Here is a 56,256-nt window from a genome sequence, read left to right as displayed (position 1 = left end):
TCGTAGACTACATCCTTGATGCTGCAGGAAACAAAGGAACTGGTAAGTGGACGAGTCAATCAGCACTTGATCTCGGTGTTCCATTGTCACTGATTACTGAGTCAGTATTCGCACGCTACATCTCTACTTATAAAGAAGAGCGTGTACATGCTAGCAAGGTGCTTCCAAAACCAGCTGCCTTCAAGTTTGAAGGCGACAAGGCTGAATTGATCGAAAAGATTCGCCAAGCACTATACTTCTCAAAGATTATTTCATACGCACAAGGTTTTGCTCAATTGCGTGTAGCTTCCAAAGAAAACAACTGGAACTTGCCATTTGCGGACATCGCATCTATCTGGCGTGATGGCTGTATCATCCGTTCTCGTTTCTTGCAAAAGATCACAGATGCTTACAACCGCGATGCAGATCTTGCTAACCTTCTCTTGGATGAGTACTTCTTGGATGTTACTGCTAAATACCAACAAGCAGTGCGTGATATCGTAGCTCTTGCTATTCAAGCAGGTGTACCAGTACCAACCTTCTCAGCTGCCATTACTTACTTTGACAGCTACCGTTCAGCGGATCTCCCAGCTAACTTGATCCAAGCACAACGTGACTACTTTGGTGCCCACACTTACCAACGTAAAGACAAAGAAGGAACCTTCCACTACTCTTGGTATGACGAAAAATAGGATAGGCCTATGGCAAAGCGAATTTTATTAGTAGAAAAAGAAAAGAATCTTGCACGATTTGTGACTTTGGAACTGCAAAAGGAAAGTTTTCTTGTAGACATGGCTGAAACGGGTAAAGAAGGCCTAGCTTTAGTTAGAGAAGCAGACTATGATCTGCTCTTGCTCAACTATGCTCTTCAGGATATGACTGCCAGTGATTTTGCCGAACAGCTGAGCTTAATCAAGCCAGCTTCTGTTATCATTGTCCTTGCCAGTCGTGAAGAAATCAAAGAACATGCAGCTGAGATTCAGCGCTTTGCTGTGTCCTATACCATAAAACCCTTTATTATCAATGATTTGGTTGAGAAAGTCTCCGATATTTTTCGAGGTCGGGACTTTATTGACCAGCATTGTAGCAAGCTGAAAACACCGACTGCTTACCGCAATCTACGAGTTGATTTGAAAAATCATATCGTCTATCGTGGAGAGGAAGTGATTGCCTTGACACGACGGGAATATGATCTACTGGTGACGCTGATGAGCAACCAAAAGGTCATGAGCCGCGAGCAGCTTCTGGAACGTGTCTGGAAGTATGAAGGCGCCACTGAAACTAATGTAGTAGACGTCTATATTCGTTACCTACGTAGTAAGATTGATATTGCTGGGCAGACCAGCTATATCAAAACTGTCCGTGGTATCGGCTATGCTATGCAGGAATAATAAGAACAAACCCGCCCTCTGTTTCCAGAAGGACGGGTTAATTTTTTTATTTTTAGCGCAAATAATAAAATCCTAGAAGATAAAAATCCCTCTGCTTAGAGGACATGGCGCTCGAAAGCATTGTCAGAGATTCCTTGACTGAGAATGAGTTTCGCCCATTCTTTGGCAGAAAAGAGGCTATGATCCTTGTAATTGCCACAGGATTCGATAGTAGTACCAGGGACATCCTCCCAAGTAGTTGTCTCAGCGATTTCTTCTAAGCAAGATTTGATGACTTGGGCAATCTCGGTTGCTGAGTGTTGCCCCCACATAATCATATGGAAGCCTGTCCGGCAACCGAAAGGTGAGCAGTCAATCATACCGTCAATCCGCTTGCGAATGAGCATAGCTAGTAAATGCTCGATGGTATGCAGGCCAGCAGTCGGAATAGAGTCTTCATTTGGCTGTACCAAGCGAATATCAAAGTTAGAGATAATATCTCCTTTAGGGCCAGTTTCTTCGCCAATGAGGCGAACATAGGGTGCTTTTACGATTGTATGGTCGAGCTCAAAACTTTCAACGATAACTTCTTTAGACATGGTTTCTCCTTTAAAATTTTAAAATTGGAACCTGAAAATGAGGTCAGGTCTCAAAAGCGACATTTTAAACACTTCCTTTTGATTATAGCATAAAAAAATAAGAGTTAGGAAATAAAAAAATTTTATATATTAAATTCTTTGATTTAGCGCCTTTTAGCCCAATAATAGGCAAAAAACGGTCTTCTTTTTCAAAAAATTGATTTGTGAATTTCTGCTATTTATGATAGAATAAAAAGGAATTTTGAATTCAATAATTAAATAGATTTGGAGTAAAAACATGGGCTTATATACGATAGCTGCTTTTGTTTTTGCTGCCATCATTGGTTTAGTGATTGGGTATGTAGGAATCGTGGTTAAGATGAAAGCATCTAAAGAAGCCGCGGAACTTACTCTTTTAAATGCTGAACAAGAAGCAACCAATTTACGCGGTCAGGCGGAACGTGAAGCTGATTTGATTGTCAAAGAAGCGATGCGCGAAACCAGTTCGCTTAAAAAAGAAGCACTTTTGGAGGCAAAAGAAGAAGCCAGAAAATATCGTGAAGAGGTTGATGCAGAATTTAAGTCTGAGCGTCAGGAGTTAAAACAAATTGAAAGCCGCTTAACAGAGCGCGCAAGTAGTCTTGACCGCAAAGATGACAATTTAACCAACAAGGAAAAGACTTTGGAGCACAAAGAACAGAGTCTTACTGATAAAGCTAAACACATTGATGCGCGTGAAGCACAAGTAGCTGAGCTAGAGCAGCAAAAAGAAGCTGAGCTTGAGCGGGTAGCATCCCTGACTCAGACGGAAGCGCGTGAGATTATCTTGACCAAGACCGAGGACAAGCTGTCCAAGGAAATTGCGACTCGTATTCGGGAAGCGGAGCAGGATATCAAAGAGCGCTCTGACAAGGTGGCCAAGGATATCTTGGTTCAAGCTATGCAGCGGATTGCTGGTGACTATGTGGCTGAGCAGACCAATTCAACGGTTCATCTTCCTGATGACAGCATGAAGGGACGGATTATCGGACGTGAAGGTCGCAATATTCGAACCTTTGAAAGTTTGACAGGGATTGATGTTATCATTGATGATACGCCTGAAGTGGTTACTCTTTCAGGTTTCGATCCAGTTCGCCGTGAGATTGCTCGGATGACCATGGAAGCTCTTCTCAAGGATGGTCGAATTCATCCGGCTCGTATCGAGGAATTGGTCGAAAAGAATCGCTTAGAGATTGATAATCGTATTCGAGAGTATGGTGAAGCCGCAGCCTATGAAATCGGAGCACCAAACTTGCATCCTGATTTGATGAAAATCATGGGTCGCTTGCAGTTCCGTACTTCCTACGGGCAAAATGTTCTCCGCCACTCGATTGAGGTTGCCAAATTGGCTGGAGTTATCGCTGGAGAGTTGGGTGAAAATGCGAACTTGGCTCGTCGTGCTGGTTTCCTCCATGATATTGGTAAGGCCATCGATCGAGAAGTAGAAGGCAGCCACGTGGAAATTGGAACTGAGTTGGCTCGCAAGTATAAGGAGCATCCAGTTGTTATCAATACGATTGCTAGCCACCACGGAGATGTGGAACCTGAGAGCGTTATTGCAGTCATCGTTGCAGCAGCTGACGCCCTAAGTGCAGCTCGTCCAGGAGCTCGCAGTGAATCGCTGGAAAGCTACATCAAGCGATTGCAAGATTTGGAAGAAATTGCGAACAGTTTTGAAGGAGTTAAGACAAGCTTTGCCCTTCAGGCAGGTCGTGAAATCCGAATCATGGTCAGTCCAGAGAAAATCAAGGATGATAAGATTACAATCTTGGCGCATGACGTGCGTGAAAAGATTGAAAACAACTTGGAATATCCAGGAAATATCAAGGTCACTGTCATTCGCGAAATGCGAGCAGTTGATTATGCAAAATAAAAGGTTGAGACATTTGTCTCGACCTTTTTGTTTGTTTTTAATGAAGTAGTAAACTGTCAGCGTTTGGCAGAAGCTGGCTTGAACAATGCTCGACTAATCTTAGCTACCTGTCTCAGCAGGACTTCACCGTTGCCCTCTACAAGACCATCAATCAGATTAACAACCCGCCTTTCTTAGTCATGATTGAGAAAGTGAGAGAAGGAACTTGAGATACAATAAGGATACAGAGAGAAAAGTCAGATAATAGGAGCTTTCAGTACTGTATCCTTATTTTTTAAATCGTGAAAATCAAATAAATAGCTCTAAAAGAAGAGAATTAGGGTGTATGTAAATTTAAAATCTTATATTTTCCTACAAAGAAGATATAAGGCTTTTGACATTTTTCAGTTTATATGATAATCTATGACTGAAAAATCAAAAAACGTCATAGCGTTTTTAGGAGGAAGTTATGGCTACTGCTTTTACTAGTGAAGAAAAAGAAGCAATTAGAAAGAAATTACATAAAGTTGCAAGGGAATGTCTGCAAAGATATGGGGTTAAGAAAACCACAGTTGACCAAATGGCAGCCATGGTAGATATTTCCAAAGGTTCTTTTTATAATTTTTATTCCTCAAAAGAAATGTTATTTTTTGCGGTCTTAGAAGAATATCAAATAGATGTTATGAATCGTCTGACAGAACAATTAGGTATGGAAACCAAGATAGATACAAATCGTCTGGTACAGTTACTTTATGATTTTTATCAAGATTTTCGCTATTCATTTATGTATACCATATTTAAAAATCATGAAATGGAATTACTCCTAAGAAAATTGCCAAAAGAGGTGATAACAAATCACCATATGATAGATGATAGGATGGTTAAAGAAATTGTATCTCGAATCAACATTAGAGAAAATGTATCGCTAGAAATCGTCTCTGCTTTATTTAGAACGATTGCTATGACTATTCTACACATTGAGGAAATAGGTGAAGAAGAATTTGATATCACATTGAAGTTAGTCATACAAGGAGTTGTGGAGCAAATTACTAAGGAGGATAGGTAATGGTGAAAGAAGCAATTAGAACCGCAAACCTTTCTAAAAAATATGGAACAAAAAATGTTGTCAACAACTTGAATCTATCAATTAAAAGTGGTGAAATAGTAGGGTTTTTAGGATTGAATGGTGCAGGGAAAACAACGACGATGAGAATGATGCTAGGATTGATAAAATCTACATCAGGAGAGTGTTATATTCAAGGAAAGAAGTTAGATCTGAATAATTTAGAACTTCGAAACGAAATAGGTTATATTATTGAGACACCTTATTCTTATCCAGACTTAACGGTGAGAGAAAATTTAGAAATCGTTAGTAAATTAAGAGAGGTTAATAAAGATAATATTGACTGGGTAATTGAAAAATTAAAACTAAAGCAATATGAACATAAACAGGAGAAGCATCTTTCTTTAGGAAATGTTGCGCGTTTAGGAATTGCAAAAGCGATTATTCATAAACCTAAAATTCTAATTCTTGATGAGCCAACAAATGGATTAGACCCTTTTGGAGTTATTGAAGTTAGAGAATTATTAAAGGAATTGGCGAATAATCTAGGTACAACTGTTCTTATTTCAAGTCATAATCTGGAAGAAATATCTAAAATTGCTACTAGAATAGTCATTATACATGAGGGCAGACTTATAAGAGAAGTTGAAAGCAATGAATTAGAACAGTACTTAGAAAAGAGGTTACTAGTAACTGGATCTAATAATAAGGCCATGAAAGAAGTATTATCTAACCATGGCTATCAGGTAAACATTCAATCAGACACAGAAAATAATATCAATTTTTTAGAACTAATTGATACAAGATCTGTGGAGTATCCGGAAGAAATTGCTACATTGCTGGTTCATGCAGGTTATCCACCCAAATCACTGATTGTTGAAAAAGAAGATTTAGAGCATTATTTCTTAAGAATACTGAATGACTACAATGGAGGTGTTTCGAATGAAAAAGCTTAGTTCCTGTATTTTAATTGAATGGAAAAAGTTAATAAAATCAAAACTTTCCATCGTAACTGCTTGTTCTATCTGTTTAGTTCCTTTTATTGTTGGTTTGTTTGCAACTATGATGAAATATCCAGAGAATTTCAAAAATCTTGGTTTGATTTCTGCAAAAATGGAAATAATGAGGATAACAGACTGGTCGTCATACTTAATGACCATATCACAAGTCATTTCTGTTGGGGGATTGCTCATTTTTGGATTTACAGCATCTTGGGTTTTTGGTAGAGAATATTCTGATAAAACGATGATAGACCTATTAGCACTCCCAATAAAAAGAGATACAATCGTATTATCCAAGTTTATCGTTATCGTTCTATGGAGCTATATTCTATCAATTTTTGCACTTTTGTTAGGATTATTAGCTGGCAATCTGATTGGACTTGAGGGTGGGAGCTTAGCGGTGATTTTCAAAGGTATACTTACTTTTGGTTTTTGTACTACTCTTACGATTATTCTCTCTACTCCAGTGGCTTTTTTTGCTTGTTTAGGCCGGGGATATTTGTCACCATTGGCATTTATTATTTTTACTATTATTTTTTCTCAGCTTGGTTCTGCTCTTAACTTTGGAAAGTATATTCCATGGGCGATTCCTGCACTCGCAAGTGGTATTGCAGGAAAACCACTATTGAATTTTGGGAGCTTTGTCAGTTTATTTGGGGTCAGTATTCTAGGTCTTATCGCAACAATAGCTTGGTGGAGGTATTCTGATTACGATTAAAATGAAGTGATGAAAATGCTAATAACACAAAGCCAAGTCTTATTCATTTCTATTCAAAATAACCCCTCCAGTTCAGATTGAAGAATAAGAGGGGTTATATTATGATAATCGAGAGTTTTGGGCGAGAGGAGACTATGTGAATATCGTTGGCCTAAATGAAAAGATAGTTTCTAATATATGTGATTGGGAAAAAATGACCTTGTCCTTGAAAAGTTAAGTGTCAAACCGTTCTCAGATGGCAGTTTTAGAACAAGGTAAAATTCCGTTGTCATAGCATTAGTCAGGTGAGGGACAAAATCCGAAAAAATACTTGGTCTGAACCTTTTCCAACAGGGACCGGATTAAAAAAGGCTGAGGCTAAAGAACAGGAGGATAGGGTAGAAATACCAAGGATTACTGACGAATTGAACCCCCTCAACAGTCCTTAAAGGGATGTAAGTATGGGACAGCAGAATCTGCCCAGACAGGAAAAGCAAGACAATCGCAGTCATGGTCAGAATCAGAACCTAGCCCAGACTGAAGATGATGTTAGAAAATTACTTCATAAGGACCTGTTCTCCACCTTGATGAAATAACGGTCTTCTCCCAGCTCGATCAGCTCGACTGGCTGAGGATAGAAGCGATCCATGACCTCTTTTTGAAGAATGTCTTCTTTAGGACCTTGGGCTATGATTTCGCCTTCTTTCAGGAGCAGGACATGATCCATAGCTTCAGTGATTTCCTCTACATGGTGGGTGACATAGAGAATGGTTGGGGCCTGCTCCATCTGCGTAATCTTACCAATCTGATCCAGCAGGTTCTCGCGGGCAAAGAGATCCAGACCACTGGTCGCTTCGTCTAGGATAAGCAGTTCTGGCTTTTCCATGAGACTGCGCGCAATCAGCAAGAGCTGCTTTTCTCCTTGAGAGAGACTGATGTAGCTCCGGCCAATCAAATCTTGTCCGCCAATGGAAGCCAGCATTTCCCTAGCTTGATCCAGTTCTTCTTGTCCGTAAGGAGCGTAGAGAATACTGCTTTTATACTTGCCTGTCAGGACGATTTCTTCGGCAGTGAGATGGCTAGGCAGGCGCTCAGCAATGAAGGAGCCAACTACTCCAATCCTAGTTCGCAGCTGAGGAATGTCGCCGGCGCCAAATTCCGTATCCAGAACCGTCACCTTGCCCTGGGCCTTCCAATGTTCAGCCATAAGCAAGCGCAGGAGAGTAGATTTTCCTGAACCGTTGAGACCGAGAATAGCCCAATGCTCTCCCTTTTTCACCTGCCAGTTGAGATCTCTTAAGATGGTCCGGCCTTGTTTAGCCAAGCTTACATTTTCCAGTTTGATAATTTTTTCCATTTTTACTCCCTCTTTCGTTAAAACTCCTTTATTATAACAAAATTTAGGAAAAAATAACCGATAGGAGGAGGCAGATGTTTTATAAAAGTAAGCTGATGTAGGTCCTTTTACTAACGATAATCTTTCTTATCCCCGTATCGTTGGCGGTGTGATGAAGGTCGATCCTATTACCATCATAGTGCTCTTGCTCTTATCCAGCAATATCCATGGCGTGCTGGGGATGATTGTGGCAATACCGACTTATTCTATCCTCAAAGAAATCGCCAAATTCTTGGTTGATCGCTATGATAATCACAAGGAAACCCAGCAGCAGAAGAAGAACGAAGAGCTTGGAATCGATTGATTCCAGAGTCTCGAGACCAGAAATAAGAAGGAAGAAGGGCCTTCCGTCTTATTTTTATTATGGCTTCAAGCCAGTTTTTCTCGTAGAGAAAAACAAGAAAACTACCACAGCTAAGCTGGTGGCTGCCAAGGCTTTGAGCTTTCATTTCTTTTTCCTGATAGAATCTATCTGTTCAGGTAAGACAAAGGAGGAAAAAGAATTGGCTAAAACCAGTTGCAGTTTAGCACATACCAAATGGACGTGCAAATATCCTATCATATTTACCCCCAAGTATCCCAGAAAAATCATTCACTACAAAATAAGACGAGATCCCATTGAGATTTTTCTTCATCTATGTCAATACAAAGGTGTGGAAATTATTGAGGGACAGATGATGCCAGATCATGTTCACATACTTGTCTTGATCCCTCCAAAACTTTCGATTTTTGATTTCACGGGATATTTGATAAATATGTAAGTACCGTTGGCCTAAACGGAAAGACAGTTGCCAAATAGATTCGGGATTGGGAAAAAATAACATTGTCCTTAAAAAGTTAAGTGTCAAATCGTACGAGGATTCGTTCTCAGATGGTAGTTTTAGAACAAGATAAAAGCCCGTTGTTACGGGCATTAGTCAAGTAACGATAGCTATTTTCCTGCTATCTATTAGACCAGGTTCTTGGTAGGAATAGAAGCAGAATTGGATAGATCTCTAAACGTCCTGCAATCATGGCAAGAGAGAGGAGGAATTTAGAAAACGGGCTATAGATAGAGAAGGTCTCAGTTGTTCCAATCATTGGTCCGATATTATTGAAACAGCTGATGACAGCACTGGTAACAGTCATTAGATTGTTATTGTCCAGACTGATGATGAAAATCAAAGCTGCGATAATCAAAATATAAACTGCCAAATATTTGAGAACCTTGTGTTGGGTATCTTTATCCAAAACAGCACCGTTGATATGCATGGTTAGAACGCGGTTTGGCGAAAGTGTGGAAAGGATTTGGTTTTTAGCGATGCGACCGATGATAATGGCACGGATCACTTTGAAACCGCCAGCGGTGGAGCCAGCAGAACCACCTAGACACATGAGCAGCAGCAGAATGACTTGTGAGAAGAGGGGCCACTGTACGGTATCTCCATAGCCGAATCCTGTCGTAGTAATGATGTTGGAAACTTGGAAAAATGAAATTTCTAAGCTTTTTGCAAATTCCCCGTAAATATGGAGAACATTGAAGCTAATCAAAATAGTGGCAGTGAGGACGATCCAGAGATAGCCTTTCAACTCCTCGTCATGAAAACAGGCTTTAAATCTTCGAATCAAGAGATAATAGTAGAGATTGAAGTTCACCCCAAAGGTCAGAACGCCAAAGCTGACAAGGTAGGTGATTAGAGAACTGTTGTAGTGGGCGATTCCGTCGTTAAAGACAGTGAAGCCTCCTGTACCAGCCGTTCCCATTGCGATGACGATACTATCAAAGAGTGGCATGCCAGCGAGGAAATAAAGAAAAGTAAAAAGGGCAAAGAGCGCTAGATAGATAATATATAGAATCTGGGCAGTGTTTCTTAATTTCGACACAACCTTACCAAAGACTGGTCCAGGAACTTCCGCTTTCATAACCTCTAAGTGGCCATTTTTGGCATTGTCCATGATAGCTAAGGCAAAGACCAGCACCCCCATTCCTCCAATTAAGTGGGTAAAACTACGCCAAAAGAGGAGGGAGTGGGAAAGGACAGATACATTATTTAAAATCGTAGCACCAGTAGTGGTAAAGCCAGAGCTAACTTCAAAGAAAGCATCAATTAGATTCGGAATCTGGCCAGAAAAGACAAAAGGCAGAGCACCAAAGAAGGACCAGAGAATCCAGCAAAGGGCAACAATCAGTACCCCTTCCTTAGTGTAAATGTGGGCATCTTTAGGCTTAAAGGCTGAACCTAATCCACCCAAAATCACTAAAATAATCATTGTCGCGCCGATAGAAAGGAAGACTTCAAGATCTTCGTGGTAGATCAGGGCAACGATTGTTGGAACCAACAAGAGGGCTGCTTCGATGAGCAGGAGTTTGGAGAGGAGAAAGCGAATCATAGGTCTATTCATGGGGCTACCTCTCTAACAAATCGTAAATCTTATCGATGTTTTGAATCAAGGTTGTCACGATGATTTTATCTCCGACTTCCAAATAGTCATCTCCACTTGGGAAGATGGCTACGCCTTGACGAATGATAGCAGCAATCAGCACTCCGCTCCTCAATTTGAGCTGAGAAAGAGGCTGTTCGATCATTTTATTTCCTTCATTGATCTGGAATTGGAGCGTTTCAATCTGGCCATTTGCTACATGGTGCAAGGCTTCTAGGCTGGAGAATTGCGCGTTATTCCGTCCGCGGATAAAGTGCATAATGGTATCAACCGCAATCCCTTTTGGCGTGACAATACTTGCGAAGTCTTGATTGTCAATAATCTCGAGGAGACTTGTCCGATTGATCTTGGTAATGTTTTTTTGAACTCCAAGATTATTGAGGAACATGGAGGTGATGATATTCTCTTCATCGACGCCTGTCAGAGTAGCTATTGCATCGTAATGTGCAGCTCTTTCCTCGAGTAGAATATCTTTGGCTGTACCGTCTCCATTGACCACGTAGAGCTCAGGGAATTCTTGGCTGAAGAACTCTGCCCGCTGGCGATTGATCTCGACGACCTTGAGCTCAATCTTGCTATTTTTGAGAATATTTAATAAATAATAGGCAATCTTACCTGCCCCGATAATCATGAGGCTCTTGATGACTCTTGGTCGGATTTTATTGTGGAAGCGGACAATTTCTGAACGATTTCCAGTTAGGAAGATTTTATCAGATGGCTGCAAGGTGAAATCACCATCTGGAATGCTGAGTTTGCCCTCTCTCTCAATAGCACAGATAATAACGTGGGGGAAATGCTTCCTGAATTGCGAGAGATTCATTTGGCAGAGATAGCTTTCTGGCTTGATTTTAAACTCCATCAAGGTCACTCGACCATTAGCAAAATGCTCCAATGACAGGGCATTAGGAAAATCAATAATATTGGCAATATAACGAGCAGCGAGGAGTTCAGGATTGACCATCAGAGAGAAACCTAGAATATTTTTTTCTTTAAAATAAGCATTAGAGTATTCAGGATTTCTCACGCGGACAATGGTTTCTTTGGCCCCCATTTTCTTTGCGAGAACGGCTGAAACCATGTTAACCTCATCCTGCTCAGTCATGGCAATAAAGATATCGCAGTGGGCAACATCTGCCTGCTCCAAGATTTTAAAATTCGCACCATTTCCAACGATGCCCATAATATCGTAACGTTTTGTAATATGATTTAGAACAGCTTCATTTTGTTCAATTAAAACGACATCATGCTTTTCAGCAACGAGCGAGCGACAAAGGGCGGCTCCGACTTTCCCGCTTCCGACGACGATAATTTTCATATTATTCCTCCCGAATATGTATCTATCATACCTTTTTTTATATAAAATTTCATCTATAAATCTCAATAAAGCCGTTTTTTACAGAATAGTAAGCTGTTTCAAAAGAAATCCTACAAAAATCTCACTTTTTGAAGTCGTTTTTATTGACTTGTCGGAAGAAAATGATATACTAGGAAAGTACCCTCATTGATTTACATCAAACCTGTTGTGATGTAAGTTAATGATGCCTTAACCACGCTGTTTGCTGAGCTTGACTCCGGGCAGTGTGGCTATTTTTTTATTCTAATGAAAATCAGGAAAAAATCATGTCTCAGCAAAATCATATCGTCCTTTTTGAACCACAAATTCCACAGAATACAGGCAATATTGCTCGTACTTGTGCAGCGACCAATTCTCCCCTCCATATCATCAGGCCCATGGGCTTTCCTATTGACGACCGTAAGATGAAGCGGGCTGGACTGGATTATTGGGATAAGCTGGATATTAGCTTCTATGAGAGTCTAGATGACTTTATGGAGCAGATGGACGGACGACTCTATCTGATTTCTAAGTTTGCCGAGAAGGTCTACTCGGAGGAGAATTTCTCAGCAGAAGGGCCGCATTATTTCATGTTTGGTCGTGAAGATAAGGGATTGCCTGAGGAATTTATGCGCCAGCATCCAGAAAAGGCCTTGCGCATTCCCATGAATGACCAGCATGTCCGTAGCTTGAATGTTTCTAATACGGTCTGCATGATTGTCTACGAAGCCCTACGCCAACAGAACTTTGCAGGACTAGACTTGGTACATGAGTACGAAGCGGATAAGTTGAAATAAATGAAAAATACTTAAGTTAAAATAATATTGATTACATCAATCAAAAAGCTTGCACTTGCAAGCGTTTTTTGTTATGATTAAAGGGTCTTCAGGGCAGGGTGAAATTCCCGACCGGCGGTAATTTTGACTAGCTATTTTAGCTTTCTCGTCGTTGTCTTGTCGCGATATACTTTAAGTATGATCTTCGACTGCAACGCCTAGATAAATCTAAAATATCTTAGCCAAATAAGTCCGCGAGCGAAAGCTGATGTGGTGCGATTCCACAACCGACAGTATAGTCTGGATGGGAGAAGACGAAAGAATAGCTTTGTCTGTTCTGATAGATTTATAGCTAAACTGTAACCGCTTGCTTTGATGGAGTGAGAGGGAACTTTTGGGATATAAAAAGTGAGAATAGATAGAGGAATCCTTTCTAACTTCTTCTGATTTTATAGAAAATTGGAGGAACCTGTTATGACAAACGCACGTCGACTTTCGACCATTGCAATTCTATCAGCCATCTCATTTGTGCTGATGTACTTTGACTTCCCGCTTTTACCAGCGGCATCCTTCCTCAAGATCGAATTTAGTATCTTGCCAGTCCTTGTGGGCTTGGTGGTCATGGATTTGCCTGCTGCTCTAGGAGTTCTCTTGCTTCGCTCACTCTTGAAACTGCTTCTTAACAGCCAGGGAGTGAATACTTACATTGGTTTGCCAATGAATATTGTAGCTTTGGGAGTTTTTGTCATCGTCTTTGCTTTGATTTGGAAAAAGGAACGGACAACCCTTCGTTTCCTACTAGGCTCTCTAGCTGGGACTATTGGTTTAACCGTGGCTATGTTGGTTCTCAACTATGTTTACGCTGTTCCTTTGTACGCGAAGTTTGCCAACTTTGATATTGGAAAAATTATGGGACTTTCCAACTACCTCATGACTATGGTATTACCTTTCAACTTGATTGAGGGTGTAATCTTTGCTGTTTCATTCTGGTTGTTATACGTCCTCTTGAAACCAACCTTAAAACATTATGAGAGATAAACAAACATTTTTAATGAAGGGCAGTTTTGCCCTTTTACTTTTCGTCATATTAGGCTACATGGTCAAGTTTTATCCAGAGCAGCTAGTTGCCTTTGATAGCCCGATTCAAACTTGGCTGCGGGGAGACTTGCCTGCAGCTTTGACGACATTTTTCAAACTGGTTACCAGTTTCATTGACCCACTAGGAATTATTATCTGGGTGTCTGCCCTTGTCCTATTTTTCCTTTATAAAAAATGGAAGTTGGAAGCTGCCTTGCTGGCGGGAAATCTAGTCTTACATGGGATTTTGATTAAGCTGATTAAACTCGTCTACCAAAGAAGTCGGCCCAGTATTTCGCATTTGGTCGAAGAGGGAGGCTATTCTTTCCCAAGTGGGCATGCCATGGCGACAGCCATTGTTGTTGGCACCTTGATTATCATTGTCCAGCAACGGATGCAGAATCAACAAATCAAGCGTCTGGTACAGGGCTTGCTCTTGCTCTTTATCTTGACCATTATGGCATCCAGAGTCTATCTGGGCGTGCACTACCCGACGGATGTAATCGGAGGAGCCTTGATGGGCTTTGCCATTCTCAATATCGAATTTCCCTTTTATGACAAGCTGCGCTTTCAGTGGCGCTTCAAGGGAAAGCAGAAATAAATAGAGATGAGAAAGGTTGGCTTTGTCAGCCTTTTTGTCTTGACAAAGAAGGCCTCTTCTTTTAAGATAGGAGCAAGTGAGGTGAAGAGGAGGTTATACGTTTTGAATCCAGAAATCATCAAGTCGGTTTTAGCTCTTGTGGATGAGATTCCCTCTGGGCGCGTGGCGACCTATGGTCAGATTGCCCGTTTGATTGGGCGGCCTAAAAACGCCCGTTTGGTGGGGAAGATACTCAGTCAGTCGGAGATTTATGGCGGCAAGCATCCTTGCCATCGGGTGGTCAATGCGACAGGGCGCCTCGCACCAGGCTGGGAAAACCAAGCACACTTGCTCTGGGCGGAGGGAGTAGACTTGAAGTCCAATGGCTGTGTGGACCTCAAGCGTTATCAGTGGGAGGCATGATTTTCTTCTTTCTTAGTGAAAGAGGAAATTTTTGTTTCTAGGCTCCTTTTTGTGGTAGAATGGAAGGTATGAAATCTTACAATGCTTTGAATGATTATTATCGAAAACTTTTTGGAGAAAAGACTTTTAAAGTGCCCATCGATGCGGGCTTTGACTGTCCCAATCGGGATGGTACGGTAGCGCATGGAGGCTGTACCTTCTGTACCGTTTCGGGTTCTGGTGATGCCATCGTGGCGCCTGATGCGCCCATTCGGGAGCAGTTCTATAAGGAAATTGACTTTATGCACCGTAAGTGGCCGGATGTTCGTAAGTATCTGGTTTATTTCCAGAATTTCACCAATACCCATGAGAAGCTTGAAGTGATCCGTGAGCGGTATGAGCAAGCCATCAACGAGCCAGGTGTCGTTGGCCTCAATATCGGAACTCGGCCCGACTGTTTGCCTGATGAGACCATCGCCTACTTAGCTGACCTGTCTGAGCGCATGCATGTGACCGTGGAGCTGGGCCTTCAGACTACCTATGAGGAGACTTCAGACCTTATCAACCGTGCTCATTCCTATGAGCTTTATGTGGAGACGGTTCAGCGCATTCGTAAGCTGGCCCCCAAGGCGGAGATTGTCTCTCACTTGATCAATGGCCTGCCGGGCGAAACCCATGAGATGATGCTGGAAAATGTCCGTCGCTGTGTAACGGACAATGACATTCAGGGAATCAAGCTCCACTTGCTTCACTTGATGACCAATACCCGCATGCAGCGGGATTATCATGAGGGGCGACTGCAGCTGCTCAGTCAGGAGGAGTATGTCTCCATCATCTGCGACCAACTAGAGATTATCCCTGAGCATATCGTTATCCACCGTATCACAGGCGATGCCCCGCGAGATATGTTGATTGGCCCCATGTGGAGCCTCAATAAATGGGAAGTTCTCAATGCCATCGAGGCAGAAATGCGTTGTCGTGGCAGCAAGCAAGGCTGTAAAGCAAAGGAGCAGAGATTCGTATGTTAAGACCTTTACAGATGGCCCATGACTTTTTGGCAGAAGTCGTGACCAAGGAAGATATCGTAGTGGACGCTACGATGGGCAACGGGCATGACACCCTCTTTCTGGCTCAGTTGGCCAAGCAAGTCTATGCTTTTGACATTCAGGAGCAGGCTGTAGAAAAGACCCGCCAGCGCTTGGCAGAAGCTGGCTTGGACAATGCTCAGCTAATCTTGGCTGGCCATGAGAGTCTGGACCAATATACAGACCATTTCAAGGCTGCTATTTTTAATCTTGGCTACTTGCCTTCGGCGGACAAGTCTGTCATTACAAGACCCGATACGACGCTGGAAGCTCTGGGAAAGGTCTGTCAAGGCTTAGCAAAAGGAGGTCGAGCAGCTATCATGATTTACTATGGTCATGAAGGGGGCGAAGTTGAAAAAGATGCGGTGCTTGAGTTCGTCAGTCAGCTGCCCCAGCAGGACTTCACTGTCACCCTTTACAAGACCATCAATCAGATTAACAATCCGCCTTTTTTGGTTATGATTGAGAAATTAAAAGAAAAATAAGGGTTCCAAAGTTGCTAAAAACTTTGAGTAATCATTTGGAGAAAAAATGGACAAGCAATATTTGCATGAAAAATTGGCTGGCTTACGAAACAAATATGTCGAGTCTGCCAACGAAGAAACGAATGCTGGCTTTTTAGACGAGGCTAAAATGAATAAAAAAATGCTGCGAATCAAGAAAAAATTGGTGAATTTAGAAATGGAGCGCTGCCAAAAGATGATTGAGCACCGCGACCTATCCAAAATTGATCAAAAGATTTCGGCGCAAAAAGAATTGTTTAAAGAGTGCTGCCAGCAAAGATAAAGGAGGTTCAAAGTGGAAATCCTTCTCTACACAATTGTTTTTTTGCTCCTGTTGGTTGTCTCGAATGTGACCAATCGCTTCCTGCCCCAGCTCCCCTTGCCCTTAGTTCAGATTGTGCTGGGAATTTCGCTTGGTTTTATCCTGCCTCAGGAGAAATTTCACTTGGATACAGAGCTGTTTTTGGCCTTGGTGATCGGGCCCTTGCTCTTTCGGGAAGCTGAGGAAAGCAATATTACCAGTATCCTCAAACATTGGAGAATCGTTTTATATTTGATTTTTCCAGTTATCTTTATTTCAACGGTCGGCTTGGGCTATCTGGCTCATCTTCTCTGGGGAGCCTTGCCCTTGGCGGCCTGTGTTGCCGTAGGAGCAGCTCTAGGACCGACAGACTTGGTTGCCTTTGCTTCTCTCTCAGAGCGTTTTTCCTTCCCCAAGCGGGTGGAAAATATCCTAAAAGGAGAGGGATTGCTTAACGATGCGTCTGGTCTAGTTGCTTTTCGTGTGGCTCTTTTGGCTTGGACTACAGGAAGTTTTTCCCTAGGAAAAGCTAGTATTTCCTTAGTTCTTTCCATTATTGGAGGATTTGCTGTTGGGATGGCCAGTGCAGCCCTTAATCGCTGGTTGCATAAACTGCTGATGAGTGCCCAAGTATCAGATATTGCTAGTGAGCTCTTGCTGGAGCTGAGTCTACCCTTGGTTACCTTCTTTTTAGCAGAGGAGATTCATGTTTCAGGGATTATCGCAGTGGTCGTCGCAGGTATCTTCAAGGCCAGTCGCTTCAAGCGGATAACGCTTCTGGAAGCCCAGGTGGATTCGGTTACAGAAACCATCTGGAATACAGTGAACTTTATGCTCAATGGCTCTGTCTTTATCATTTTAGGGATCGAACTGGAGATGATTGCAGAGCCAATCTTAAAGAGCCCGATTTACGATAATCTCTTGCTGCTCGTGAGCATTGTCCTTCTGACTTTCCTACTCTTTGCCCTTCGGTTTGTCATGTTGTTCACTTTTTACTTCATTCGAATCAGAAGATTGCACAAGAATGTTGGAAACTACCTGAAGGAAATGCTGCTGCTGACCTTTTCAGGTGTCAAAGGAACTGTCTCCATTGCGACTATTCTTTTGATTCCGAGTCAGCTGGAGCAAGATCATCCTTTGTTGCTTTTCTTGGTAGCAGGTGTGACCTTTCTTAGCTTTCTGACGGGTTTGCTCACACTTCCTCATCTGTCTGAGGAAAGAGAAGAAGAAAACGAGCACCTGATGCACATTGCTATTTTAAATGAAGTGGTGAGTGAGCTGGAAGCAGGCCTCAAGCAAACCAAGGCTAAGGCACCTCTCTATGCGGCTATTGACAATTACCATGGTCGTATCGAAAACCTAATCCTTGAACAGGAAGACAAGGCCACTCAGCGAGACTTGGCAGCTCTGAAATTATTGATTTTGAGTATCGAGAATGATGGTCTAGAGCAAGCTTTTGAGGAAGGAAAAATCAGCGATCGTAGCTATCATCTTTATCAGCGTTACCTACATAATATTGAGCAGGGCATCAATCGAAACTTAGTTTCTCGCTTTACCTATATGTTTCTTGTTACATTGCGCGTATTGCGTATGTTGCTCCATGAAATCGTCACCCTTGGTGCTAGATGGCGCTCTTGGAGGCAAGGTGGAGCTAAGCATCTAACTGCTGAGGATATGGAGGATATAGCAGAGCTTTATCTGTCCAATACCGAAGTCATTATCGAAAGTTTGGAACATCTAAAGGGCATTTATAACCCTTCTCTAATTACTTTTTTGCAGGAATCTCGACTAAGAGAAACGGAGATCATCGGTAGTGGTGCCTTCGTCGAGCGTGTTATTGCGCGATTCAAGCCCAATAACATCTCAGAAATGATCTGGGGCTATTATCTAGAAAGAAAAATTATCTTTGAATATGAGAAAAAGAAATTGATCTCAAGTAGCTATGCAAAACGCCTGCGCCAAAATGTCAATAATTTAGAAAATTACTCACTGAAAGAAAGAGCCAACACTTTACCTTATGACATGGTTAATTACGCTAGAGAGCGCTAGAAGATAAGGCTATCCAGTGAGCTCCACTAAAAATTAAATAGAATTCAAAAAGAGAACGGCATGCTTTGTCCGTTCTCTTTTTGCTTGTTTTTAAAAGTTTATCAAAATGCAGAGCTAAAGTCAGTTAGTTTTGACTTTCATCGAGCTTGGTTTTTTCTGCCTCTGATTTTTTGGCTGACTTGATGAGAATTTTGCCATTGCTGGTCATGATAGCTTTGAGTTCTTTTTCGCTTGGATTTTCCAGATAGAAGTCAGTAATGGCGTCTTCGATATGGTCTTGAATGGTGCGGCGCAGCGGGCGAGCGCCCATTTTCGGATCGTAGCCAAGATCAACCAATTTTTCTTTGACCTTCTCCGTAACATCCAGATGAATGTCGTTGGTTGCCAAGCGCTGGTTGACATCGTCTAGCATAAGGTTGACGATCTGCAGTAGGTTGTCCTTGCTGAGTGGCTTGAATTCGATAATGCCGTCGAAACGGTTCATAAACTCAGGACTGAAGAAGTTGCCTAATTCACCTAAAACGGAGTTGGTACGGCCTTCACGAGCTGCCCCAAAGCCAACGCTGGCTTCAGCTTTACCCGTTCCGGCATTGGATGTCATGATGATAATGGTGTCCTTGAAGCTGACAGTCCGGCCTTGACCATCGGTCAGGCGGCCATCATCCAGAACCTGCAGGAACATATGCATGACATCAGGATGGGCCTTTTCTACCTCATCCAGTAGAATGAGCGAGTATGGATTGCGGCGGACGCGCTCAGTCAACTGACCAGCCTCCTCATAGCCGACGTAGCCTGGAGGGGCACCGACCAGCTTGGCCACGCTGTGTTTCTCCATGTATTCACTCATATCAAAGCGAATCATGCTGTCAGCAGAGCCAAAGAGCTCAATGGCCAGTTGCTTAGACAGCTCAGTCTTACCGACACCAGTTGGGCCAACAAAGAGGAAGCTGCCGATTGGGCGATTAGGACTTCCCAGTCCGACCCGGTTGCGGCGGATGGCCTTGGCAATCTTATCCACAGCATCATCTTGGCCGATGACATGAGCCTTTAAGTCGCTGGCGAGATTGACTAGTTGAGACTGTTCTTTTTCTTTGAGGTCGCCAACTGGGATATTGGTCTTTTGCTCTACAATGTGCTCAATTGTTTTCTCGCTGATAATTGGAATATCGTTATCCAGCACGCTCGTCTTTTGGAGTTCCTTGTATTTGGCAATCTGATCGCGGAAGTAAGCTGCTTTTTCAAAGTCTTCATCGCGAGTCGCCTGAGCCTTGAGGTTTTCGGCCTCAATCAGCCGCTGATCAATAACCTTAGGATCAACAAAGTTGAGGGTCAGATTCATCTTAGAGCCAGCCTCGTCCAAGAGGTCAATAGCCTTGTCTGGCAGGAAGCGGTCTTGGATGTAGCGGTTGGAGAGAAGGGCCGCAGCTTCAATGGCCGCGTCTGTGTACTTGACATGATGGTAGTCTTCGTATTTTTTCTGAATCCCTTTGAGGATGGTAATGGTTTCTTCTACTGTCGGCTCGTCCACCTTAACTGGCTGCATACGGCGCTCGAGGGCTGCATCCTTCTCGATGATACGGTATTCATTGAGGGTAGTAGCTCCAACCATTTGGAGTTCTCCGCGAGCTAGAGCTGGTTTGAGGATATTTCCAGCGTCCATATTGCCATCGCCAGCAGAGCCTGCTCCGACAATTTCATGGATCTCATCAATAAAGAGAATGACATCTTGACGAGAACGAATCTCGTCCATGAGCTTCTGCATCCGCTCTTCAAATTGACCACGGATACCAGTTCCTTGTACTAGGCTGACAACGTCCAGGCGGATAACTTCCTTGCCTTGGAGTTTATGAGGCACATCCCCGTCCACAATCTTCTGGGCTAGACCTTCGACCACAGCTGTTTTTCCGACACCGGGTTCCCCGATAAGGACAGGATTGTTCTTGGTGCGGCGGTTGAGGATTTCAATGACACGAGTAATCTCTTCGTCCCGACCGATGACAGGGTCGATTTCTCCTTTACGAGCGATCTCAGTCACATTGATACCAAACTCTTCTAGGAGACCTTTTGGCTTTTGCGGAGCCTGTTGGCGTGCTCCGCCTCCATGATTGGAATTGCCACCATAGCCACCGCCACCGTAGCCTCCTCCAGATTGAGTTGGCGGGATATTTGGATTTGGTTCTTGGGGTTGTTGAAAATTACCAAGACTGTTAAAGAAATCGTCAATAGGATCAATTCCTTGGTTGTTAGCCTGAGTCAGTCCTCGAAAAAGGCTATTGTTAGGGTCTGTCTTCATGATTTGGTAGCAGTTTTGACAAAGGTCAATCTGCTGCTTGTTTCCGTTTACATTTGTATAGAGATGGATGGTTGATTCATTGATTTTACAATTTTGGCAAAGCATATTCTACCTCTTTCTTTGGACGTAGATCCACCTATTTTTAAATGGTCAAAAATAGTCAAAGTATTATAGTTTCATTATATCAGTATTCTTGCACAATGCAAGAATTTACTACAAAATCCTCCCTGAGACTGATTTTTTGAGAAATTATAGTGCGAAAAGAGAAAAAAATGGTCTTTTACTGGTATTTCAGTTTCTTTTTATGGTAAAATAGGAGAGAAGCAAGTAAATAGGAGAAATAAAATGGAATCACATTTAGTTAGAATCATCAATCGTTTGGAAGCTATGGCCAAAGATGGTGGAAATTTAAAACGTAATTTTGAACGTGAAGGAGTAGTTGTTGCCGAAGTGGCGTACAGCTACGACGAAGAAAATGGACCAATTTTTACTCTGCGTGATGTGGCAGCGCGTGAGACTTATACTTTCGATAGTATTGACTTGATTGCCATGGAAATTTATGAATTATTATACTAAAAAGCAGGGTTCTGCTTTTTTATTTTGCTCGCCAAGCTCAGTCTTTAATCTTATAACTCTATATAAGAAAAATGTATAAGTGGGACAGTAGGATTTCTGATATAATGAATAAATATAGTGAAAAAGAAATGAGAAAAGAATGGCAAACATTATTGACGGGAAAGCTTTAGCAGAAAAGCTTCAAGCGAAACTTGCAGAAAAAACAGCAAAGTTAAAAGCAGAGACAGGTCAGGAACCTGGTTTAGTGGTGATTTTGGTGGGCGACAATCCAGCCAGTCAGGTTTATGTGAGAAATAAAGAGCGGTCTGCTCTAGCTGCTGGCTTTCGTAGTGAAGTTGTGCGTCTGCCCGAGTCAACGAGTCAGGAAGAATTGCTGACCTTGATTGCTAAATATAATCAGGATCCAGCTTGGCACGGAATTCTAGTCCAGCTTCCTTTGCCAGCCCACATTGATGACGAAGCAGTTCTATTAGCCATTGATCCAGATAAGGATGTAGATGGCTTTCATCCGACTAATATGGGGCGACTTTGGTCAGGACATCCCTTGATGATTCCTTCTACACCAGCAGGAATCATGGAAATGTTCCGCGAATATAAGGTGGACTTGGAAGGAAAGAATGCGGTGGTGATTGGCCGTAGTAATATTGTCGGCAAACCCATGGCTCAGCTTCTGTTGTCTAAAAATGCGACCGTTACTTTGACGCACTCAAGGACCCATCATTTAGCAAAAATTGCAAAGAAAGCTGATATTTTAGTGGTGGCTATCGGACGAGGACACTTTGTAACCAAGGACTTTGTCAAGGAGGGAGCTGTCGTTATTGACGTCGGCATGAACAGAGATGAAAATGGCAAGTTGATTGGCGATGTTAAATTTGACGAAGTGGCAGAAGTGGCTAGTCTCATTACTCCAGTTCCAAAGGGAGTTGGACCGATGACTATTACCATGTTAATGGAACAGACTTACCAGGCCTTTGTCAGAAGTTTAAAGAAATAATAAAAAAGTAGCATTTGGCTGATCAATTTTCTCTTTCAATTGTTTTTTCATAATCTTGTCGCTAGTGGTATTAGACAAGAAACTATAGAGATAGGCTAAAGCGAGGCTGGGTCAAATGTTCCCCCTCGTTTTCTCATAGGAGAATCTAGCTTTTTTATAGGTAGCCTGCCTGATTTTTCTAAATTTTGAAAACATAAGAGAAAACTGTGAAAGCGTTTGAAATTAGTTGGAAAATACAGTATAATAAGATTAGAAAAAGAAACTAGAGGAGGCTTCTCATGGCAGTAAAAGATTTTATGACACGCAAGGTTGTATACATTAGTCCAGACACAACGATTGCGCATGCGGCAGATATTATGCGCGACCAAAAATTGCACCGCTTGCCCGTGATTGAAAATGATAAGCTGGTGGGTCTTGTGACAGAAGGAACAATCGCAGAAGCAAGTCCATCAAAGGCAACGAGCCTATCTATTTATGAAATGAACTATCTTCTAAATAAAACCAAAGTAAAAGATGTGATGATTCACGATGTTGTTACTATTTCCCAGTATGCTAGTCTGGAAGATGCGACTTATTTGATGCTGAAAAATAAAATTGGAATCTTACCAGTTGTTGACAATGAGCAGGTCTATGGAATCATTACGGATCGCGACATTTTCAAGGCTTTTCTAGAAGTGTCTGGTTATGGCGAAAAGGGCGTTCGAATGCGCTTTGTCACAGAAGACGAGGTTGGTGTCCTATCGCATATTATCGCCTTGCTTGTCGAAGAAAACCTCAATATTTCAAACACGGTCAATATTCCTCGTAAGGACGGTAAAGTTGTCATTGAGGTACAAATTGACGGAGATATTGACTTGGTTTCCTTGAAGTCCAAGTTTGAAGCACACAATATAAAAGTAGAAGATATTACCCGCACTAGCGCAAAAGTTTTATAAAGTTAGAGAGAGTGGGACAGAAATCGGTAATTCGTTAGAATTCGATTTCGTCGTCCCACCTCCGCACAGTTGAGTAGGGCTGTAAAAGCTGATGAAATCAGCGTAGTAGAGCCCACTCAACCACTGCGTCTTGCTCGACAATCCAAAGACAATTGAGAGGCTAGGACTTTTGTCCCAGCCTCTTTTATTTTCTTGCCAATTGGCTTCCTAAGATGGTATAATCAAGGAACTGCAATCAATGTAGAGGAGAAAAGATGAGTATTTTAGAAGTGAAAAATCTCAGCCACGGTTTTGGTGACCGGGCTATTTTTGAGGATGTATCCTTCCGCCTGCTCAAGGGGGAGCATATTGGTCTAGTCGGTGCCAATGGTGAGGGAAAGTCAACCTTTATGAGCATTGTGACGGGTAAAATGCTGCCGGATGAAGGCAAGGTCGAGTGGTCCAAGTATGTGACGGCTGGCTATCTGGACCAGCATGCTGTGTTGGAGCAGGGCCAAACTGTCCGCGATGTGCTGCGGACAGCCTTTGACGAGCTGTTCAAGACTGAGGCCCGTATCAATGAAATCTACATGAGCATGGCTGAGGATGGAGCGGATGTGGATGCCCTCATGGAAGAAGTAGGCGAACTGCAGGACCGCTTGGAGAGCCGAGATTTCTATACGCTAGATGCCAAGATTGATGAGGTCGCACGGGCTCTTGGCGTCATGGACTACGGTATGGAGAGTGATGTGACAGAGCTATCTGGCGGGCAGCGGACCAAGGTTCTTTTGGCCAAGCTGCTTCTGGAAAAACCAGATATCCTGCTCTTGGACGAGCCAACCAACTATCTGGATGCGGAGCACATTGACTGGCTCAAGCGCTACCTCCAAAACTATGAAAATGCCTTTGTCCTGATCTCCCATGATATCCCTTTCTTGAATAATGTGATCAATATCGTCTACCATGTGGAAAATCAGCAGTTGACCCGCTATTCTGGGGATTATTACCAGTTCTTAGAGGTCTATGAGATGAAAAAATCTCAGTTGGAAGCAGCCTACGAGCGCCAGCAGAAGGAAATTGCGGACCTTAAGGACTTTGTAGCTCGTAATAAAGCTCGTGTAGCGACCCGTAATATGGCCATGTCTCGCCAAAAGAAACTCGATAAGATGGACATTATTGAGCTGCAAAGTGAGAAGCCTAAGCCTTCCTTTGACTTCAAGCCTGCCCGTACACCTGGCCGCTTTATCTTCCAAGCCAAGGATTTGCAGATTGGCTACGACCGGCCTCTAACTCAACCCCTTAACCTGACCTTTGAACGCAATCAGAAGGTGGCCATCATCGGAGCAAACGGGATTGGGAAAACAACCCTGCTCAAGAGTTTGCTGGGGATTATCCCGCCTATCGCAGGTCAAGTCGAGCGCGGAGACTATCTGGAGCTGGGCTATTTCGAGCAGGAAGTGGAAGGCGGCAATCGTCAGACACCGCTGGAAGCAGTCTGGAACGCCTTTCCAGCCCTTAATCAAGCAGAAGTTCGAGCTGCTCTGGCCAGATGTGGCTTGACTTCCAAGCATATCGAGAGCCAGATCCAGGTTCTTTCAGGTGGGGAGCAGGCCAAAGTCCGACTTTGTCTCCTCATGAACCGAGAAAATAATGTTCTGGTTCTGGACGAGCCGACCAACCACTTGGATGTAGATGCCAAAGAGGAGCTCAAGCGCGCTCTGAAAGAATACAAGGGCAGCATTCTCATGGTCTGCCACGAGCCTGATTTCTATGAAGGCTGGATGGATCAGATCTGGGATTTCAATCAACTAACTTAAGAAGCTATTAAGGCGGTTTTGCTTGCAGAGACTAGGAGGACTCACTCAGTTACTTGCAAGCAGCCGCTTTTAATAGCTTTAGTTTTTAACGTCATATAGTTGCAAATGCAACTATTTTGTGTTATACTTCTTCTTGTTGGGAGTTTTGGATTTTCTGTAAGATATGATCCAACTGAAAGAGTTCAGATGAAGTCAGTTGATGCAGACTAGCCTGAATATATCTGTCCTCATAGCCAATCAGCTTATCATATACTTTTAGTGCAGGAGTCAGTGGATAGAGCTCCTTGAATTTCTTATTCTCTTGCTTGGTCTTTTTGATAATCAATCCTCGTTCTTCCAGCTTTTGTAGAGAGCGGCTTAGAGTAGTCTTGTCAATCTGAACCAGCTCTGCTAGCTGAGATTGATGGATGGCGGGGTGTTCGACAATGCGAGTAAGAATGAGAAAGAGATTATTATCAAGCCCGTATTGGCTAGCTTCTTGGTTCATTCTCATCATAGCTTGACGGGAGATAAATCCCATTTGACGAAATAACTGACGATAATCCATAAGAACTCCTTTGATAGTTGCATTTACAATGATTATATAATAAAGCAAGGACGGAAACAAGCATGTGGCATAAAAAATATTTGCAAGAGTTGGATATACTAGAATTTTACAAGCTTTTAAAACTGCGGATCGATACCTTTGTCGTCGAGCAAGAGCGAATCTATCATGAATTGGATGAAAAAGATCTAACAGCTGTGCACCTTTTCCATGTAAATGAGCAAGAGGAAGTAGATGCCTACGCCCGCGTGTTTGAGGAAGATGAAAAAGTCGTTTTTGGCCGCCTTGTGACGGCCCCGTCAGCCCGGGGAAAGGGCCTAGGGAATAGATTGGTAGAGGAAATATTGATTCTTTGTGAGAAAAAGTGGCCGGGAAAAATGATTGAAATTGAAGCTCAGGAGCAAGTCGTGGGGCTTTATGAAAAATTCGGTTTTGTGACTCAAGGAGAGCCCTTTATCTTTGAATCGACGCCTCATATCAAAATGATTTACAAAAAATAAAAAAATCCAGTTGAAGAACCGCTCATAGTGATGGTGTCTCAACTGGATTTTGCTTTCTTAAAACATAGAGTATTCATCGGCTAACATGACCGTCTCTCTGCCGTTATTATCCACAACGTAGATCATGCGAGGGTAGAAGGGGTCAAATTTATAGGTGAAATCAAAGGAGATGAGTGTATCGAGATGGTCCTCAGAGAAGCGAAAAGTCAGCTTCCCTTGGTTATTGATCAACTCGAAGCGAATCAGATTATTCAAAGGGAAGACATCTTTAAGGAAGTTGTCGATAATGTACCAGAAAGTGTCAATCACATCATCTGGAAGGCTAGTGATAGCGCCAAAGCTGGCATAGCGACCACGAGTATTGGTAAAAGCCATGAGACTCATTCCTTTCTGGAAATTTTGCTGTGGAGGACCAGAAATTGGTCCTCTAGTGCTTTACTAGCAGCATTGATGGTTCTATCATACAAGAAATAAGTAGGAATTGCAAGAAATTGCTTTTTTGCTGGACGAAGGTCTTTTGAGAAAGAAAACAAGAAAAAAGAGCTTGCGCTCTTTGACAACTTTATCGATTCTTTAGTTCAACATAACGTTTGTACCAAATTTTCACATAAGCATCGGAGAAGGGACCGCGTTCGTTGTTGATCCAGTCAACCAGAATCTTGACGTTTTCCTTGAGAATGAAATCCAAATCATCCGAATAGTTCATTTGCCTTTTATGACGCTCATACTCTTCCACATCAAGCAGCCGTTTTTCTCCGTCTGTGAAGACCTTGACATCTAAATCATAGTCGATATACTTGAGGGCTTCATTGTCCAGATAATAAGGGCTGGCAAGGTTGCAGTAGTATGAAGTGCCATTATCACGAATCATGGCAATGATATTAAACCAATATTTCTTATGAAAATAGACAATGGCAGGCTCTCGTGTTACCCAGCGCCGGCCATCACTTTCTGTTACCAGTGTGTGGTCATTAACGCCAATAATGGCATTTTCTGTTGTCTTTAGTACCATGGTATCTCGCCAAGTGCGGTGAAGATTCCCATCATGCTTATAACTTTGAATTGTAATAAAGTCGCCTTCTTTGGGAAGTTTCATAACCTACCAACTTTCTACAATTTTTAAGTTTATCCTCTTTATTGTAACATATTTTCATAAAAATGCCTAAGTTTTCATAGAAAATCTTAAAGATATTCTCTCAGAGCGCTGGCAATGTCCGAAAAATCATAGCCTTTGTGAGCCAGAGCTTGGGTCAAACGCTGTTTTAAGTCGTAGCCCTCATACTTTTTGGAGTACTTGCGGTATTGCTTGTCTAGCTCTTTATAGAGCAGTTCTTGTTGGTTTTCCTGGTCTTCTTCGATTTCCAAATGCTGATAGGCGGTTTTGGCTTGTCCATAAGAAAATCCTTTGTTTATCAGAGCTTGGAGGATTTTATCTTGCAAGGCCTTGCTGGGCAGTTTTCCCTGGTATTTTTTGAGTAACTTTTCGGCAACCTTACCTGTTAATTCAGTGAAATCAAACTGGTTTAATTCCTCTTCTATGATAGTACTAGAAATCCCTTTTTGACTGAGTTTTTGTTTGAGAACAAAAGCGCCCTTGTCACCAGTGAGAAGGTTGGATTGGATATAAGAATTGGCATATTTTCTGTCGTTGATCCAATTTTCTTTTTTCAAAGCGTCCAAGACTTGGCTGATGATGTCTGGTTGGATGTCGTGCTGTATTAAGTAGTCCTTGACTTCCTTGGCAGTCCTTTGCTTGAAGGAGAGATGATAGAGGGCTAGATTTTTTCCATAGGAAAATTGGGCGTAAGTTTGAATCTCTTTCAACTCTTGCTCCGTGATTTCCATCCCTTTAGACAGCATGAAACGAACGATGGTGTCTTCTGTAACATAGAGCTTTTCACTGTCGTCCAACTCCAAGAGGTAGAGCCGTTTTTTCTTTTCGATTTTTGTGATTTTCATAAGAGATTTTGGTAAAATCCTTTCTTTTAGCCAAATGCTTCAAAGGCAGCAATCAAGCGCAGTTTGTCTGTATCAACATCCTTCCGGCCATAGTAGTCAAGAAAGAGCTCTGCGTATTTGGGGTCAGATAAATTATAAGTAAGGGACCAGATCGCCCAGTAAAGGTCAATGTGGCGATCACTGAGGCCAGCGAGGCCAACATCAATGAAGCAGGAAAAGCTTGCTGCGTCTTTCAGAATGAAATTAGGCAAGCAGGCATCTCCGTGAATCAAGGCGTCCGTCGTTAGTAGATGCCCCTGTTCTTGAATAAGCTGGTAGGCTTCCTCACGACTTTGGATATGAAATTGGGGCAGTAAAGCTTTTTGATAAAAGCAACCTTTCTGATAATTTTCCTCTGCCTGCTCTTTATAGTGTTGGAGGCGATGCTGGATTGGGAAATGCTGGGGTTGGATGCTGTGAAGTTTTTTGAGTGCGGCAGCCATTGTTTGGCAAAGCTCTTCTGGCTGTTGGAGAAAGGTTAGGGCGTCCTTGCCCTCGGCTTCTCTAGTCAGCAGGAAGTCATGGTCTGCTGACAGGTAGTGAATGACAGGCACACCGAGCCCTTGCTCTTCAAACCATTTGGCAAGTGTGGCTTCTTGAGCTAACTTGCCTTTTTGGTCGATTTTCAAATAATAGCCCGTATCAACATAGAAAACACGGGCGCTTGAATGTGAGGAGCTGTCGTAAAAGTTGGCTCCCTCTAGATAAGTTCGGATTTGCTCAGGGAAATGTGCGAGTGGAAGAGATATTTTTTCTGCTTTCATACTTTTATTGTAACATATTCTCAACGAATCGACTCTAGCGTGGTATAATAGAGGCATGAATGTAAAAGTGAAACAAAGAATCCCTTTGAAAATTAAGAAAATGGGGATTAATGGGGAAGGAATTGGATTTTATAAGAAAACGCTGGTCTTTGTGCCCGGTGCTTTGAAAGGCGAGGAAGTCTACTGTCAGGTGACCAAGGTGCAGCGGAATTTTATTGAAGCCAAGCTCTTGACCATCAATAAGCGGTCAAAATTTCGGGTGGAAGCGCCTTGTGAGATTTATGAAAGCTGCGGAGGTTGTCAAATCATGCACCTCCACTATGACAAGCAGTTGGAGTTTAAGGAAGATTTGCTGCGTCAGGCCTTGAAAAAATTTGCGCCAGCTGGCCACGAAAACTACGAGATTCGTCCAACCATTGGCATGCAGGAGCCGCTCTATTACCGGGCCAAGCTGCAGTTTCAGACTCGCAAGTTTAAGGATGAGGTCAAGGCGGGGCTCTATGCCCAAAATTCCCACTATCTGGTCTCGCTGAAAAACTGTCTGGTTCAGGACAAGGTAACGCAGGCTATTGTTAATAAGGTAGCTCGGCTTTTAGGTAAATACAGGCTGCCTATCTATGATGAGCGCAAGACTGCTGGAGTGCGTACCGTCATGATTCGCAGGGCCAGAAAGACGGGTCAGGTGCAGATGATTTTTGTAACAGGGCGCAAGCTAGACTTTTCTCCAGTCGTTCGAGACCTAGTAGCTGAATTTCCTGAGCTGGAGACAGTGGCGGTTAATTATCATACGAGCAAGTCCAGTGAGATTTATGGGGATAAGACAGAGATTATCTGGGGCGAGGAAGCCATCCAAGAAGGAGTGCTGGACTATGAGTTCTCCCTGTCGCCTCGGGCTTTTTATCAGCTCAATCCTGAGCAGACCGAGGTACTCTATGCGGAAGCGGTCAAGGCTTTGGATGTGACGGCTGAGGACCATTTGATTGATGCCTATTGTGGGGTAGGGACCATCGGCTTTGCCTTTGCTAAAAGGGTCAAGTCTCTGCGGGGCATGGACATCATCCCTGAGGCCATTGAAGACGCTAAGCGCAATGCAAAACGGATGGGCTTTGACAATACGCTCTACGAGGCTGGAACGGCAGAGGAGATTATTCCTCGCTGGTACGCGGATGGTTATCGGGCGGATGCCTTGATTGTCGATCCGCCGCGAACAGGTCTGGACGATAAGCTGCTGGAAACGATTGTCCGCTATGCACCTGAAAAGATGGTCTATGTTTCCTGCAATGTCTCAACCTTGGCGCGCGATTTGGTCAAGCTATGTCAAGTATACGATGTCCACTACATCCAGTCGGTTGATATGTTTCCCCATACCGCTCGGACGGAAGCGGTGGTGAAATTGGTCAAAAAAGTCAAGTAAAAGAGTGATTTGTTGAAAAATAAGCCTAAATGAACAGCAAAAGAGGCTGGGATAAAAGTCCTAGCCTCTCAATTGTCTTTAGATTGTCGAGCAAGACGCAGTGGTTGAGTGGGCTCTATTACGCTGATTTCATCAGCTTTTACAGCCCTACTCAACTGTGCGGAGGTGGGACGACGAAATCGAATTCTAACGAATTACCGATTTCTGTCCCACTCTCTTTTGAGTTAGAGGATTATAGCTTGATTTCAGTGTTTTGGAGAACCTTCTGAGCATCGGCAACGATTGTATCGAGGATTTCTTTACATGGACGAATTTCCTTGACTAAGCCAGCGATTTGGCCACTCATCATAGAGCCATGTACGGTATCTCCTTCGTAAACAGCTTTAGAAAGAGAACCGATGGTGATTTCTTCGAGTTCGTCACGATTGGTGCCTTTGTTTTCTAGTTCGATATAGTGGTCAGTCATTTCATTGCGGATACAACGAACTGGTGCACCAGCAATACGACCAGTCACGGCAGTAGCAGTGTCATTGGCTGCGACAATGGCATCCTTGTAACCTGCTGAAATTGGGCATTCTTCTGAAGCTAGGAAGATCGTTCCCATCTGAACCCCTTGTGCACCAAGGACAAAAGCGGCAGCGAGACCACGACCATCGGCAACCCCACCTGCAGCGATGACTGGAATATCAACGGAGTCAACAATCTGAGGAATGAGAGCCATGGTATTTGTTTCACCGATGTGGCCACCAGCTTCAGAACCTTCAGCAATCACGGCATCAACTCCGAGCTCTTGCATTTTTTGTGCGTGTTTGACACTGGCAATAACAGGGATTACCTTGATACCTGCCTCTTTCAGATAAGGCATGATGAATTTTGGTGTACCAGCCCCAGTCGTTACGACAGGAACTTTTTCTTCAATGATGACTGTCACAATATCCTTGATATTTTTCATCATAAGCATAACATTGACGGCAAATGGCTTGTCAGTCAATTTACGCAGTTCACGGATTTCTTCGCGCAACTGCTCACCCGTCATTCCACCCGAAGCAATGATTCCCAGTCCGCCAGCTTCTGAAACAGCTGCCGCCAGTTGGTAGTGGGAAATCTGAGCCATAGCACCTTGGAAAATAGGGTACTTGATGTTCAACAATTTTGTAATAGACATAGGACATCTCCTTTATTCTGTATTTAAAATCATTATATCACTATAATAAAGCGTTTTCAATGAAGCTGTAATCTGGCAAAAGGCAGGAGTTTGTGAAAGAAATCTCAGAAATTCTTGATAGGACTGGCTTTTCTTTGTGAAACTCCGTTTGTCAGTGCCCTTATAACAATAACTTATAGTCTATTAGAATTTGTTATATTCTCTAAGATCGAATTTGAGCAAGCGTGGAAAGGATTTTTATTGGACGCATCTTTTGTGATATAATAATATAAAATACACGGAGGTAGGGCATATGGATAATGTGATTGATTTATCTATTCCAGTGGCAGAAGTGATTGAGAAGCAGCCCGAAGTTTTAGATGTCTTGGTCGAGTTGGGCTTTAAGCCTCTGGCCAATCCTGTCATGCGAAATACTGTCGGGCGCATGGTTTCTATCAAAAAAGGAGCCAGCATGAATGGCATTGACCTGGATAAAATCAAGCAAACGCTGGAATTAAACGGCTATGAAGTGGTGGGGATTTAGAAATGGCTACTGAACGCATTGAAGTCCTCAAGTCAATCTTGCTGGACCTACATAATGGAGCTTCGGCGGAGTCCGTTCAGGAGCTCTTCAATGAGCATTTTGCTGGTGTGTCCGCTATCGAGATCAGCCTGATGGAGCATGAGCTGATGAACTCAGATACAGGTGTGACCTTTGAAGATGTCATGTCCCTCTGCAATGTCCATGCCAACCTCTTTAAAGGTGCCATTCAGAATGTGGAGGTGGTTGATACCGACCATCCAGGCCATCCGGTTCAGATCTTCAAGCAGGAAAATTTAGCCTTGCGGGCTGCCCTCATGCGGGTTCGCAGGCTCCTATCTACCTATGAAAGCACAGAAGATGAGGAGCTTCTTCCTGAAATCCGCAAGGGTCTCCAACGCCAGCTGGGTTTGGTGGGACAGTTTGATATCCACTATCAGCGCAAGGAAGAGCTCATGTTTCCCATCATGGAGAGCTACGGCCACGATTCGCCGCCCAAGGTCATGTGGGGGGTAGATGACCAGATTCGTGACCTTTTCCAAGAGGCTAAGATTGCTGCAGAGCAGCTGCCTGATACTTCGATTCAAGAAGTCAAGGACAAGTTTGAGACTTTTGCTGCTGAGTTTGAAGCTATGATTTTCAAGGAAGAGTCTATCCTTCTTATGATTCTCCTCGAATCCTTTACTCAGGATGACTGGCTCAAGATTGCTGAGGAGAGCGATGCTTATGGCTATGCCATTATCAAGCCAACGGAAAAATGGATTCCTGCGCGGCACTCATTTTTGGAGGAGGAAGCTGGGGATGCTGATGATGAAGGAAGCGAAGCGCCAGCCAGTACGGAGCAGACTAGTGATGGCAGATTTGAGCAGGTCATTGATACGCCAGATGGTCAGGTCACCATTTCCTTTAAGCCTAAGGAAAAGAAGGAGCAAGCCTTCAATCGGGACTCCCAGCAGCCTTTTGGTCATGGCTATCTGTCGGTGGCGGAGGCCAATCTGATTTTGGATCATCTGCCCATGGAGATTACCTTTGTCAATAAGGACGATATTTTCCAGTATTATAATGACAGCGTGCCGGCGGACGAGATGATTTTCAAGCGGACGCCTTCCCAGATAGGGCGCAATGTCGAGCTCTGCCACCCACCCAAGCTTTTGGATAAGGTGCGGCGGATTTTCAAGGCTCTGCGTGAGGGAGAGCGGGACAAGTTTGAGATGTGGTTCAAGTCGGAGTCTCGGGGCAAGTTTGTCCATGTGACCTATGCGGCAGTGCGAGATGAGGCTGGTGAATTTCAGGGGGTGCTGGAGTATGTACAGGACATTCAGCCCTTCCGTGACATTGACAGTGATTTTTACCGAGATTTGGACTAGGTATTTGCAGTTAGAAAGTGAGAAAAATGAGTTACGAACAGGAATTTTTACAGGAGTTTGAAGCTTGGGTCAAGACCCAGGTCATGATTAACGAGATGGCCCTCAAGGAGAGTCAAGCGGTCTATGAGGCGGACCAGGATGAGCGGGCCAAGGAAGCGGCGATTCGCTATGAAAGTCGTCTCGATGCTTACCAGTTCCTTTTAGGGAAATTCGCCAACTATCAGGCGGGCCAAGGATTTCACGATCTGCCAGACGGACTTTTGGGTGAGAGAAATTATTGATTTTTCACTGGAAAGGTGATAGAATAAGTTCATCAGAGGTGTTTTGAGTCAAGCATTTTACAGAAAGTGGCGGCGCTGAGAAGTCCACAAATGTGTCAAAGCTGGTTGCTGATGAGATGAAAAATTGAAATAAACAAAGCAGCGGGCGCTTGCCCGAAATTGGGTGGTACCGCGGATAAACACATTCGTCCCTTTCTAGTCTGACTAGGAAGGGATTATTTTTATGTTGCGGAAAGGAGGGGTGAATGAAACTTCTTGAATCTTATAATGGCAAAGAGTTGCCAAGATTGGAAACTGAGCGGTTGATATTGCGTCAGCGAACGGCAGATGATGTGGAGGATATGTTTGCTTATGCTGGTCTGCCTGAAGTCTGTTATCCAGCTGGCTTTCCTCCTGTAGAAAGCTTGGAAGCAGAGCGTGATTATTTTGAAAATCGCTATTTTGAAAATCTAGAAAAGAAGGAACTTCCGTCTGGCTATGGCATTACAGTTAAGGGGGATGACCGAGTCATTGGCTCTTGTGACTTCAATCATCGCCATGAAGATGATGTCTTTGAAATTGGCTACCTCCTGCATCCAGATTATTGGGGGAAGGGTTATGTGCCAGAAGCCGTCAGTGCTTTGATAGAAGTTGCTTTTACCATTCTTAAACTCCACAAGGTTGAAATTCGATGCTTTGATTACAATAAACAAAGTCAGCGGGTCGCTGAGAAACTTGGCTTTACCCTTGAAGCTCGCATCCGAGACCGCAAAGATGCTCAGGGTAATCGCTGTGCAGAATTGGCTTATGGCTTGCTGAGGAGTGAGTGGGAGGAAAAAGTTGTTAGTTGAACCGTTCGAAAATTTCGAACAGTTGAGATATAATACTAGTATTTGAGAGTAGGTGGTAAATATTGGAAGTGGGTCAGATTATTACCCTACTTAGTGGAGCAGGAATAGGAGCTGTATTAAGTGCAGTTTTGTTATTTATAAATAACACTAAAAAGAATAAATTAGATTTTATAACGAAAGAACGTTCAGAGTGGAGAAAGGAGATAAAGTCAATTATAGTTGATTTATTGAGTGGGAAGAATCGCTTCTTTGCAATAAATAGACTCGAAACACAATTAAATCCATATGGTAGATATATATCTAAAGAAGATACATATGAATTTTATATGAATGATGGTCATATTTGGAGATTAGTTGATAATTTCGATTATTCAACTAAAAGTGTAAATGTATTAACAAAATACTTAGAACTACTTTTAAAATATGACTGGGAAAGATCAAAACGCGAGATAAAACTCGATATATTTAATAGTTTTATATACTTTATTCTTATTATTACTTCTCTATCTAATTCTTTATTAATTCTGTTCAAAATAACTGACTTAACTCAAGGGATAGTACTTGCACTATCATCATTTTTTATGATAGCAAGTGTATTCTATTTTAGAAGCTTTACTAAAAATTTTAAAAAAATGCCAATCTTTGAAGGGATCTATATTGGTTTCTTATGTCTTTCTATGTATTATGGTATAGATGGTATGCTATATTGGCTAATTTTGCCTGAAACAAAAGATTTAAGAAGTTTATTTGCCACATTGTTAATTCTAGCATTAATATTAAGTACAGAACTGAAGATTATTATAGATACTAATATTGAGGAGAAGAAGTATATTCTTTGCCTAAAAGAGATTTTAATTAAGGAGCACACACATGTCTAAAGAACTTTCACCTAAATACAATCCAGCCGAGGTTGAGGCTGGTCGTTACCAAAAATGGCTTGATGCGGATGTTTTCAAGCCTTCAGGCGATCAAAAGGCTAAGCCTTATTCAATCGTCATTCCACCGCCAAACGTAACTGGTAAACTTCACCTTGGTCACGCTTGGGATACGACTCTTCAGGATATCATCATCCGTCAAAAACGCATGCAAGGCTTTGATACGCTTTGGCTTCCAGGGATGGACCATGCTGGGATTGCTACTCAAGCTAAAGTTGAGGAGCGCTTGCGTGGTGAAGGCATTTCCCGCTATGACCTCGGTCGTGAAAAATTCCTCGAGAAAGTCTGGGAATGGAAAGACGAATATGCTACTACCATCAAGGAACAATGGGGCAAAATGGGCCTCTCTGTAGATTACTCTCGTGAGCGTTTCACCCTTGACGAAGGCTTGTCAAAAGCTGTTCGCAAGGTCTTTGTCGACCTTTACAAGAAAGGCTGGATCTACCGTGGTGAGTTTATCATTAACTGGGACCCAGCAGCTCGCACAGCCCTTTCTGATATCGAGGTGATTCACAAGGATGTTGAAGGTGCCTTCTACCACATGAACTACATGCTAGAAGATGGCTCACGCGCCCTTGAAGTGGCGACCACTCGTCCTGAGACCATGTTTGGGGACGTTGCGGTTGCGGTCAATCCAGAAGACCCACGCTACAAGGACTTGATTGGTAAAAATGTTATCCTTCCAATCGCTAATAAATTGATTCCAATCGTTGGGGATGAGCACGCTGATCCTGAGTTTGGTACAGGTGTCGTGAAAATCACACCTGCCCATGATCCAAACGACTTCTTGGTTGGTCAACGACACAACTTGCCACAAGTCAATGTTATGAACGACGACGGAACTATGAACGACTTGGCCTTCGAATTTGCGGGCATGGACCGTTTTGAAGCACGTAAGGCAGTCGTTGCTAAGTTGGAAGAAATCGGTGCTCTTGTTAAAATCGAAAAACGTGTCCACAGTGTTGGTCACTCAGAGCGTACAGGTGTAGTGGTTGAGCCACGCTTGTCTACTCAGTGGTTCGTTAAGATGGACCAATTGGCCAAGAATGCCATTGCCAACCAAGATACAGACGACAAGGTAGAATTCTACCCACCTCGTTTCAACGATACCTTCCTCCAATGGATGGAAAATGTCCATGACTGGGTAATCTCTCGTCAGCTCTGGTGGGGTCACCAAATCCCTGCTTGGTACAATGCTGAGGGTGAAATGTACGTCGGTGAGGAAGCTCCGGATGGTGACGGATGGACTCAAGACGAAGACGTCTTGGATACTTGGTTCAGTTCGGCTCTTTGGCCATTCTCTACCATGGGCTGGCCGGATGTCGACTCAGAAGACTTTAAACGTTATTATCCAACATCAACTTTGGTGACTGGTTATGATATTATTCCGTTCTGGGTGTCTCGGATGATTTTCCAAGGTTTGGAATTTACTGGCAAGTCGCCATTCAAAAATGCCTTGATTCATGGTCTCATTCGTGATGAGCAAGGACGCAAGATGTCGAAATCTCTCGGTAACGGGATTGATCCAATGGATGTTATTGATAAGTACGGAACAGATAGCCTTCGTTGGTTCCTTTCAAACGGTTCTGCACCTGGTCAAGACGTGCGCTTCTCTTACGAGAAAATGGATGCTTCGTGGAACTTCATTAACAAGATTTGGAACATCTCTCGCTATATCCTCATGAACAATGAAGGATTGACCCTTGAGCAAGCAACTGCCAATGTGGAAAAAGTTGTTAACAAGGAAGCTGGAAATGTCACAGACCGCTGGATTCTTCACAATCTCAATGAAACGATCGGAAAAGTCACTGAAAACTTTGATAAATTTGAGTTTGGTGTTGCTGGACACATCCTCTACAACTTCATCTGGGATGAGTTTGCGGACTGGTACGTTGAGTTGACCAAGGAAGTCCTTTATAGCGATAATGAAGAAGAGAAAGTCATCACACGTTCTGTTCTCCTTTATACTTTGGACAAGATCCTTCGTCTCCTTCACCCAATCATGCCATTCGTGACAGAGGAAATCTTTGGACAAATCTCAGAAGGTTCTATCGTTACAGCAGAATACCCAACTGTCAATCCAGCCTTTGAAGACCTTGCGGCTCACACTGGTGTGGAAAGTCTCAAAGACTTGATCCGTGCGGTTCGTAATGCGCGTGCTGAAGTAAACGTTGCACCAAGCAAACCTATCACCATCCTTGTTAAGACAAGCGATAGCGACTTGGAAGCCTTCTTTAACAGCAATGTCAACTATATCAAACGCTTCACAAATCCAGAACATTTGGAAATCGCATCAACCATCCCTGCACCTGAACTGGCTATGTCAAGCGTCATCACAGGAGCAGAAATCTACTTGCCACTTGCAGACCTCCTCAATGTCGAAGAAGAACTGACTCGTCTCGACAAGGAACTGGCTAAATGGCAAAAAGAACTGGATATGGTCGGTAAGAAGCTCTCTAACGAACGCTTCGTAGCCAATGCCAAACCAGAAGTCGTCCAAAAAGAACGCGACAAACAAGCCGACTACCAAGCCAAGTACGACGCGACAGTAGCGCGTATTGATGAGATGAAGAAGCTGGTGAAATAAACACAGAAACACGGCGGAACGCCGTGTTTCTGTGTTATAATTGATATCATTTGGAAAGCATAGGAGGAATCAGTATGATCAATACTATTTTACAGCAATTAGAAAGTAAAAAAAGTGAAATAAAAAAAGAAATATTAAATCATGATTTGTTTAAAATGAATAGAGATGATGCAGTAAAATTTTTAATTTCTAGACTTGAGACCTCCATTTTTATTTCAAGAGGGAAATTATTTTCACTTTTCAAAACGGAAGATATATATCTAGACAGTGAAAAAATTGTTAGAATAATTCAAAAATCGATACCTTTTATATTTCATAATCTCGATGAGACGTCACAAGTAGATAGTAAGAAAATAGAAGTTATTGACCTAATTTTATTGCTCCAAAGGATATCAGATTATTTGGAATTTGAGGATTTTATTCAACTTTATAAAATTAAAGTTGTGAATGTCGTCTTTCAAAACCAGGCTATTCGTTTTGAATATAAGAAAGATGAGTATAAAATAAATGATATATATAATGGTTATTGGCATATGTTAGAACAACAACGCGCAATAGCGGGAGCCACAAAGTTGCAAGATATAACAGACAAGATATTTGATTTGACAGTTGATTTTAACATAAATAATTTCACCTTAAAAGATTATAAAAAATTTTGTAAAGGAATAGATCATATTATAGAATTTGAGTATTTAAAACCAATTATGGTCACAAATGAAATTGGGTACATTGAGTTAGAAAAAAGTGAATGGGTTGCAAAGTTGTGTCGAGTAATTCCAGAATTATGCTACGAAAAAATTAACCATATTATAGATTTTTTAATATATGATTTTAAATCAATAGATAGTGATCCTATACTATCTTACTTTATTCCAGTAAAAGGGAAATTAATTCTATCAGTAAGTTTATTTAATACTCAAAGATTAGATAAGAATATTTTGAAATTATTAAGTATTAAAAATCACTCATTCTATCAAAATGAACAAAAGAAACTAGAGTTACATCAAATTAATGAACTTAAGTCTATGAAATCAGATATGTATGATTTTGACATTGATAAAAATGGTAGCCCAGGAGAAGATCTAATTGTATATGATAAAAAAGCAAATATAGTTCATACTATTGAATTAAAATTTAAACTTCCTGTTGATTCTGTAAACGATATAAGAAATTTAAAAAAATTATTGTCTAAAGGTGCTGCACAAAATAAAGATGCTATGAAAAATTTAACTGTAGAGAATGTCTTTGACAAATATTTTGATCATAAATATAGCGGAATCAGACCAAATAAAATATTATTTTTTACTTTAACCAATTATTCAGTGGATTATTTTTCAGATAGTTTCATTTTATTGACACAGCATTATAAACAACTATTAAAGAAGGATTCTTGCTCTTATAAGTTAGAAGATATTTTAAATGATAAATATAGAGGTCTGAATTTAGTTCCTAAAGTAAAGTTTAAAAAAATAAATTTATTTGGAAATATAATTAAAATTCCAATTTATTATTCAGAGGTTTCTCGCCAAAATTTATGAAGTTGACATTAGTTGTATTTATCCCTTATATATCCAAATATTATTTGTTAAATTCATTTTTATAGTATCAATGATATACCTCATTTTCAAAGGTATTAGAACAAGTAACGAATTTAATTTCCTATTTCTAAACTATGATTTATATTGTACTGGAAAAATCAACTTTTTAGAAAGCATCTTACTACACAATAAATTCTGTAAGTTCGAACCGAGCTGAGAAGTACAACATTGCAGCCTTCTTCTCAGTTATTGGGGGGATTGAGTTGGGGGTTGAACCGACCAACGAGTTCAGAGCACGAATATAAGGTAATAACTCCTAACTTATTCAATATAAATTTTGCTCATTTTATGATTTACAGGCTCTCGGGTTTCTGCGATGGATAAAACCATTATAGAAATTCTGGAGCCTATTTTTTCTCCTCCCCAACCTACACTTGTGGTATAATATTGTCAGTAAAATAGAAAGTAGGAGCGTGTATGAAAACTCCATTTATCAGTCGTGAGCGCTTGGCGGAGCTGACCGCGCAGTTTCCAACGCCTTTCCATCTTTACGATGAGAAGGGGATTCGAGCGAGAGCGCGGGCTTTGTATGAGGCTTTTGCTTGGAATTCTGGTTTTAAGGAATATTTTGCCGTCAAGGCGACACCAAACCCTGCTATTTTAAAAATCCTCAAGGAAGAGGGCTGCGGGGTGGACTGTGCTAGCTATGTGGAGCTGCTCATGAGCCAAAAGCTGGGCTTTGCTGGGGATGAAATCATGTTTTCGTCCAATAATACGCCAGTCGAGGAGTTTCGTCTGGCGCGGGAGCTGGGAGCGACCATCAATCTAGATGCTTACGAAGATGTGGCTTTCTTGAAGGAAGTAGCTGGGATTCCCAAGGTGATCTCTTGCCGCTATAATCCCGGTGGTGTCTTTGAGCTGGGCACTAGCATTATGGATCATCCAGAAGAATCTAAGTTTGGTATGACCAAAGACCAGCTGATTCAGGCTTTCAAAGAGCTCAAGGAGCTGGGGGCAGAGAAATTCGGTATCCATGCTCTTTTGGCCTCCAATACTGTCAGCAATGACTACTATCCAGCGCTGGCTCGTCAGCTTTTCGAGTTAGCCGTTGAGGTTCTAGAAGAAACAGGGATTAAGCTAGACTTTATCAATCTGTCTGGCGGTGTCGGAGTCAACTACCAGCCTGATGGCGAGGAAAATGACATTGCGGTCATCGGTCAAGGAGTTCGTCAGGCTTATGAGGACATCTTGACACCAGCTGGTCTGGGGCAGGTCAAGATTTTCACCGAGTTGGGGCGCTTTATGCTGGCGCCTTTCGGTCTCTTAGTGACCAAGGTGACGCACAAAAAGCACACCTATCGAACCTATCTGGGAGTGGATGCTTCTGCGGTTAATCTCCTGCGCCCTGCTATGTACGGAGCTTATCACCATATTACCAATATGGATCGGCCAGAAGGATCGACGGAGATTGTCGATGTGGTCGGCAGCCTCTGTGAAAACAACGACAAATTTGCCATCCAGCGGGAGCTGCCTGTCAGTCAGATTGGCGATACGCTGGTCATTCACGATACTGGTGCCCACGGCTTCTCCATGGGCTACCAATACAATGCAAAATTGCGCTCTAGTGAGATTCTCCTGGAGGAAAATGGTCAGGCTCGTATGATTCGTCGGGCAGAAAGGCCAGAAGATTATTTCGCGACTCTCTATGGCTTTGATTTTGAAAAATAGAGATAATTTGGTATAATTAAGAGTAATGTAAAAAATGAAACAGGAGTTCGGATTATTATGAATACATTGTTAGCAATTTTATTGATTATGCTGGCTTTCTTTGGTGGGATTTTGCTTGGTATGTACTTGCTTCGCCGTCAGGTCGAAAAGGAATTTGCGGAAAATCCACGTCTTAATGTAGAAGCAGTGCGGATGTTGCTCAGTGCCAATGGTCAAAAACCAAGTGAAGCACGCGTTCAACAAGTTTACCGTCAAATCATCAACCAACAAAAAGCAGCGGTTGCTAAAAATAAAAACAAAAAATAAGCTTCTCTCAGCCGCCCTTTGGTGGCTGACGGAGATTTCTATATAAAAAATGGGGATTTGGGCTAGGCTTCCAATCCCTTGTTTTAGAAAGAAGACTATATGGATAACCGACCGATTGGATTTTTAGACTCTGGGGTGGGCGGTCTGACTGTTGTCCGTGAATTGATGCGGCAGCTCCCCCACGAGGAAGTGGTTTATATAGGTGATTCGGCTCGGGCTCCATATGGTCCTAGGCCGGCGGAGCAGATTCGAGACTATACTTGGCAGTTGGTCAATTTTCTCTTGACCAAGGATGTCAAGATGATTGTGATTGCCTGCAATACTGCCACAGCTGTTGTCTGGGAGGAAGTCAAGGCTAAGTTGGACATTCCTGTCCTCGGTGTGATTTTGCCTGGAGCCAGCGCTGCCATCAAATCTACGACTGGTGGCAAGATTGGGGTCATAGGGACTCCTATGACGGTTCAGTCCGATATTTATCGGAAAAAGATTGAGGCTCTATCTCCCGAGATGGAGGTGCAGAGTTTAGCTTGTCCTAAGTTTGTCCCGCTGGTGGAGTCAAATGAGCTCCAGTCTAGCCTGACTAAAAAGGTAGTCTATGAGACTCTTCATCCTCTGGCGGGCAAGGTGGATACCCTTGTCTTGGGCTGTACTCATTATCCTTTGTTGCGGCCGATTATTCAAAATATGATGGGGCCGAGCGTCAAGCTGATTGATAGCGGAGCTGAATGTGTACGGGATATTTCTGTTCTGCTCAATTATTTTGAAATCAATCGTAGCCGCGAAAAGCACGAACTGAACCATCGTTTTTATACTACAGCCAATGCTAATAGATTTGCGGAAATCGCAGAAAACTGGCTGAATCTGAAAGTCAATGTGGAGCATGTGACCTTATGACAAAAAACATTTATGAATACAAAGATGCCTCTGACTGGTATGTAGCTGAATGGGGACAAAGTGCCTCTTACAGTGAATTTGAGCGAGTGCCTGCAGAAGCTTCTGATATTTTAGACCGCTTAGAGAGTATTTTGGTGGAAGAAGAACTAGACCTGCCCTTAAATATCACGGTCATTCGCTATGGCTCAGCCTTTCGCTTTTTGACCTTCTTGTTGGATATTTTAAACCAAGAAACGGACCGAAAGTTGGAATTGTTGCAGCGACAGGGAGCCCTTCTTTTGGTTGAAGGGGGCAAATTGCTCTATGTCTACCTGCCCCAAAATGGTGTGGATTTACAAGCCTTTCTAGGAGCAAAAGATGTCAAAGATACCCTCTTGATTGCTACTCGAAACGAGGGCAAGACAGCAGAGTTTCGCAAGCTTTTCGGGAAGTTGGGCTATGAGGTGGAAAATCTGAATGACTATCCTGATTTGCCAGAAGTAGCCGAAACAGGCATGACCTTCGAAGAAAATGCCCGCCTCAAGGCTGAAACGATCAGCCAGTTGACTGGCAAAATGGTTTTGGCAGATGATTCCGGCCTGCAAGTGGATGTCTTGGGCGGCTTACCAGGTGTCTGGTCAGCTCGCTTTGCTGGCGTTGGTGCGACAGATGACGAAAACAATATCAAGCTCCTACATGAGCTGGCCATGGTTTTTGATATTAAAGACCGCTCTGCTCATTTCCACACGACTCTGGTGGTCGCAAGTCCAGATAAGGAATCCTTGGTGGTCGAAGCGGATTGGCCAGGCTACATTGCCCATGAACCAAAAGGTGAAAATGGCTTTGGTTATGATCCTTTGTTCTTAGTCGGAGAGACAGGAAAAACGTCAGCTGAGCTGACAATCGAAGAGAAAAATGCCCAGTCCCATCGTGCGCAAGCAGTGCAAAAATTAATGGAGGTATTTCCAGCATGGCAAAGCAAACAATCATCGTAATGAGCGATTCCCATGGGGACCGTGCCATTGTCGAAGAAATGAAAGATCATTATCTGGGAAAAGTCGATGCTATTTTCCATGATGGAGACTCAGAATTACCTTTTGAGGATGAAGTCTGGGAAGGAATCCATGTCGTAGCGGGGAATATGGACTTTTATCCTGGCTATCCAGAGCGGCTGGTGACAGATTTGGATGGGACCATTATTGCCCAGACCCACGGGCACCTTTTCAATATCAACTTTAGCTTCCAAAAGCTGGATCTCTGGGCTCAGGAAGTGGGGGCAGATATCTGTCTCTATGGCCATTTGCATGTTCCAGATGCTTGGATGCAAGGGAAGACTCTCTTCCTCAATCCGGGATCCATTAGCCAACCTCGTGGCTCAATCAACGAACGTCTCTATGCTAAGGTAGAGATTGACGATGACCGCTTTAGAATTGATTTCTATACGCGAAATCATGAGCTCTATCCAAGCTTGTCCAAGGAGTTTGCCCGATGATTGCTAAGGAATTTGAAGATTATCTGTTGCAACATGAAGACACTTTTTTGACACCTGGGGAGAATTTGGCGGTCATGATTGACACGCACAATGTGGATCATGCCATTCTCTTGCTTAGCCAGATGACCTATTCGCGCATTCCAGTGGTGACTGCGGAGAAAAAGTTCGTTGGCACCATTTCTCTGACGGATATCATGGCCTATCGGATGCAGCATGAGCTGGCAGAGGAAGAGTTTATGTCTATGGATATTGTCCACATGACACGAAAGGATGGTCTGACTGTCGAGCCAGATTACAAGATTGAGGACGTTTTACACAAGTTGGTGGATGAGTCGTTCCTGCCTGTTGTGGATAAAGAACAACATTTTTATGGCATCATTACTAGAAAGTCGATTTTAAAAGCTGTTAACTCGTTGATGCATACCTTCACGAGTCAGTATGAGATTTCCAAAAAATGAAAGAACATATCACTCCTTTTTTAGAACAAAAAAATATCTCAGAAAATTCAAAATTAGCCTATTCCTACGATTTGGAGCAATTTGTCAATGAAATCCACAGCAAGGTGACAGAAACCAATTTGCGGATTTATCAAGCCTCTATCAAGGATTTCAAGGCAGCTGTCCAGAAGCGGAAGCTCTCAGCGGTCAATCAATTTCTCTATTATCTTTATGAGAACAAGATGATTGGTGAATTTCACCGCTTGACCCTGCCAAAAGTCGCTATCTCCAAGGAACTGGGAAGTGAGCTGATGGACTTGTCAGCCTTTTGGGAAGCTTCTACGGTACCACAAGGCCGGCTGATAGCGCTCTTGATTTTGGAAATGGGTCTCTTGCCAAGTGAAATCCTGCAGGTCAAGGTTGAAGATGTCAATCTTGATTTTCAGGTTTTACGGATTGAGAAGGCTGGGCAGAAGCGGATTATTAAGATCCCCGAAAGTCTGACGAGCGAGTTGGGCGATTATTTGACAGGGACTTATTTATTTGAAAAGAATGGCAAGTCCTATTCACGCCAATGGGGCTTTCGCCAGCTGGAGGCTTTCTTGATAGAGCAGGGGCAGGCCAGCTTATCAGCCCAAAGCCTGCGGGAGCAATTTATCCTGCGCCAGCGGGAAAAGGGTGTCGGTATCTACGACATCGCTCGTGATCTGGGCTTGAAGACAGTGATTACATTAGAAAAGTACAGATAAGAATGGATATCAAGTTAAAAGATTTTGAGGGGCCGCTGGATCTGTTGCTCCACCTCGTATCCAAGTATCAGATGGATATTTACGATGTGCCCATTACCGAGGTCATCGAGCAATATCTGGCTTATGTATCTACTCTGCAGGCCATGAAGCTAGAAGTAACGGGAGAATACATGGTCATGGCCAGCCAGCTCATGCTGATCAAGAGTCGTAAGCTCCTCCCCAAGGTGGTGGATCAGGTGGACCTGGAGGACGATCTGGAGCAGGATTTGCTGAGTCAGATTGAGGAATATCGGAAGTTTAAGCTGCTGGGGCAGAAAATGTCCCTCCAGCATGAGGACCGGGCTCTTTACTACTCCAAGCCCAAGCTGGAACTGGTCTATGAAGACGCTGAACTCTTGCACGACAAGACGGCCGTTGATCTCTTTTTAGCTTTTTCCAAGGTGATGACCAAGAAGCAGGAGGAGTTTTCTAAGAGTCATACGACCATTGTGCGAGATGAGTATAAGATCGAGGACATGATGGAAGTGGTGCGCCAGCGCTGTCAGGCTCACAAACGCCTTGCCCTGCAGGATATTTTCGCAGAAACCAAAGACATGAATGAAGTGATTACGCTCTTTTTGGCAACTTTGGAGTTGGTCAAGGTGCAGGAAGTGCAGGTCATTCAGGAGGAAAACTTTGGAAATATTTATTTAGTAGGAAGAAAGAATGAGTAAATTAGCAGAGATTGAAGCCCTGCTTTTTGTGGCGGGGGAAGACGGTCTGAAAGTTCATCAGCTATCAGAAATCCTTTCCTTGCCGCCGACTGGTGTCATCCAGAGTTTGGAAAAATTGGCGGAGAACTATCAGGGAAATCCAGACTCCAGCTTGACCTTGCTGGAAACGTCAAAGACCTATAAGTTGGTCACCAAGCCTGAATTTGCTGAGATTTTACGAGAGTATTCGCGGGCACCGATTAACCAGAGCTTATCCCGAGCAGCACTGGAAACCTTATCGATCATTGCTTACAAGCAGCCCATTACAAGGGTTGAAATCGATGATATTCGTGGGGTCAATTCCAGCGGGGCGATTTCGAAGTTGTTAGCTTTTGAATTGATTCGGGAAGATGGCAAGAAGGAAGTCATTGGCCGTCCCAATCTTTATGTGACGACGGACTATTTCTTAGACTATATGGGTATCAACCATTTGGACGAATTGCCGATTGTGGACGAAGCGGAGCTCATTGCTGAGGAAAGTCAGCTTTTCGGAGAATGATGAGTTCATCCTATAAGGGACGTTTTCTGAACGGTTCCAAGCTTTGAGGGAGGCACTGCTTTCCCTATTTGCCATTTTTCCAGCTGTTAAAGTTGTGAAAATGGTCTTTGTATCTTGTGAAAGGATAATATCGATGAGAATCAATAAATACATTGCCCATGCGGGAATTGCCAGTCGGAGAAAGGCTGAGGAGTTGATCAAGCAGGGGCTGGTGACCGTGAATGGTCAGGTAGTGCGTGAGCTAGCAACTACCATCAAGTCGGGCGACCGAGTGGAAGTAGAAGGCCAGCCTATCTACAATGAAGAAAAGGTCTACTACCTGCTTAATAAACCGCGCGGGGTGATTTCCAGTGTGACCGATGACAAGGGGCGTAAGACAGTCGTTGATTTGTTGCCGCAGGTCAAGGAGAGGATTTATCCCGTTGGCCGACTAGACTGGGACACTTCTGGTGCCTTGATTTTGACCAATGATGGTGATTTCACGGATGAAATGATTCACCCGCGGAATGAAATTGACAAGGTCTATGTGGCGCGTGTCAAGGGTGTGGCCAATAAGGAAGTTCTGCGTCCGCTGACTCGTGGTCTGGTCATTGAAGGCAAGAAAACCAAGCCAGCTGTCTATGAGATTCTCAAGGTCGATCCCGTGAAAAATCGCTCAGTGGTTCAGTTGACCATCCACGAAGGACGTAATCATCAGGTCAAGAAGATGTTTGAAGCAGTGGGGTTGCCTGTGGACAAGCTTTCACGGACTCAGTTTGGATATCTGGACTTGACTGGGCTCAAGCCGGGTGAAGCACGTCGATTGAGTAAAAAGGAAGTCAGCCAGTTGCATAACTTGGCTGTGACCAAAACTAAGAAAAAATGATTAAGAAACTATTGATAGCGCCGGTTCGATTTTACCAGCGCTTTATTTCCCCTGCCTTTCCACCTTCCTGCCGTTTTCGGCCAACCTGTTCCAATTACATGATTGAAGCCATCGAAAAACACGGGGCCAAGGGGGTGCTGATGGGCTTGGCCAGAATTGGTCGCTGCCATCCCTGGTCCGAGGAAGGGGACGATCCAGTCCCAGACCATTTTAGTCTTCGGCGAAATAACTCCAAAACAGACTTAGAACGGAAATAGCCTTGTTTCCGTTTTTTGCTAGAGAATAAAGTCCAGCCTTAGCAATTACTATCAGCTTTTTAATATTTTTGTTATAATGTTTTTTATGAGAGTTGTTTCAGGAAAGTACGGGGGCAGACCCCTCAAGACATTAGATGGCAAGACAACGCGACCTACGACAGATAAGGTCAAGGGCGCGATTTTTAATATGATTGGGCCTTATTTTGATGGCGGTCGGGTGCTGGATCTGTATGCAGGCAGCGGCAGTCTGGGGATTGAGGCGGTGTCTCGTGGCATGGAGTCGGCTGTTTTGGTTGAAAAAGATCGGCGGGCGCAAGCTATCGTGGCGGAAAATATTGCTATGACTAAGGAAGCAGCGCGCTTTGAGCTACTCAAGATGGAGTCGAGTCGAGCGCTAGAGCAGTTGACTGGTCAGTTTGATCTGGTTTTGCTGGATCCGCCCTATGCTAAGGAGCAGATTATTGCGGATATTGAAAAAATGGCGGAGCGCAAGCTCTTGAGCGAGGATATTATGGTTGTTTGCGAGACGGATAAGTCGGTTGATTTGCCAGAAGAAATCGCAGACTTGGGTATCTGGAAGCAAAAAATATATGGAATTTCAAAGGTGACGGTCTATGTCAGATAAAATCGGACTCTTTACAGGGTCATTTGATCCCATTACCAACGGACATGTGGATTTGATTGAGCGTGCCAGTCGGATGTTTGATCGCCTGTATGTGGGCATCTTCTACAATCCTCACAAAGAAGGATTTTTTAACATCCATGCGAAAAAAAGAATGGTTCTAGCGGCTTTGGCGCATTTGGAAAATGTAGAAGTCATCACTTCCCATGATGAATTGGCGGTCGATGTGGCAAAAAGACTGGGTGTGACTGCCCTTGTCCGCGGCTTACGCAACGGTCAGGACTTGGACTATGAAGCTAGCCTGCATTTTTTCAATAAGGACTTAGCACCTGACTTGGAGACCGTTTTTTTGCTGAGTCAGCCGGCCTATCGATACATCAGTTCTTCAGCGATGCGGGAATTGATTGCTTTTCAGCAGGATCTTTCTGCCTATGTACCAGCGAGTGTGATTGAGGAGTTAGAGAAAAAAGATGAATAATGACATGGCAAATCCGAAAGTGATGACGAAGGAAAATAAACGTGGTTTAAAAGTAGTTGGTTGTGCTGGAGTGACCTCTATTATTGTGGTCGTGCTCTTCCTTTTCTCTATTCTTGTTCCCCTGCCTTACTACATTGAGGTACCTGGAGGGGCAGAAGACATTCGGAAGGTTCTGACTGTGGATGGAAAAGAAGATCAGGCGCCAGGTTCCTACAATTTTGTGACGGTTGGGATTCAGCATGCGACCTTTGCCCATCTGGTCTACGCTTGGTTGACGCCTTTTACGGATATTTATTCGGCTCAGGATATGACGGGTGGTTCAAGCGATGCTGAGTATATGCGCATTAACCAATTTTATATGGAAACGTCGCAGAATATGGCCAAATACCAAGGTCTCAAGGCTGCAGGAAAAGACATCAAGATGAACTATCTGGGTGTCTATGTTCTGAAAGTAGCTCAGAATTCGACCTTTAAAGGTATTCTAAATATTGCGGATACGGTGACGGGAGTCAATGACAAGACCTTTGAAAGCTCGGAAGATTTGGTCAAATATGTGAATTCTCAAGCCTTGGGCGATAGTGTCAAGGTGACCTACGAGGAAGATGGAGAAACCAAGACAGCGACGGGGAAAATCATCAAGCTGGAAAATGGCAAAAACGGAATTGGTATTAGTTTGATTGACCGTACGGAGGTCAACAGCAGTGTTCCGATTGAATTTTCGACTGAAGGTATCGGTGGTCCCAGTGCTGGCCTCATGTTTAGCCTAGCCATCTATACTCAATTGGCCAATCCTGACTTGCGAGACGGCCGCGTGATTGCGGGAACGGGCAGCATTGACAGAGAAGGCAAGGTTGGAGATATTGGTGGGATTGACAAAAAAGTTGTCTCTGCTGCCAAGATTGGAGCGACAATCTTCTTTGTTCCGGATAATCCTATCAGCGAGGAAGAAAAAAAGGCTAATCCCAAAGCCAAGACCAACTATGAAACGGCGCTTGAAGCAGCCAAGGAAATCAAAACGGATATGAAAATTGTGCCAGTTAAGACTCTTCAGGACGCGATTGATTATTTAGAAAAAACCAAAAAATCTTAGTTTCGGCTAAGATTTTTGTCTTTTAGAGACGACAGAAGAATATTTTTTATTAAATCGTCTGACTTTTTACAGAAAGATCTTTTTCTTCTGAAAAAATATAAATTCCCTTTGTTTTGTGATAAAATAATATGAAGTAAGATAGATGAATGACAAAGGATAAGTATGCGTAAAGAGATTTCACCTGAGTTGTATAATTACAATAAATTCCCCGGCCCAGAATTTAAGCAAATGGGCAGCAAGATAATTGCAGAAAAATTTGAGTTTGAATTGGTGGAGAATTATAAAGAGGCCTTTGACTTGACGGCCTTTCACCAACGCTTTTCAGAAATTCTGAATAAATTTGACTATATTGTTGGTGACTGGGGCAATGAACAGTTGCGGTTGCGCGGTTTTTATCGGGATGAGAAAGCCAAGGAAAATGCAGAGAAAATCAGCCGTTTACAAGACTATCTGCTAGAGTATTGTAATTATGGCTGTGCCTATTTTGTTTTGGAAAATGCTCAGCCAAGACGGGCTGCCTTTGACAAAAAATCCCATCATAAGAGAAAATCGGACAGCAAAAAACATCCAGAAATTTCTAGGGAACGTAACTCTAAAAAAACGAAGGACGATCAGCAAAAGCATCGTCCAAAGGCAAACAAGAACAAACAACAGAAACAAGGCAAACAGGCAAAGCAAGCGGCATCTAGCCAATCGCAGCGCCATTTTGTCATTCGTCAGAAATAAAGGAGAAACATGAAACCATCGATTTATAGCTTAACGCGAGAAGAATTGATTGAATGGGCAGAAGCTCAGGGAGAAAAGAAATTCCGTGCCACCCAGATTTGGGAGTGGCTCTATCGCAAGCGTGTCCAGTCATTTGAGGAAATGACCAATCTGTCCAAGGATTTGATTGCTAAGCTCAATGATCAGTTTGTTGTCAATCCGCTTAAACAACGTATTGTTCAGGAGTCGGCTGACGGTACGGTCAAGTACCTCTTTGAGCTGCCGGATGGCATGCTGATTGAGACGGTACTCATGCGCCAGCACTATGGACTTTCTGTCTGTGTGACCACCCAAGTTGGCTGCAATATCGGCTGCACTTTCTGTGCCTCTGGCTTGATTAAAAAACAACGCGACCTCAATAACGGTGAGATTGTTGCGCAGATTATGTTGGTGCAGAAGTATTTTGACGAGCGTGGTCAGGATGAGCGGGTCAGCCATATCGTAGTTATGGGAATCGGCGAGCCATTTGATAACTATGACAATGTGCTCAAGTTTGTCCGGACGGTCAATGATGACAAAGGTTTGGCTATCGGTGCCCGCCACATCACGGTTTCAACCTCAGGTTTGGCTCATAAGATTCGTGACTTTGCCAATGAAGGTGTGCAGGTCAATCTTGCTGTTTCACTGCACGCACCTAACAATGAACTACGTTCTAGTATCATGAAAATCAACCGTGCCTTTCCGATTGAGAAACTCTTTGCGGCCATTGAATACTATATCGAGACGACGAACCGTCGGGTGACCTTTGAGTACATCATGCTTAATGAAGTCAATGATGGGGTAGAGCAGGCCAAGGAACTGGCTGAGCTGCTCAAGAACATTAAGAAGCTGTCTTATGTCAATCTCATTCCTTACAACCCCGTTAGCGAGCACGACCAATACAGTCGCAGTCCCAAAGAGCGCGTGATGGCCTTCTACGATACCCTCAAGAAAAACGGAGTCAACTGCGTGGTTCGTCAGGAACATGGAACGGATATTGATGCAGCCTGCGGTCAGCTGCGTTCTAATACTATGAAGCGTGATCGTGAGAAAGCATTGGTAGAAAATGTTCAGCCTTAAGAATTATCTGACTTCAGACGGTGAGCTGACAGCTAAGGGGCAGAAATTGCTGGTAGGAGGATGTGGACTCTATTTCTTAATGCTCTGTATTCTGTGCTTTATTCCTCAGGTTCCAGAGCCGGGAATGGAGACGCCAGGTATCCAGTACTTTGGCCGAGTAGTGGTTCTCTTGGTTCCTTTTAATTCCTTTGTCAATATTGGCGAGATTACTTCTTGGATCCAGCTGGTCAAGGTTTTTGTTCAAAATTTGGCCAATATCTTTCTGCTATCGCCCTTAATTTTTCAATTGCTTTGGCTCTTTCCAACATTGCGGAAGACCAAGAAGGTTGTCTGGCTGAGCTTTGGGATGAGTTTGTCTATTGAAGTGACTCAGATTCTGCTGGACCTTCTCATCAACGCCAATCGAGTCTTTGAGATTGATGATCTCTGGACCAATACTTTGGGTGGTTATCTGGCTTGGCGGGCTTTTCAGCTCGGTCAGAAAATCTGGAAAAATCGTCAAGGCGGCGCTTTCAAGGCTGATGAGTGAAGAAAAAGTTCGGATTTAGAATAAAAAATTAAATTTTTTCTTGACAAGAAAAAAGGAAAGGCCTATAATGAAATAAATCATCAGAAAAGTAATAATTTTTTCTACTTTCAGGGAGCCTGTGGTTGGTGGAAACAGGCAGTGGAAGATTATGAAGTGGGCTGATGCAAAAAAATGAATTTGAAACAATAAAAATTCGGTGAGCACACCTTACAGTGCGACTTGTTGTTAGACAAGACAGAGATATGGAGGTAGTCTATACTGACTCCATAATTGAGGTGGCACCGCGATTTTACGCCCTCACACAGAGTTTTTTCTGTGTGTGGGCTTTTGTTTTGCTTGAAAATAAAGAAATGAGGCAATCAAGATGACAGAAACTAAAGGATATTTTGGACAATTCGGCGGCTCCTTTGTACCAGAGCCTATCCAAGCCTTGCTGGATGAATTGGAAGCTACTTTTGAGAAGTATAAGGATGACCCAGAATTTTTAAATGAATACCGACATTATTTGGCAGATTATTCAGGTCGGGAGACTCCGCTTTACTTTGCAGAAAGTCTGACTCAGCATCTGGGTGGAGCGAAGATTTATCTGAAGCGGGAAGACCTCAATCATCTGGGCTCCCATAAGCTCAATAATGTTTTGGGACAGATTCTTCTAGCTAAGCGGATGGGCAAGACTCGAGTCATCGCTGAAACTGGAGCTGGTCAGCATGGTGTGGCAACTGCGGCAGCCGCGGCTAAGTTTGGTATGAAGTGCGATGTTTACATGGGTGCAGAGGATGTAGGACGCCAGCGCCTCAATGTCTTCCGCATGGAAATGATGGGAGCGACTGTTCACGCTGTGGAAACAGGAACCAAGACCCTCAAGGATGCGGTTGATGCAGCTTTTGGAGCTTGGATGAGCGATTTGGAAGCCTTCTATGTTTTGGGTTCGGCTGTCGGTCCTCACCCTTATCCGACCATTGTCCATGAGTTCCAAAAGGTGATTAGTGAAGAATCTCGCCGTCAGATTTTGGACAAGGAAGGCCGCTTGCCAGACTATGTCATTGCCTGTGTAGGCGGTGGATCCAATGCTATCGGTGCCTTCTCCCAGTATGTGGCGGATGAAGAAGTCAAGCTGGTTGGTGTTGAAGCAGCCGGGCGTGGTCTTGATACAGACCAGCATGCGGCGACCATGACCAAGGGAAGTGTCGGAGTAGTGGACGGTATGAAGACCTACGCTGTCTTTGCAGAAGATGGTCAGGTGGCACCGGTTTACTCCATTTCAGCAGGCTTGGACTATCCTGGAGTTGGTCCTGAACATGCTTTCTTTAAAGATTCTGGTCGAGTAGAATACGTAGCAGCGACAGATGATGAAGCTGTGGATGCCTTGCTTCTCTTGACACAAAAGGAAGGCATTTTACCGGCAATCGAAAGTTCTCATGCCATTGCTGAAGCCATCAAGCGGGCTTCGCAATTGTCATCTGACCAAATCATCATTATCAATGTATCTGGTCGTGGAGACAAGGATGTGGCAGCCATTGCCGACTATCTAGAAAAACGAAAATAAAATACCCAGCAGAAGAGTAGTAACATTCCTCCTTTCAGAGAGTCTGTGGTGCTGTAAACAGGCAGGAGAAGTTATGAAATGGGCTACTGGAGTCAACATTTTGTCTTTTAGTTGAACTTTTATTACTTTGTTAGCCTACTTTGCTGTAAATCAGTATGCTACCTTCTACTAAAAGGGATCTAAATGACTGTAAATAGGTAAATGAGATGTGGAGCCTGAAAACTCCATAACTGAGGTGGCACCGCGATGATACGCCCTCACAGGATGAACTGTGTGGGCGTTTTTCTGTAGTTCTGGAGCAAGTTATGACAGTGGACAGGTGCTATCTGTTCTTGTGAAATACGATCATAGCTAGCAGATTGCTCCTCTTTAAACGCTTCTGATTTAAATAGAAAGAAACATTATGCAAAAGATTTTACCAGCTGATATTTTATCGCCGATTCTGGCTTATATGCGGATTCAGGGCGACCACAAGGTGATTTTGGAAAGTATTCCAAGAGATAGCGAGACAGCTCGCTTTTCTATCCTAGCTTATAACCCAGTCTTTGAAGTTCGCTATGAAAATGGCCAGTTAACAAAGAATGGGCAAGCAATCGAGGCAGATCCATTGGACTATCTGCACGAGTTAGCAGTAAAAAAAGATCATCATTCAGACCTGCCTTTTGGAGGCGGAGCCATCGGTTTTGTAGGTTACGATATGATTTCCCTCTATGAGGAGATTGGCCAGATACCAGCTGATGTGATTGGGACGCCGGATATGCATTTTTTCGTCTATGAGAGTTACATGGTTTTTGACCATAAAAAAGACAAGGTCTATATCGTTGAGGAGGCCCTCTACGGTAATAGAAGCGAAGCTGATTTAACTGCTAGTCTGGAGAGGATTATGGCTGAGCTGGCGCAGCCTGCGGTAGATGAATTTTCACCACTGGAACTGTCCAGTTTGAACTTCCAGAGCCACATCGAGCAGGCAGCTTTTGAAAAAATGGTGGAAGAAGCGCGTAGCTTGATTCGGCAGGGAGACATGTTCCAATGTGTGCTCAGTCAGCGTTTTTCAGCAGAGTATTCTGGTAGGCCACTGGATTACTATCGCAATCTGCGCGTGACCAATCCTTCCAACTATCTCTACTTTTATGACTTCGGGGATTATCAGATTATCGGAGCCAGCCCAGAAAGTCTGGTGTCTGTCAAGCAAGGGCAGGTCACGACCAATCCTATTGCTGGTACTAGACTGCGTGGGAAGGATGAAAGAGAAGATAAAGCCTTGGCAGAGGAGTTGCTGGCTGACGAGAAGGAAGTGGCTGAGCACCGTATGTTAGTTGATTTGGGGCGTAATGATATCGGTAAAATTGCCCAGAATAACAGCGTGGAAGTTACTAAGTACATGGAAGTAGAGTATTTCCGCTATGTCATGCATCTGACCAGCGTGGTTCGTGGTCAGCTTTTGCCTCAACTGACGGCTATGGATGCGCTCAAGTCCACCTTGCCGGCCGGCACCGTCTCGGGTGCGCCTAAGATTCGAGCCATGAAGCGAATTTATGAGTTGGAGCAGGAAAAACGTGGCGTTTATGCGGGGGCTATTGGCTATCTGTCTGCGACAGGGGATATGGATTTTGCCATTGCTATTCGGACCATGGTTTTGAAAAATGGCAGAGCTTATGTTCAAGCTGGAGCGGGTATTGTTTATGACTCGATCCCTGCTAATGAATACCAAGAAACCATCAACAAGGCCAAGTCAATGACCAAGATAGGAGAAATGCAATGATTTTACTAATTGATAATTATGATTCTTTTACTTACAATCTAGCCCAGTATATCGGCAATTTCGCAGAAGTTAAAGTCTTGCGAAATGATGATGCAGGCCTTTATCAAGCGGCAGAAGAAGCAGATGCTTTGGTTCTTTCTCCGGGTCCAGGCTGGCCAGCAGATGCAGGACGGATGGAAGAACTTATCCGCGATTTTGATGTTAAGAAGCCGATTTTGGGAATTTGCTTGGGGCACCAAGCCATTGCAGAAGTATTTGGCGGAAAGCTAGGTTTGGCTCCCAAAGTCATGCACGGCAAGCAAAGCATTCTGTGCTTTGAGGGAAAATCTCCTATCTATGAGGGAATAGAAGATGGGCAGCCAGTTATGCGTTATCATTCGATCTTGATTGAGGAGATGCCAGAGGACTTTGAAGTGACAGCTCGGGCAGTTGATGACAACTCGATCATGGCCATCCAGCATAAACACCTGCCCATTTATGGTTTTCAGTATCATCCAGAAAGTATTGGCACGCCGGACGGCTTGTCGTCCATCAAAAATTTCATCGACTTAGTAAAATAGGGGAAGAATTATGAAAGAAATTATTGCAAAACTAGCAGATTTTAAGGATTTAAGCAGCTCCGAAGTGTCAGATGTGCTAGAGCGCATCGTTACTAGAAGAGTAACGGAAACACAAATTGCAGCCTTTTTGCTGGCTCTCAAGATGAAAGGGGAAACGGTAGAGGAACGGACAGCCTTGGCTCAGGCCATGCGTGGGCATACTCCGCAGATTCCTACTACAATCCGCACAGCCATGGACAATTGTGGAACTGGTGGTGACAGATCATTTAGTTTCAATGTTTCGACCACAGCGGCTTTCGTATTAGCAGGTGGTGGGATCAAGATGGCTAAGCACGGCAATCGCTCCAT

General features: G+C 43.3%; 59 protein-coding genes, 4 pseudogenes, 1 riboswitch and 1 other annotated feature (2 of these 65 running past the window's edge). Of the genes and pseudogenes, 51 read left to right on the top strand and 12 right to left on the bottom strand.

What is annotated here, in order from left to right; translation table 11 throughout:
* Together gnd and PAN94_RS07140 are read left to right on the top strand one after the other, a co-directional pair.
* On the top strand, positions 1-671 hold the 3' portion of the coding sequence (gene gnd / locus PAN94_RS07145) for an NADP-dependent phosphogluconate dehydrogenase (protein ID WP_285875285.1). Its footprint begins 754 nt before the window's first position; 671 of the gene's 1,425 nt are visible here — the last part of the coding sequence; its start codon lies off the left edge, out of view; the stop codon is at positions 669-671.
* Between the two features lie 9 nt (positions 672-680).
* Positions 681-1,370, top strand: a complete 690-nt coding sequence (locus PAN94_RS07140; RefSeq protein ID WP_285875284.1) for a response regulator transcription factor — start codon at positions 681-683, stop codon at positions 1,368-1,370.
* Between the two features lie 95 nt (positions 1,371-1,465).
* On the opposite strand, the gene PAN94_RS07135 is transcribed toward PAN94_RS07140, so the two are convergent.
* Positions 1,466-1,948, bottom strand: a complete 483-nt coding sequence (locus tag PAN94_RS07135) for an S-ribosylhomocysteine lyase (RefSeq protein WP_005590897.1) — start codon at positions 1,946-1,948, stop codon at positions 1,466-1,468.
* 277 nt (positions 1,949-2,225) lie between these two features.
* Between PAN94_RS07135 and PAN94_RS07130 the strand changes: the two genes are divergently transcribed.
* The 5 genes and pseudogenes from PAN94_RS07130 to PAN94_RS07110 all read left to right on the top strand — a co-directional run bounded on the left by PAN94_RS07130 (position 2,226) and on the right by PAN94_RS07110 (position 6,600).
* Entirely contained in the window at positions 2,226-3,839 is a 1,614-nt protein-coding gene (locus PAN94_RS07130; RefSeq protein WP_005590895.1) for a ribonuclease Y, read from the top strand.
* A gap of 98 nt (positions 3,840-3,937) precedes the next feature.
* A pseudogene (locus tag PAN94_RS07125) lies at positions 3,938-4,048 on the top strand (SAM-dependent methyltransferase); the annotation flags it as partial.
* A 239-nt stretch (positions 4,049-4,287) separates the two neighbouring features.
* Positions 4,288-4,884, top strand: a complete 597-nt coding sequence (locus PAN94_RS07120) for a TetR/AcrR family transcriptional regulator (protein ID WP_502963015.1) — start codon at positions 4,288-4,290, stop codon at positions 4,882-4,884.
* Positions 4,884-5,837 carry an ABC transporter ATP-binding protein gene (locus PAN94_RS07115; RefSeq protein ID WP_285875283.1) on the top strand — a complete coding sequence of 318 codons (954 nt, stop codon included), beginning with the start codon at positions 4,884-4,886 and terminating at the stop codon, positions 5,835-5,837. The genes PAN94_RS07120 and PAN94_RS07115 overlap by 1 nt, the downstream gene beginning before the upstream one ends.
* Positions 5,824-6,600 carry an ABC transporter permease gene (locus PAN94_RS07110; RefSeq protein WP_285875282.1) on the top strand — a complete coding sequence of 259 codons (777 nt, stop codon included), beginning with the start codon at positions 5,824-5,826 and terminating at the stop codon, positions 6,598-6,600. The genes PAN94_RS07115 and PAN94_RS07110 overlap by 14 nt, the downstream gene beginning before the upstream one ends.
* 294 nt (positions 6,601-6,894) lie before the next feature.
* On the opposite strand, the pseudogene PAN94_RS07105 reads toward PAN94_RS07110, so the two are convergent.
* Positions 6,895-7,091, bottom strand: a pseudogene (locus PAN94_RS07105) (hypothetical protein); the annotation flags it as partial.
* A 50-nt stretch (positions 7,092-7,141) separates the two neighbouring features.
* Positions 7,142-7,936, bottom strand: a complete 795-nt coding sequence (locus PAN94_RS07100) for an ABC transporter ATP-binding protein (RefSeq protein ID WP_062004388.1) — start codon at positions 7,934-7,936, stop codon at positions 7,142-7,144.
* A 118-nt stretch (positions 7,937-8,054) separates the two neighbouring features.
* Between PAN94_RS07100 and PAN94_RS07095 the strand changes: the two are divergent.
* Together PAN94_RS07095 and tnpA are read left to right on the top strand one after the other, a co-directional pair.
* A pseudogene (locus tag PAN94_RS07095) lies at positions 8,055-8,279 on the top strand (AI-2E family transporter); the annotation flags it as partial.
* 199 nt (positions 8,280-8,478) lie between these two features.
* Positions 8,479-8,869, top strand: a pseudogene (gene tnpA, locus PAN94_RS07090) (IS200/IS605 family transposase).
* A 48-nt stretch (positions 8,870-8,917) separates the two neighbouring features.
* Here tnpA and PAN94_RS07085 read toward each other — a convergent pair.
* Positions 8,918-10,357 (bottom strand): TrkH family potassium uptake protein, encoded by a 1,440-nt coding sequence (locus tag PAN94_RS07085; RefSeq protein ID WP_062004386.1) that lies wholly within the window; start codon positions 10,355-10,357, stop codon positions 8,918-8,920.
* A gap of 4 nt (positions 10,358-10,361) precedes the next feature.
* The gene (trkA, locus tag PAN94_RS07080) at positions 10,362-11,711 is read right to left on the bottom strand and encodes a Trk system potassium transporter TrkA (RefSeq protein WP_045498933.1); all 1,350 of its coding nucleotides are present in this window, start codon (positions 11,709-11,711) and stop codon (positions 10,362-10,364) included.
* Positions 11,712-12,016: 305 nt separating this feature from the next.
* On the opposite strand from trkA, the gene PAN94_RS07075 reads away from it, so the two are divergent.
* The 8 genes from PAN94_RS07075 to PAN94_RS07040 all read left to right on the top strand — a co-directional run bounded on the left by PAN94_RS07075 (position 12,017) and on the right by PAN94_RS07040 (position 18,502).
* On the top strand, positions 12,017-12,526 hold the full coding sequence (locus PAN94_RS07075) for a tRNA (cytidine(34)-2'-O)-methyltransferase (RefSeq protein WP_275432952.1): 510 nt from the start codon (positions 12,017-12,019) through the stop codon (positions 12,524-12,526).
* A gap of 80 nt (positions 12,527-12,606) precedes the next feature.
* Positions 12,607-12,825, top strand: a riboswitch (FMN riboswitch).
* 154 nt (positions 12,826-12,979) lie between these two features.
* A complete protein-coding gene (locus PAN94_RS07070; protein ID WP_045498937.1) occupies positions 12,980-13,543 on the top strand; it encodes an ECF transporter S component in 564 nt (187 codons plus the stop codon).
* Complete coding sequence (locus PAN94_RS07065) at positions 13,533-14,183, top strand: phosphatase PAP2 family protein (protein ID WP_285875281.1); 651 nt, start codon at positions 13,533-13,535, stop codon at positions 14,181-14,183. Before PAN94_RS07070 ends, PAN94_RS07065 begins: the two co-directional genes overlap by 11 nt.
* Before the next feature lie 102 nt (positions 14,184-14,285).
* Positions 14,286-14,585, top strand: coding sequence for an MGMT family protein (locus PAN94_RS07060; RefSeq protein ID WP_285875280.1), 300 nt, complete (start codon positions 14,286-14,288; stop codon positions 14,583-14,585).
* A 59-nt stretch (positions 14,586-14,644) separates the two neighbouring features.
* A complete protein-coding gene (gene mnmL / locus PAN94_RS07055) occupies positions 14,645-15,592 on the top strand; it encodes a tRNA modification radical SAM protein MnmL/YtqA (protein ID WP_285875278.1) in 948 nt (315 codons plus the stop codon).
* Entirely contained in the window at positions 15,586-16,134 is a 549-nt protein-coding gene (gene mnmM, locus PAN94_RS07050; protein WP_285875277.1) for a tRNA 5-(aminomethyl)-2-thiouridylate-methyltransferase MnmM, read from the top strand. Before mnmL ends, mnmM begins: the two co-directional genes overlap by 7 nt.
* A gap of 46 nt (positions 16,135-16,180) precedes the next feature.
* Positions 16,181-16,435 (top strand): hypothetical protein, encoded by a 255-nt coding sequence (locus PAN94_RS07045; RefSeq protein ID WP_015605557.1) that lies wholly within the window; start codon positions 16,181-16,183, stop codon positions 16,433-16,435.
* Between the two features lie 12 nt (positions 16,436-16,447).
* A complete protein-coding gene (locus tag PAN94_RS07040) occupies positions 16,448-18,502 on the top strand; it encodes a cation:proton antiporter (protein ID WP_285875276.1) in 2,055 nt (684 codons plus the stop codon).
* 124 nt (positions 18,503-18,626) lie between these two features.
* On the opposite strand, the gene PAN94_RS07035 is transcribed toward PAN94_RS07040, so the two are convergent.
* Positions 18,627-20,900: an ATP-dependent Clp protease ATP-binding subunit gene (locus tag PAN94_RS07035; protein WP_285875275.1), complete on the bottom strand. Its 2,274-nt coding sequence runs from the start codon at positions 20,898-20,900 to the stop codon at positions 18,627-18,629.
* Between the two features lie 240 nt (positions 20,901-21,140).
* Here PAN94_RS07035 and PAN94_RS07030 point away from each other — a divergent pair, with 240 nt between their 5' ends.
* The 4 genes from PAN94_RS07030 to PAN94_RS07015 all read left to right on the top strand — a co-directional run bounded on the left by PAN94_RS07030 (position 21,141) and on the right by PAN94_RS07015 (position 25,096).
* The gene (locus PAN94_RS07030; RefSeq protein ID WP_005592360.1) at positions 21,141-21,371 is read left to right on the top strand and encodes a DUF1797 family protein; all 231 of its coding nucleotides are present in this window, start codon (positions 21,141-21,143) and stop codon (positions 21,369-21,371) included.
* A gap of 139 nt (positions 21,372-21,510) precedes the next feature.
* A complete protein-coding gene (locus PAN94_RS07025) occupies positions 21,511-22,365 on the top strand; it encodes a bifunctional methylenetetrahydrofolate dehydrogenase/methenyltetrahydrofolate cyclohydrolase (protein ID WP_285875274.1) in 855 nt (284 codons plus the stop codon).
* 278 nt (positions 22,366-22,643) lie between these two features.
* On the top strand, positions 22,644-23,300 hold the full coding sequence (locus PAN94_RS07020) for a CBS domain-containing protein (protein WP_048763750.1): 657 nt from the start codon (positions 22,644-22,646) through the stop codon (positions 23,298-23,300).
* A 254-nt stretch (positions 23,301-23,554) separates the two neighbouring features.
* Complete coding sequence (locus PAN94_RS07015) at positions 23,555-25,096, top strand: ABC-F family ATP-binding cassette domain-containing protein (protein WP_285875272.1); 1,542 nt, start codon at positions 23,555-23,557, stop codon at positions 25,094-25,096.
* A 121-nt stretch (positions 25,097-25,217) separates the two neighbouring features.
* Here PAN94_RS07015 and PAN94_RS07010 read toward each other — a convergent pair whose 3' ends face one another.
* Entirely contained in the window at positions 25,218-25,643 is a 426-nt protein-coding gene (locus PAN94_RS07010; protein ID WP_285875271.1) for a MarR family winged helix-turn-helix transcriptional regulator, read from the bottom strand.
* A gap of 62 nt (positions 25,644-25,705) precedes the next feature.
* On the opposite strand from PAN94_RS07010, the gene PAN94_RS07005 reads away from it, so the two are divergent.
* Positions 25,706-26,140 (top strand): GNAT family N-acetyltransferase, encoded by a 435-nt coding sequence (locus PAN94_RS07005; RefSeq protein ID WP_285875270.1) that lies wholly within the window; start codon positions 25,706-25,708, stop codon positions 26,138-26,140.
* Positions 26,141-26,197: 57 nt separating this feature from the next.
* Here PAN94_RS07005 and PAN94_RS07000 read toward each other — a convergent pair whose 3' ends face one another.
* From PAN94_RS07000 to PAN94_RS06985, 4 genes are all read right to left on the bottom strand, one after another.
* Positions 26,198-26,515 (bottom strand): DUF960 domain-containing protein, encoded by a 318-nt coding sequence (locus PAN94_RS07000; RefSeq protein ID WP_062006115.1) that lies wholly within the window; start codon positions 26,513-26,515, stop codon positions 26,198-26,200.
* Between the two features lie 187 nt (positions 26,516-26,702).
* A complete protein-coding gene (gene ntdP / locus PAN94_RS06995; RefSeq protein ID WP_005590859.1) occupies positions 26,703-27,236 on the bottom strand; it encodes a nucleoside tri-diphosphate phosphatase in 534 nt (177 codons plus the stop codon).
* An 86-nt stretch (positions 27,237-27,322) separates the two neighbouring features.
* On the bottom strand, positions 27,323-28,099 hold the full coding sequence (gene recX, locus PAN94_RS06990; RefSeq protein ID WP_285875268.1) for a recombination regulator RecX: 777 nt from the start codon (positions 28,097-28,099) through the stop codon (positions 27,323-27,325).
* A gap of 26 nt (positions 28,100-28,125) precedes the next feature.
* A complete protein-coding gene (locus PAN94_RS06985; protein ID WP_285875266.1) occupies positions 28,126-28,902 on the bottom strand; it encodes an aminoglycoside 3'-phosphotransferase in 777 nt (258 codons plus the stop codon).
* A 55-nt stretch (positions 28,903-28,957) separates the two neighbouring features.
* Between PAN94_RS06985 and rlmD the strand changes: the two genes are divergently transcribed.
* A complete protein-coding gene (gene rlmD / locus PAN94_RS06980; RefSeq protein WP_285875264.1) occupies positions 28,958-30,316 on the top strand; it encodes a 23S rRNA (uracil(1939)-C(5))-methyltransferase RlmD in 1,359 nt (452 codons plus the stop codon).
* A gap of 232 nt (positions 30,317-30,548) precedes the next feature.
* Here rlmD and PAN94_RS06975 read toward each other — a convergent pair whose 3' ends face one another.
* Positions 30,549-31,481 carry a nitronate monooxygenase gene (locus PAN94_RS06975; RefSeq protein WP_149556112.1) on the bottom strand — a complete coding sequence of 311 codons (933 nt, stop codon included), beginning with the start codon at positions 31,479-31,481 and terminating at the stop codon, positions 30,549-30,551.
* 292 nt (positions 31,482-31,773) lie between these two features.
* Here PAN94_RS06975 and PAN94_RS06970 point away from each other — a divergent pair, with 292 nt between their 5' ends.
* The 28 genes from PAN94_RS06970 to trpD form a co-directional block, all read left to right on the top strand.
* Entirely contained in the window at positions 31,774-32,004 is a 231-nt protein-coding gene (locus tag PAN94_RS06970; RefSeq protein ID WP_045498993.1) for a DUF1858 domain-containing protein, read from the top strand.
* Positions 32,005-32,006: 2 nt separating this feature from the next.
* Positions 32,007-33,368, top strand: coding sequence for a DUF438 domain-containing protein (locus tag PAN94_RS06965; protein ID WP_285875262.1), 1,362 nt, complete (start codon positions 32,007-32,009; stop codon positions 33,366-33,368).
* 26 nt (positions 33,369-33,394) lie between these two features.
* Positions 33,395-33,649 carry a DUF1912 family protein gene (locus PAN94_RS06960; protein ID WP_285875261.1) on the top strand — a complete coding sequence of 85 codons (255 nt, stop codon included), beginning with the start codon at positions 33,395-33,397 and terminating at the stop codon, positions 33,647-33,649.
* Between the two features lie 245 nt (positions 33,650-33,894).
* Positions 33,895-34,479 carry a GNAT family N-acetyltransferase gene (locus tag PAN94_RS06955; RefSeq protein WP_285875260.1) on the top strand — a complete coding sequence of 195 codons (585 nt, stop codon included), beginning with the start codon at positions 33,895-33,897 and terminating at the stop codon, positions 34,477-34,479.
* Between the two features lie 62 nt (positions 34,480-34,541).
* A complete protein-coding gene (locus PAN94_RS06950) occupies positions 34,542-35,357 on the top strand; it encodes a hypothetical protein (RefSeq protein WP_125389556.1) in 816 nt (271 codons plus the stop codon).
* On the top strand, positions 35,350-38,001 hold the full coding sequence (locus tag PAN94_RS06945; protein ID WP_285875259.1) for a valine--tRNA ligase: 2,652 nt from the start codon (positions 35,350-35,352) through the stop codon (positions 37,999-38,001). Before PAN94_RS06950 ends, PAN94_RS06945 begins: the two co-directional genes overlap by 8 nt.
* Positions 38,002-38,075: 74 nt before the next feature.
* Positions 38,076-39,539: a hypothetical protein gene (locus PAN94_RS06940; protein WP_285875258.1), complete on the top strand. Its 1,464-nt coding sequence runs from the start codon at positions 38,076-38,078 to the stop codon at positions 39,537-39,539.
* Positions 39,540-40,016: 477 nt separating this feature from the next.
* Positions 40,017-41,267 carry a diaminopimelate decarboxylase gene (locus tag PAN94_RS06935; protein WP_285875257.1) on the top strand — a complete coding sequence of 417 codons (1,251 nt, stop codon included), beginning with the start codon at positions 40,017-40,019 and terminating at the stop codon, positions 41,265-41,267.
* Positions 41,268-41,324: 57 nt separating this feature from the next.
* On the top strand, positions 41,325-41,573 hold the full coding sequence (locus PAN94_RS06930; RefSeq protein WP_015605536.1) for a YneF family protein: 249 nt from the start codon (positions 41,325-41,327) through the stop codon (positions 41,571-41,573).
* Positions 41,574-41,672: 99 nt separating this feature from the next.
* On the top strand, positions 41,673-42,467 hold the full coding sequence (gene racE, locus PAN94_RS06925; protein WP_285875256.1) for a glutamate racemase: 795 nt from the start codon (positions 41,673-41,675) through the stop codon (positions 42,465-42,467).
* Positions 42,464-43,441 (top strand): nucleoside-triphosphate diphosphatase, encoded by a 978-nt coding sequence (locus PAN94_RS06920; protein ID WP_285875255.1) that lies wholly within the window; start codon positions 42,464-42,466, stop codon positions 43,439-43,441. Before racE ends, PAN94_RS06920 begins: the two co-directional genes overlap by 4 nt.
* Positions 43,417-43,938, top strand: a complete 522-nt coding sequence (locus PAN94_RS06915) for a metallophosphoesterase (RefSeq protein ID WP_285875254.1) — start codon at positions 43,417-43,419, stop codon at positions 43,936-43,938. Before PAN94_RS06920 ends, PAN94_RS06915 begins: the two co-directional genes overlap by 25 nt.
* Positions 43,935-44,396 (top strand): cyclic-di-AMP-binding protein CbpB, encoded by a 462-nt coding sequence (cbpB, locus tag PAN94_RS06910; RefSeq protein ID WP_285875253.1) that lies wholly within the window; start codon positions 43,935-43,937, stop codon positions 44,394-44,396. The genes PAN94_RS06915 and cbpB overlap by 4 nt, the downstream gene beginning before the upstream one ends.
* Positions 44,393-45,124, top strand: a complete 732-nt coding sequence (xerD, locus tag PAN94_RS06905) for a site-specific tyrosine recombinase XerD (RefSeq protein WP_125380454.1) — start codon at positions 44,393-44,395, stop codon at positions 45,122-45,124. The genes cbpB and xerD overlap by 4 nt, the downstream gene beginning before the upstream one ends.
* A 2-nt stretch (positions 45,125-45,126) precedes the next feature.
* On the top strand, positions 45,127-45,837 hold the full coding sequence (locus tag PAN94_RS06900) for a segregation/condensation protein A (protein WP_285875252.1): 711 nt from the start codon (positions 45,127-45,129) through the stop codon (positions 45,835-45,837).
* Positions 45,830-46,375: an SMC-Scp complex subunit ScpB gene (gene scpB, locus PAN94_RS06895; RefSeq protein ID WP_285875251.1), complete on the top strand. Its 546-nt coding sequence runs from the start codon at positions 45,830-45,832 to the stop codon at positions 46,373-46,375. Before PAN94_RS06900 ends, scpB begins: the two co-directional genes overlap by 8 nt.
* A 133-nt stretch (positions 46,376-46,508) precedes the next feature.
* Entirely contained in the window at positions 46,509-47,240 is a 732-nt protein-coding gene (locus PAN94_RS06890; protein WP_285875250.1) for a pseudouridine synthase, read from the top strand.
* Positions 47,237-47,497 (top strand): membrane protein insertion efficiency factor YidD, encoded by a 261-nt coding sequence (gene yidD, locus PAN94_RS06885; RefSeq protein WP_285875249.1) that lies wholly within the window; start codon positions 47,237-47,239, stop codon positions 47,495-47,497. Before PAN94_RS06890 ends, yidD begins: the two co-directional genes overlap by 4 nt.
* Positions 47,498-47,582: 85 nt before the next feature.
* A complete protein-coding gene (gene rsmD / locus PAN94_RS06880) occupies positions 47,583-48,122 on the top strand; it encodes a 16S rRNA (guanine(966)-N(2))-methyltransferase RsmD (RefSeq protein ID WP_247950703.1) in 540 nt (179 codons plus the stop codon).
* Complete coding sequence (gene coaD, locus PAN94_RS06875; protein ID WP_285875247.1) at positions 48,112-48,597, top strand: pantetheine-phosphate adenylyltransferase; 486 nt, start codon at positions 48,112-48,114, stop codon at positions 48,595-48,597. Before rsmD ends, coaD begins: the two co-directional genes overlap by 11 nt.
* A complete protein-coding gene (locus PAN94_RS06870) occupies positions 48,590-49,687 on the top strand; it encodes a SepM family pheromone-processing serine protease (protein ID WP_502963014.1) in 1,098 nt (365 codons plus the stop codon). Before coaD ends, PAN94_RS06870 begins: the two co-directional genes overlap by 8 nt.
* A 162-nt stretch (positions 49,688-49,849) precedes the next feature.
* Positions 49,850-50,413 (top strand): YutD family protein, encoded by a 564-nt coding sequence (locus tag PAN94_RS06865; protein ID WP_285875246.1) that lies wholly within the window; start codon positions 49,850-49,852, stop codon positions 50,411-50,413.
* A gap of 9 nt (positions 50,414-50,422) precedes the next feature.
* On the top strand, positions 50,423-51,511 hold the full coding sequence (rlmN, locus tag PAN94_RS06860; protein ID WP_285875245.1) for a dual-specificity RNA methyltransferase RlmN: 1,089 nt from the start codon (positions 50,423-50,425) through the stop codon (positions 51,509-51,511).
* The gene (locus tag PAN94_RS06855) at positions 51,498-52,040 is read left to right on the top strand and encodes a VanZ family protein (RefSeq protein ID WP_285875244.1); all 543 of its coding nucleotides are present in this window, start codon (positions 51,498-51,500) and stop codon (positions 52,038-52,040) included. Before rlmN ends, PAN94_RS06855 begins: the two co-directional genes overlap by 14 nt.
* Before the next feature lie 72 nt (positions 52,041-52,112).
* Positions 52,113-52,342, top strand: a binding site (T-box leader).
* Between the two features lie 62 nt (positions 52,343-52,404).
* Positions 52,405-53,586: a tryptophan synthase subunit beta gene (trpB, locus tag PAN94_RS06850; RefSeq protein ID WP_285875243.1), complete on the top strand. Its 1,182-nt coding sequence runs from the start codon at positions 52,405-52,407 to the stop codon at positions 53,584-53,586.
* 403 nt (positions 53,587-53,989) lie between these two features.
* Entirely contained in the window at positions 53,990-55,348 is a 1,359-nt protein-coding gene (gene trpE, locus PAN94_RS06845; protein WP_285875241.1) for an anthranilate synthase component I, read from the top strand.
* A complete protein-coding gene (locus PAN94_RS06840; RefSeq protein ID WP_285875240.1) occupies positions 55,345-55,908 on the top strand; it encodes an aminodeoxychorismate/anthranilate synthase component II in 564 nt (187 codons plus the stop codon). Before trpE ends, PAN94_RS06840 begins: the two co-directional genes overlap by 4 nt.
* A 10-nt stretch (positions 55,909-55,918) precedes the next feature.
* Positions 55,919-56,256 carry the 5' end (the start) of an anthranilate phosphoribosyltransferase gene (trpD, locus tag PAN94_RS06835; protein WP_125382368.1) on the top strand. 667 nt of this gene lie beyond the right edge of the window, so only the first 338 of its 1,005 coding nucleotides appear in the window; it begins with the start codon at positions 55,919-55,921; its stop codon lies beyond the right edge, outside the window.

This window comes from Streptococcus sp. SC1 (genome assembly GCF_030272855.1).
Lineage (GTDB): Bacteria > Bacillota > Bacilli > Lactobacillales > Streptococcaceae > Streptococcus.
Note: the sequence above shows the minus strand (reverse complement) of the source record. Positions and strands in the feature narration are given on the sequence as shown.

What these genes read in the sequence shown, in the direction of transcription:
- PAN94_RS07110 (WP_285875282.1), top strand. Translation starts at nt 5,824, where the DNA reads ATGAAAAAGCTTAGTTCCTGTATTTTAATTGAATGGAAAAAGTTAATA.
- PAN94_RS06975 (WP_149556112.1), bottom strand. Translation starts at nt 31,481, where the DNA reads ATGTCTATTACAAAATTGTTGAACATCAAGTACCCTATTTTCCAAGGT.
- PAN94_RS07005 (WP_285875270.1), top strand. Translation starts at nt 25,706, where the DNA reads ATGTGGCATAAAAAATATTTGCAAGAGTTGGATATACTAGAATTTTAC.
- PAN94_RS06870 (WP_502963014.1), top strand. Translation starts at nt 48,590, where the DNA reads ATGAATAATGACATGGCAAATCCGAAAGTGATGACGAAGGAAAATAAA.
- PAN94_RS06855 (WP_285875244.1), top strand. Translation starts at nt 51,498, where the DNA reads ATGTTCAGCCTTAAGAATTATCTGACTTCAGACGGTGAGCTGACAGCT.
- PAN94_RS06900 (WP_285875252.1), top strand. Translation starts at nt 45,127, where the DNA reads ATGGATATCAAGTTAAAAGATTTTGAGGGGCCGCTGGATCTGTTGCTC.
- PAN94_RS07070 (WP_045498937.1), top strand. Translation starts at nt 12,980, where the DNA reads ATGACAAACGCACGTCGACTTTCGACCATTGCAATTCTATCAGCCATC.
- PAN94_RS07130 (WP_005590895.1), top strand. Translation starts at nt 2,226, where the DNA reads ATGGGCTTATATACGATAGCTGCTTTTGTTTTTGCTGCCATCATTGGT.
- cbpB (WP_285875253.1), top strand. Translation starts at nt 43,935, where the DNA reads ATGATTGCTAAGGAATTTGAAGATTATCTGTTGCAACATGAAGACACT.
- PAN94_RS06970 (WP_045498993.1), top strand. Translation starts at nt 31,774, where the DNA reads ATGGATAATGTGATTGATTTATCTATTCCAGTGGCAGAAGTGATTGAG.
- PAN94_RS06960 (WP_285875261.1), top strand. Translation starts at nt 33,395, where the DNA reads ATGAGTTACGAACAGGAATTTTTACAGGAGTTTGAAGCTTGGGTCAAG.
- PAN94_RS06955 (WP_285875260.1), top strand. Translation starts at nt 33,895, where the DNA reads ATGAAACTTCTTGAATCTTATAATGGCAAAGAGTTGCCAAGATTGGAA.
- PAN94_RS07010 (WP_285875271.1), bottom strand. Translation starts at nt 25,643, where the DNA reads ATGGATTATCGTCAGTTATTTCGTCAAATGGGATTTATCTCCCGTCAA.
- ntdP (WP_005590859.1), bottom strand. Translation starts at nt 27,236, where the DNA reads ATGAAACTTCCCAAAGAAGGCGACTTTATTACAATTCAAAGTTATAAG.
- PAN94_RS07025 (WP_285875274.1), top strand. Translation starts at nt 21,511, where the DNA reads ATGGCAAACATTATTGACGGGAAAGCTTTAGCAGAAAAGCTTCAAGCG.
- PAN94_RS06930 (WP_015605536.1), top strand. Translation starts at nt 41,325, where the DNA reads ATGAATACATTGTTAGCAATTTTATTGATTATGCTGGCTTTCTTTGGT.
- PAN94_RS06965 (WP_285875262.1), top strand. Translation starts at nt 32,007, where the DNA reads ATGGCTACTGAACGCATTGAAGTCCTCAAGTCAATCTTGCTGGACCTA.
- rlmD (WP_285875264.1), top strand. Translation starts at nt 28,958, where the DNA reads ATGAATGTAAAAGTGAAACAAAGAATCCCTTTGAAAATTAAGAAAATG.
- PAN94_RS07120 (WP_502963015.1), top strand. Translation starts at nt 4,288, where the DNA reads ATGGCTACTGCTTTTACTAGTGAAGAAAAAGAAGCAATTAGAAAGAAA.
- racE (WP_285875256.1), top strand. Translation starts at nt 41,673, where the DNA reads ATGGATAACCGACCGATTGGATTTTTAGACTCTGGGGTGGGCGGTCTG.
- PAN94_RS07075 (WP_275432952.1), top strand. Translation starts at nt 12,017, where the DNA reads ATGTCTCAGCAAAATCATATCGTCCTTTTTGAACCACAAATTCCACAG.
- xerD (WP_125380454.1), top strand. Translation starts at nt 44,393, where the DNA reads ATGAAAGAACATATCACTCCTTTTTTAGAACAAAAAAATATCTCAGAA.
- PAN94_RS07030 (WP_005592360.1), top strand. Translation starts at nt 21,141, where the DNA reads ATGGAATCACATTTAGTTAGAATCATCAATCGTTTGGAAGCTATGGCC.
- PAN94_RS07020 (WP_048763750.1), top strand. Translation starts at nt 22,644, where the DNA reads ATGGCAGTAAAAGATTTTATGACACGCAAGGTTGTATACATTAGTCCA.
- PAN94_RS07015 (WP_285875272.1), top strand. Translation starts at nt 23,555, where the DNA reads ATGAGTATTTTAGAAGTGAAAAATCTCAGCCACGGTTTTGGTGACCGG.
- rsmD (WP_247950703.1), top strand. Translation starts at nt 47,583, where the DNA reads ATGAGAGTTGTTTCAGGAAAGTACGGGGGCAGACCCCTCAAGACATTA.
- scpB (WP_285875251.1), top strand. Translation starts at nt 45,830, where the DNA reads ATGAGTAAATTAGCAGAGATTGAAGCCCTGCTTTTTGTGGCGGGGGAA.
- trpE (WP_285875241.1), top strand. Translation starts at nt 53,990, where the DNA reads ATGCAAAAGATTTTACCAGCTGATATTTTATCGCCGATTCTGGCTTAT.
- PAN94_RS07035 (WP_285875275.1), bottom strand. Translation starts at nt 20,900, where the DNA reads ATGCTTTGCCAAAATTGTAAAATCAATGAATCAACCATCCATCTCTAT.
- PAN94_RS06865 (WP_285875246.1), top strand. Translation starts at nt 49,850, where the DNA reads ATGCGTAAAGAGATTTCACCTGAGTTGTATAATTACAATAAATTCCCC.
- PAN94_RS06890 (WP_285875250.1), top strand. Translation starts at nt 46,509, where the DNA reads ATGAGAATCAATAAATACATTGCCCATGCGGGAATTGCCAGTCGGAGA.
- PAN94_RS06985 (WP_285875266.1), bottom strand. Translation starts at nt 28,902, where the DNA reads ATGAAAGCAGAAAAAATATCTCTTCCACTCGCACATTTCCCTGAGCAA.
- PAN94_RS07085 (WP_062004386.1), bottom strand. Translation starts at nt 10,357, where the DNA reads ATGAATAGACCTATGATTCGCTTTCTCCTCTCCAAACTCCTGCTCATC.
- trkA (WP_045498933.1), bottom strand. Translation starts at nt 11,711, where the DNA reads ATGAAAATTATCGTCGTCGGAAGCGGGAAAGTCGGAGCCGCCCTTTGT.
- PAN94_RS06915 (WP_285875254.1), top strand. Translation starts at nt 43,417, where the DNA reads ATGGCAAAGCAAACAATCATCGTAATGAGCGATTCCCATGGGGACCGT.
- yidD (WP_285875249.1), top strand. Translation starts at nt 47,237, where the DNA reads ATGATTAAGAAACTATTGATAGCGCCGGTTCGATTTTACCAGCGCTTT.
- coaD (WP_285875247.1), top strand. Translation starts at nt 48,112, where the DNA reads ATGTCAGATAAAATCGGACTCTTTACAGGGTCATTTGATCCCATTACC.
- PAN94_RS06920 (WP_285875255.1), top strand. Translation starts at nt 42,464, where the DNA reads ATGACAAAAAACATTTATGAATACAAAGATGCCTCTGACTGGTATGTA.
- PAN94_RS06940 (WP_285875258.1), top strand. Translation starts at nt 38,076, where the DNA reads ATGATCAATACTATTTTACAGCAATTAGAAAGTAAAAAAAGTGAAATA.
- rlmN (WP_285875245.1), top strand. Translation starts at nt 50,423, where the DNA reads ATGAAACCATCGATTTATAGCTTAACGCGAGAAGAATTGATTGAATGG.
- PAN94_RS06945 (WP_285875259.1), top strand. Translation starts at nt 35,350, where the DNA reads ATGTCTAAAGAACTTTCACCTAAATACAATCCAGCCGAGGTTGAGGCT.
- PAN94_RS07000 (WP_062006115.1), bottom strand. Translation starts at nt 26,515, where the DNA reads ATGGCTTTTACCAATACTCGTGGTCGCTATGCCAGCTTTGGCGCTATC.
- trpB (WP_285875243.1), top strand. Translation starts at nt 52,405, where the DNA reads ATGACAGAAACTAAAGGATATTTTGGACAATTCGGCGGCTCCTTTGTA.
- PAN94_RS07115 (WP_285875283.1), top strand. Translation starts at nt 4,884, where the DNA reads ATGGTGAAAGAAGCAATTAGAACCGCAAACCTTTCTAAAAAATATGGA.
- PAN94_RS07045 (WP_015605557.1), top strand. Translation starts at nt 16,181, where the DNA reads ATGGACAAGCAATATTTGCATGAAAAATTGGCTGGCTTACGAAACAAA.
- PAN94_RS07100 (WP_062004388.1), bottom strand. Translation starts at nt 7,936, where the DNA reads ATGGAAAAAATTATCAAACTGGAAAATGTAAGCTTGGCTAAACAAGGC.
- mnmM (WP_285875277.1), top strand. Translation starts at nt 15,586, where the DNA reads ATGTTAAGACCTTTACAGATGGCCCATGACTTTTTGGCAGAAGTCGTG.
- mnmL (WP_285875278.1), top strand. Translation starts at nt 14,645, where the DNA reads ATGGAAGGTATGAAATCTTACAATGCTTTGAATGATTATTATCGAAAA.
- PAN94_RS06840 (WP_285875240.1), top strand. Translation starts at nt 55,345, where the DNA reads ATGATTTTACTAATTGATAATTATGATTCTTTTACTTACAATCTAGCC.
- PAN94_RS07065 (WP_285875281.1), top strand. Translation starts at nt 13,533, where the DNA reads ATGAGAGATAAACAAACATTTTTAATGAAGGGCAGTTTTGCCCTTTTA.
- recX (WP_285875268.1), bottom strand. Translation starts at nt 28,099, where the DNA reads ATGAAAATCACAAAAATCGAAAAGAAAAAACGGCTCTACCTCTTGGAG.
- PAN94_RS07135 (WP_005590897.1), bottom strand. Translation starts at nt 1,948, where the DNA reads ATGTCTAAAGAAGTTATCGTTGAAAGTTTTGAGCTCGACCATACAATC.
- PAN94_RS07140 (WP_285875284.1), top strand. Translation starts at nt 681, where the DNA reads ATGGCAAAGCGAATTTTATTAGTAGAAAAAGAAAAGAATCTTGCACGA.
- PAN94_RS06935 (WP_285875257.1), top strand. Translation starts at nt 40,017, where the DNA reads ATGAAAACTCCATTTATCAGTCGTGAGCGCTTGGCGGAGCTGACCGCG.